General features: G+C 67.1%; 48 protein-coding genes and 2 pseudogenes (1 of these 50 only partly in view). 43 read left to right on the plus strand and 7 right to left on the minus strand.

Annotated features, from left to right (window positions below):
• The 9 genes and pseudogenes from LL962_RS10585 to LL962_RS10625 all read left to right on the plus strand — a co-directional run.
• On the plus strand, window positions 1-525 hold the final stretch of the coding sequence (locus LL962_RS10585; protein ID WP_228316865.1) for a DcaP family trimeric outer membrane transporter. 867 nt of this gene lie to the left of the window's left edge; 525 of the gene's 1,392 nt are visible here — the last part of the coding sequence; its start codon lies beyond the left edge, outside the window; the stop codon is at window positions 523-525.
• Between the two features lie 72 nt (window positions 526-597).
• Window positions 598-915, plus strand: coding sequence for a DUF485 domain-containing protein (locus LL962_RS10590; RefSeq protein WP_228316866.1), 318 nt, complete (start codon window positions 598-600; stop codon window positions 913-915).
• Window positions 912-2,636, plus strand: coding sequence for a cation acetate symporter (locus LL962_RS10595; RefSeq protein ID WP_104588371.1), 1,725 nt, complete (start codon window positions 912-914; stop codon window positions 2,634-2,636). The genes LL962_RS10590 and LL962_RS10595 overlap by 4 nt, the downstream gene beginning before the upstream one ends.
• Before the next feature lie 372 nt (window positions 2,637-3,008).
• A pseudogene (locus tag LL962_RS10600) lies at window positions 3,009-3,859 on the plus strand (ankyrin repeat domain-containing protein).
• Window positions 3,860-4,035: 176 nt separating this feature from the next.
• Complete coding sequence (locus LL962_RS10605; protein WP_228316867.1) at window positions 4,036-4,893, plus strand: ankyrin repeat domain-containing protein; 858 nt, start codon at window positions 4,036-4,038, stop codon at window positions 4,891-4,893.
• A gap of 238 nt (window positions 4,894-5,131) precedes the next feature.
• Window positions 5,132-7,231, plus strand: a complete 2,100-nt coding sequence (locus tag LL962_RS10610; RefSeq protein ID WP_228316868.1) for a phospholipase — start codon at window positions 5,132-5,134, stop codon at window positions 7,229-7,231.
• Window positions 7,232-7,268: 37 nt separating this feature from the next.
• A complete protein-coding gene (locus LL962_RS10615; protein ID WP_228316869.1) occupies window positions 7,269-7,829 on the plus strand; it encodes a hypothetical protein in 561 nt (186 codons plus the stop codon).
• 78 nt (window positions 7,830-7,907) lie between these two features.
• Window positions 7,908-8,687, plus strand: a complete 780-nt coding sequence (xth, locus tag LL962_RS10620; protein ID WP_104588367.1) for an exodeoxyribonuclease III — start codon at window positions 7,908-7,910, stop codon at window positions 8,685-8,687.
• A complete protein-coding gene (locus tag LL962_RS10625; RefSeq protein ID WP_104588366.1) occupies window positions 8,684-9,121 on the plus strand; it encodes a GFA family protein in 438 nt (145 codons plus the stop codon). The genes xth and LL962_RS10625 overlap by 4 nt, the downstream gene beginning before the upstream one ends.
• Before the next feature lie 69 nt (window positions 9,122-9,190).
• Here LL962_RS10625 and LL962_RS10630 read toward each other — a convergent pair whose 3' ends face one another.
• Window positions 9,191-9,442 (minus strand): GlsB/YeaQ/YmgE family stress response membrane protein, encoded by a 252-nt coding sequence (locus LL962_RS10630; RefSeq protein WP_104542436.1) that lies wholly within the window; start codon window positions 9,440-9,442, stop codon window positions 9,191-9,193.
• Between the two features lie 126 nt (window positions 9,443-9,568).
• Between LL962_RS10630 and LL962_RS10635 the strand changes: the two genes are divergently transcribed.
• The 6 genes from LL962_RS10635 to LL962_RS10660 all read left to right on the plus strand — a co-directional run bounded on the left by LL962_RS10635 (window position 9,569) and on the right by LL962_RS10660 (window position 16,864).
• Window positions 9,569-10,165 (plus strand): 4'-phosphopantetheinyl transferase family protein, encoded by a 597-nt coding sequence (locus LL962_RS10635; protein WP_228316870.1) that lies wholly within the window; start codon window positions 9,569-9,571, stop codon window positions 10,163-10,165.
• A 102-nt stretch (window positions 10,166-10,267) separates the two neighbouring features.
• Window positions 10,268-10,906, plus strand: coding sequence for a 16S rRNA (guanine(527)-N(7))-methyltransferase RsmG (gene rsmG / locus LL962_RS10640; RefSeq protein ID WP_228316871.1), 639 nt, complete (start codon window positions 10,268-10,270; stop codon window positions 10,904-10,906).
• Window positions 10,907-11,543: 637 nt separating this feature from the next.
• Window positions 11,544-13,358 (plus strand): DUF885 domain-containing protein, encoded by a 1,815-nt coding sequence (locus LL962_RS10645; RefSeq protein WP_228316872.1) that lies wholly within the window; start codon window positions 11,544-11,546, stop codon window positions 13,356-13,358.
• Window positions 13,359-13,683: 325 nt separating this feature from the next.
• Entirely contained in the window at window positions 13,684-14,067 is a 384-nt protein-coding gene (locus tag LL962_RS10650) for a hypothetical protein (protein ID WP_167395360.1), read from the plus strand.
• A gap of 56 nt (window positions 14,068-14,123) precedes the next feature.
• On the plus strand, window positions 14,124-15,389 hold the full coding sequence (locus LL962_RS10655; RefSeq protein ID WP_228316873.1) for a TolC family protein: 1,266 nt from the start codon (window positions 14,124-14,126) through the stop codon (window positions 15,387-15,389).
• A gap of 203 nt (window positions 15,390-15,592) precedes the next feature.
• Complete coding sequence (locus tag LL962_RS10660) at window positions 15,593-16,864, plus strand: efflux RND transporter periplasmic adaptor subunit (protein WP_228316905.1); 1,272 nt, start codon at window positions 15,593-15,595, stop codon at window positions 16,862-16,864.
• Window positions 16,865-17,123: 259 nt separating this feature from the next.
• Here the strand turns inward: LL962_RS10660 and LL962_RS10665 are convergent, their stop codons facing one another.
• Window positions 17,124-17,324 carry a hypothetical protein gene (locus LL962_RS10665; RefSeq protein WP_228316908.1) on the minus strand — a complete coding sequence of 67 codons (201 nt, stop codon included), beginning with the start codon at window positions 17,322-17,324 and terminating at the stop codon, window positions 17,124-17,126.
• Between the two features lie 161 nt (window positions 17,325-17,485).
• On the opposite strand from LL962_RS10665, the gene LL962_RS10670 reads away from it, so the two are divergent.
• The 3 genes from LL962_RS10670 (at window position 17,486) to rpmG (ending at window position 21,461) form a co-directional block, all read left to right on the plus strand.
• A complete protein-coding gene (locus LL962_RS10670) occupies window positions 17,486-20,698 on the plus strand; it encodes an efflux RND transporter permease subunit (protein ID WP_228316874.1) in 3,213 nt (1,070 codons plus the stop codon).
• A gap of 345 nt (window positions 20,699-21,043) precedes the next feature.
• A complete protein-coding gene (rpmB, locus tag LL962_RS10675; RefSeq protein ID WP_002809459.1) occupies window positions 21,044-21,280 on the plus strand; it encodes a 50S ribosomal protein L28 in 237 nt (78 codons plus the stop codon).
• A 13-nt stretch (window positions 21,281-21,293) separates the two neighbouring features.
• A complete protein-coding gene (rpmG, locus tag LL962_RS10680) occupies window positions 21,294-21,461 on the plus strand; it encodes a 50S ribosomal protein L33 (RefSeq protein WP_002809462.1) in 168 nt (55 codons plus the stop codon).
• Window positions 21,462-21,798: 337 nt separating this feature from the next.
• On the opposite strand, the gene LL962_RS10685 is transcribed toward rpmG, so the two are convergent.
• The 3 genes from LL962_RS10685 to LL962_RS10695 all read right to left on the minus strand — a co-directional run bounded on the left by LL962_RS10685 (window position 21,799) and on the right by LL962_RS10695 (window position 25,039).
• The gene (locus LL962_RS10685; RefSeq protein ID WP_228316875.1) at window positions 21,799-22,821 is read right to left on the minus strand and encodes an amidohydrolase family protein; all 1,023 of its coding nucleotides are present in this window, start codon (window positions 22,819-22,821) and stop codon (window positions 21,799-21,801) included.
• 498 nt (window positions 22,822-23,319) lie between these two features.
• Window positions 23,320-24,375, minus strand: coding sequence for a 4-oxalomesaconate tautomerase (locus LL962_RS10690; protein WP_228316876.1), 1,056 nt, complete (start codon window positions 24,373-24,375; stop codon window positions 23,320-23,322).
• The gene (locus LL962_RS10695; RefSeq protein WP_228316877.1) at window positions 24,368-25,039 is read right to left on the minus strand and encodes a 4-carboxy-4-hydroxy-2-oxoadipate aldolase/oxaloacetate decarboxylase; all 672 of its coding nucleotides are present in this window, start codon (window positions 25,037-25,039) and stop codon (window positions 24,368-24,370) included. The genes LL962_RS10690 and LL962_RS10695 overlap by 8 nt, the downstream gene beginning before the upstream one ends.
• Window positions 25,040-25,140: 101 nt before the next feature.
• Here LL962_RS10695 and LL962_RS10700 point away from each other — a divergent pair, with 101 nt between their 5' ends.
• The 4 genes from LL962_RS10700 to uvrD all read left to right on the plus strand — a co-directional run bounded on the left by LL962_RS10700 (window position 25,141) and on the right by uvrD (window position 32,046).
• A complete protein-coding gene (locus tag LL962_RS10700; RefSeq protein WP_228316878.1) occupies window positions 25,141-26,451 on the plus strand; it encodes a LysR substrate-binding domain-containing protein in 1,311 nt (436 codons plus the stop codon).
• Window positions 26,452-26,464: 13 nt separating this feature from the next.
• On the plus strand, window positions 26,465-27,883 hold the full coding sequence (gene cls, locus LL962_RS10705) for a cardiolipin synthase (RefSeq protein ID WP_104587806.1): 1,419 nt from the start codon (window positions 26,465-26,467) through the stop codon (window positions 27,881-27,883).
• 211 nt (window positions 27,884-28,094) lie between these two features.
• Window positions 28,095-29,531, plus strand: coding sequence for an FAD/NAD(P)-binding protein (locus LL962_RS10710; protein ID WP_228316879.1), 1,437 nt, complete (start codon window positions 28,095-28,097; stop codon window positions 29,529-29,531).
• Between the two features lie 328 nt (window positions 29,532-29,859).
• Window positions 29,860-32,046 carry a DNA helicase II gene (gene uvrD / locus LL962_RS10715; RefSeq protein WP_228316880.1) on the plus strand — a complete coding sequence of 729 codons (2,187 nt, stop codon included), beginning with the start codon at window positions 29,860-29,862 and terminating at the stop codon, window positions 32,044-32,046.
• Window positions 32,047-32,473: 427 nt separating this feature from the next.
• Here the strand turns inward: uvrD and LL962_RS10720 are convergent, their stop codons facing one another.
• Window positions 32,474-32,779 carry a hypothetical protein gene (locus LL962_RS10720; protein WP_146092381.1) on the minus strand — a complete coding sequence of 102 codons (306 nt, stop codon included), beginning with the start codon at window positions 32,777-32,779 and terminating at the stop codon, window positions 32,474-32,476.
• Between LL962_RS10720 and LL962_RS10725 the strand changes: the two genes are divergently transcribed.
• Window positions 32,772-33,218, plus strand: coding sequence for a universal stress protein (locus LL962_RS10725; protein ID WP_104587802.1), 447 nt, complete (start codon window positions 32,772-32,774; stop codon window positions 33,216-33,218). The genes LL962_RS10720 and LL962_RS10725 overlap by 8 nt on opposite strands.
• Before the next feature lie 138 nt (window positions 33,219-33,356).
• Here the strand turns inward: LL962_RS10725 and tagK are convergent.
• Window positions 33,357-34,015: pseudogene (gene tagK, locus LL962_RS10730) on the minus strand (transcriptional regulator TagK).
• 292 nt (window positions 34,016-34,307) lie between these two features.
• Between tagK and tssB the strand changes: the two are divergent.
• The 20 genes from tssB to tagH all read left to right on the plus strand — a co-directional run bounded on the left by tssB (window position 34,308) and on the right by tagH (window position 57,366).
• Window positions 34,308-34,817, plus strand: a complete 510-nt coding sequence (gene tssB, locus LL962_RS10735) for a type VI secretion system contractile sheath small subunit (protein WP_008572540.1) — start codon at window positions 34,308-34,310, stop codon at window positions 34,815-34,817.
• 4 nt (window positions 34,818-34,821) lie between these two features.
• The gene (gene tssC, locus LL962_RS10740) at window positions 34,822-36,315 is read left to right on the plus strand and encodes a type VI secretion system contractile sheath large subunit (RefSeq protein ID WP_228316881.1); all 1,494 of its coding nucleotides are present in this window, start codon (window positions 34,822-34,824) and stop codon (window positions 36,313-36,315) included.
• Between the two features lie 83 nt (window positions 36,316-36,398).
• A complete protein-coding gene (locus LL962_RS10745; protein ID WP_104587800.1) occupies window positions 36,399-36,902 on the plus strand; it encodes an Hcp family type VI secretion system effector in 504 nt (167 codons plus the stop codon).
• 208 nt (window positions 36,903-37,110) lie between these two features.
• Window positions 37,111-37,905: a type VI secretion system accessory protein TagJ gene (locus LL962_RS10750; protein ID WP_228316882.1), complete on the plus strand. Its 795-nt coding sequence runs from the start codon at window positions 37,111-37,113 to the stop codon at window positions 37,903-37,905.
• A gap of 6 nt (window positions 37,906-37,911) precedes the next feature.
• A complete protein-coding gene (gene tssE, locus LL962_RS10755; protein ID WP_104587798.1) occupies window positions 37,912-38,415 on the plus strand; it encodes a type VI secretion system baseplate subunit TssE in 504 nt (167 codons plus the stop codon).
• A gap of 1 nt (window position 38,416) precedes the next feature.
• A complete protein-coding gene (tssF, locus tag LL962_RS10760) occupies window positions 38,417-40,300 on the plus strand; it encodes a type VI secretion system baseplate subunit TssF (protein ID WP_228316906.1) in 1,884 nt (627 codons plus the stop codon).
• Window positions 40,264-41,298, plus strand: coding sequence for a type VI secretion system baseplate subunit TssG (tssG, locus tag LL962_RS10765; RefSeq protein WP_228316883.1), 1,035 nt, complete (start codon window positions 40,264-40,266; stop codon window positions 41,296-41,298). Before tssF ends, tssG begins: the two co-directional genes overlap by 37 nt.
• Before the next feature lie 56 nt (window positions 41,299-41,354).
• Window positions 41,355-44,096, plus strand: a complete 2,742-nt coding sequence (gene tssH / locus LL962_RS10770) for a type VI secretion system ATPase TssH (protein WP_228316884.1) — start codon at window positions 41,355-41,357, stop codon at window positions 44,094-44,096.
• A 90-nt stretch (window positions 44,097-44,186) separates the two neighbouring features.
• The gene (locus LL962_RS10775; protein WP_228316885.1) at window positions 44,187-44,402 is read left to right on the plus strand and encodes a hypothetical protein; all 216 of its coding nucleotides are present in this window, start codon (window positions 44,187-44,189) and stop codon (window positions 44,400-44,402) included.
• A 33-nt stretch (window positions 44,403-44,435) separates the two neighbouring features.
• Window positions 44,436-45,239: a hypothetical protein gene (locus LL962_RS10780; RefSeq protein WP_228316886.1), complete on the plus strand. Its 804-nt coding sequence runs from the start codon at window positions 44,436-44,438 to the stop codon at window positions 45,237-45,239.
• Window positions 45,240-45,449: 210 nt separating this feature from the next.
• A complete protein-coding gene (locus tag LL962_RS10785) occupies window positions 45,450-45,938 on the plus strand; it encodes a hypothetical protein (protein WP_228316887.1) in 489 nt (162 codons plus the stop codon).
• Between the two features lie 302 nt (window positions 45,939-46,240).
• Window positions 46,241-47,077 carry a hypothetical protein gene (locus LL962_RS10790; protein ID WP_228316888.1) on the plus strand — a complete coding sequence of 279 codons (837 nt, stop codon included), beginning with the start codon at window positions 46,241-46,243 and terminating at the stop codon, window positions 47,075-47,077.
• 150 nt (window positions 47,078-47,227) lie between these two features.
• The gene (locus LL962_RS10795) at window positions 47,228-47,950 is read left to right on the plus strand and encodes a ThuA domain-containing protein (protein WP_228316889.1); all 723 of its coding nucleotides are present in this window, start codon (window positions 47,228-47,230) and stop codon (window positions 47,948-47,950) included.
• Between the two features lie 201 nt (window positions 47,951-48,151).
• Complete coding sequence (ecfK, locus tag LL962_RS10800; protein WP_104587790.1) at window positions 48,152-48,691, plus strand: ECF-type sigma factor EcfK; 540 nt, start codon at window positions 48,152-48,154, stop codon at window positions 48,689-48,691.
• Window positions 48,670-51,198 carry a serine/threonine-protein kinase gene (locus LL962_RS10805; protein WP_228316907.1) on the plus strand — a complete coding sequence of 843 codons (2,529 nt, stop codon included), beginning with the start codon at window positions 48,670-48,672 and terminating at the stop codon, window positions 51,196-51,198. Before ecfK ends, LL962_RS10805 begins: the two co-directional genes overlap by 22 nt.
• Before the next feature lie 69 nt (window positions 51,199-51,267).
• Window positions 51,268-51,555, plus strand: coding sequence for a PAAR domain-containing protein (locus tag LL962_RS10810; RefSeq protein ID WP_029218002.1), 288 nt, complete (start codon window positions 51,268-51,270; stop codon window positions 51,553-51,555).
• A gap of 208 nt (window positions 51,556-51,763) precedes the next feature.
• Window positions 51,764-53,095: a tetratricopeptide repeat protein gene (locus LL962_RS10815; RefSeq protein WP_228316890.1), complete on the plus strand. Its 1,332-nt coding sequence runs from the start codon at window positions 51,764-51,766 to the stop codon at window positions 53,093-53,095.
• Between the two features lie 149 nt (window positions 53,096-53,244).
• Entirely contained in the window at window positions 53,245-55,209 is a 1,965-nt protein-coding gene (locus LL962_RS10820; RefSeq protein WP_228316891.1) for a type VI secretion system Vgr family protein, read from the plus strand.
• On the plus strand, window positions 55,206-55,754 hold the full coding sequence (locus tag LL962_RS10825) for a DUF6931 family protein (RefSeq protein ID WP_228316892.1): 549 nt from the start codon (window positions 55,206-55,208) through the stop codon (window positions 55,752-55,754). The genes LL962_RS10820 and LL962_RS10825 overlap by 4 nt, the downstream gene beginning before the upstream one ends.
• A 271-nt stretch (window positions 55,755-56,025) precedes the next feature.
• Window positions 56,026-57,366, plus strand: a complete 1,341-nt coding sequence (tagH, locus tag LL962_RS10830) for a type VI secretion system-associated FHA domain protein TagH (protein WP_228316893.1) — start codon at window positions 56,026-56,028, stop codon at window positions 57,364-57,366.
• Window positions 57,367-57,671: the final 305 nt, after the last annotated feature.

Raw genomic sequence — 57,671 nt, forward strand, 5'->3', positions numbered from 1 at the left:
GCGCGCTACAACTGGAAGGGCACCTGGGGCACCTTCGGCCTGTCGGCGATCGCACGGCAATACCGCACCCGCAGCGCGCTGAGCAACGACACCGCGTTCGGCGGCGCCATTGCCGGTGGTGGGCGCTGGATCATCAATTCCAGCAACGACCTGCGCTACCAGCTGGCCTACGGCGAAGGCCTGGGCCGCTACCTCGGCCTGGGCAACGGCTCGGACGTGGAGCTGGACGTGGACGGCAACATCCACGCCGTCGGAACCTGGGCCGGCTGGCTGGCCTGGCGCCACGACTACAGCCCCAAGCTGCGCAGCACCATCATGTATTCGCGCGTGGACTACGACCACAGCCTGGCCAACACCGGCGGGCTTGCGAGCAAGTCGCAGCAGAGCGTGCGTGCCAACGTGTTCTATTCGCCGCTGCCCAAGGTGGACGTGGGCGCGGAGCTGATGTTCGGCCGTCGCGACGCCGAGAACGGCGATAGCGGCGACATCTCGCGCCTGCAGTTCACCACCAAGTACAGCTTCTGAGTTTCACCCATCGGGTGCCCCTGCCACTGCGGTGGTGGGGGCGGTACCGCCCTTGCAGCACTGGAGACCGACATGACCGTCTCGAATGACGCCTTGATCGCCAAGATCGATGCCAATCCGAAGTACCACGCACTCAAGCGCCAGCGCAACACGCTGGGCTGGACCCTCACCGTGCTGATGTTGCTGGCCTATTACGGCTACATCGGGTTGATCGCCTTCGACAAGGCCTTCCTGGCCAAGCCGATCGGCGATGGCGTGACCACGATCGGCATTCCGATCGCGATCGGGGTGATGGTGTTCACCATCGCCATCACTGCCGTCTACGTGCGCCGCGCCAACAACACCTACGACCAGCTGACCGCGCAGATCCTGGAGGACGCCCGCAAATGAGCAAATACTCGCGTCTTCTGCTGATCCTGGCCGGCCTGCTGCCGGCAGGCATGGCGCTGGCGGCCGGCGATATCGGCCAGGCCGACAAGCAGCCCACCAACTGGGTGGCGATCGCCATGTTCGGTTTCTTCGTGCTGGGCACCCTGTGGATCACCAAGTGGGCGGCCAAGAAGACCCGCTCGGCGTCGGACTTCTACACTGCCGGCGGCGGCATCACCGGGTTCCAGAACGGCCTGGCCATTGCCGGTGACTACATGTCGGCGGCCTCGTTCCTGGGCATCACCGCAGCGGTGATGGCCAACGGCTACGACGGCCTGATCTATGCGATCGGCTTTCTGGTCGGCTGGCCCATCCTGACCTTCCTGATGGCCGAGCGGCTGCGCAACCTGGGCAAGTACACCTTTGCCGACGTGGCCGGCTACCGCTTCGCGCCGACCGCCATCCGCAGCTTCGCCGCTTCCGGCACGCTGGTGGTGGTGCTGTTCTACCTGATCGCGCAGATGGTCGGCGCCGGTGCGCTGATCAAGCTGCTGTTCGGTCTGGACTACTGGGTGGCGGTGACCCTGGTCGGCATCCTGATGATGGTCTATGTGCTGTTCGGCGGCATGACCGCCACCACCTGGGTGCAGATCATCAAGGCGGTGTTGCTGCTGACCGGCGTGACCTTCATGGCCGTGGCCATCATGTGGCATTTCAACTTCAGCTTCGAGGCGCTGTTCGCCGAGGGCGTGCGGGTGAAGACCGCGGTGGCGGCCAACGGCGGCGCTTCGCCGGAGGACGCGGCCAAGGCCGGCCTGTCGATCATGGGGCCGGGCGGTTTCGTCAAGGACCCGATCTCGGCGATCTCCTTCGGCATGGCGCTGATGTTCGGTACTGCCGGCCTGCCGCACATCCTGATGCGCTTCTTCACCGTTCCCGATGCCAAGCAGGCGCGCAAGTCGGTGCTGTGGGCCACCACCTGGATCGGTTACTTCTACATCCTGATCTTCATCATCGGCTTCGGTGCGATCGCGCTGGTGCTGACCAACCCGCAGTTCGCCGATGTCGCCACCGGCACCATCCACGGCGGCAAGGGTGCGGCCAACATGGCGGCGGTGCTGGTCGGCAATGCGGTGGGCGGCAACGTGTTCATGGGCTTCATCTCGGCGGTGGCCTTCGCCACCATCCTGGCGGTGGTCGCGGGCCTGACCCTGTCCGGTGCCTCGGCGGTGTCGCACGACCTGTACGCCACCGTGATCAAGAAAGGCAACCCGGCGCCGGGCTCGGAGCTGAGGGTGTCGCGCATCACCACCTTGATCCTGGGTGCGGTCGCCGTGCTGCTCGGCATCGTGTTCGAGAAGCAGAACGTGGCCTTCATGGTGTCGCTGGCGTTCGCCATCGCGGCCTCGGCCAACTTCCCGGTGCTGATCCTGTCGTTGCTGTGGAAGGACTGCACCACCCGCGGCGCGGTGATCGGCGGCTTCCTGGGCCTGATCTCCTCGCTGGTGCTCACGGTGCTGTCGCCGTCGGTCTGGGTGGACACACTGGGCAATGCGGCCGGTTCGGCGCCGTTCCCGTACACCTCGCCGGCGCTGTTCTCGGTGACGATCGGTTTTGTCGGCATCTGGCTGTTCTCGATCCTGGATCGCAGCCCGCAGGCGGCCAACGAACGCATCGCATTCAAGGCCCAGCAGATCCGCGCCGAAACCGGCCTGGGCGCCAGCGGCGCATCCGGTCACTGAGCCAACGCGCTCATCACGTACGCAAAGCGCCGGCCCTGTGCCGGCGTTTTGCGTTGTGGCGGGCTGCGCACCCATCGGGCGACCGTCGGTGATGTCCATGGGTTGCGGCAAGTGCAACTCGAACCTTGCATCGCCCGGCGGCCTGGTCAGCCCCCTGGTGCGGAGGCCGGCGCCGGACAGGGGCCGCCGCCTTGCCCACGCGGGCAGAGCTGCGCTGTCTTTCTTGCGGGTGGGGCCTGCGCTATGCTGGTCATGTCAGTATCGCTTGCATCGCGCAGGCGCCGCCTGGCACCAACGGCCGCACGCCCGTGCCGCACGGGGTTCGGCTTGCAGTGTCCACCTCCTGGATTACGGCGCAACGGAGCGCGCTCGATGCCATCACGTCTTGCCCTGTGGATCTGCTGCCTGTGGCTGCGGCGATCGCCGGCTGCTCGCCGGCAGCGCAATCGCGCTATGCGCTGGAGCGCCACTTCACCGACCCCAAGGCGCAGGCACTGGCACTGGCGGCCGAGCAGGGCGATGCGGACACGATCCGCCGCCTGATGAAGGACGAGGGCGTGAATCCGGATCGCATCTTCTCCAAGGAAGGCCACCCGCTGCTGTTCTGGCCGATCTTCACCCATAACCCGGCCGGCCTGAAGGCGATGCTGGAGAATGGGGCAGATCCGAATGCGGCCCAACCCTATCCTCCTGAATCTGGAAGAAGCCAGACCAACGTCAGCAACGCGATGGTCTGGGCAGCCGAGTAGGACGATCAGATCTATCTCAAGCTGCTTCTGGATCACGGTGGCGATCCGAATACACGCAACGCCAACAACGAGAGCCTGCTATTCCATGCACTGATCAAACAGAACAAGTGGCACAACATTCAGCTGCTGGTCGAGCGCGGCGCCAATGTCAACGCATTAGCAGGAATGGGGGGGACGCTGCTCGAAAACTATGCTGGTACAGGGGGCTTTGAGCCAATCTTCTGGTTGCTGGAACACGGCGCCGATCCACGAGTTGAATATGATGGACAAGTGGATACGCATAAGTTGGATTCACGAACGATTACATCAATATACTGGCATCCAGGTAATCCCAGTGATCCGCAATGGCAACGCCGATGCCAACAGTGGTTGCTTGCGCATGGATACGAGCGCCCCCCGATGCCGGATCACTACAGGCGCATGCGCAAGGCTTTCGGCTTTCCGTCGGAAGAGCAAGACATCCCGCTGCTTTGACGCCTCACGCAAGAACAGGAGTCTTCCAGTGAATGCACATCCACGTAGTTCGACGGGCATGTTTCGTTGTCGGCGATCTGCGTACTGCATCTCAGGTATGCACTGCACCGCACTCGAGCCTGCACAGCTGGCTTACCATCCCTCACACGTATAGCGAACGCAACGGAGCGCGCTCGATGCCATCACGTCTTGCCCTGTGGATCTGCTGCCTGTGGCTGCTGGCGATCGCCGGCTGCTCGCCGGCAGCGCAATCGCGCTATGCGCTGGAGCGCCACTTCACCGACCCCAGGGCGCAGGCACTGGCGCTGGCGGCCGAGCAGGGCGATGCGGACACGATCCGCCGCCTGATGAAGGACGAGGGCGTGAATCCGGACCGCATCTTCTCCAAGGAAGGCCACCCGTTGCTGTTCTGGCCGATCTTCACCCATAACCCGGCCGGCCTGAAGGCGATGCTGGAGAACGGGGCAGATCCGAATGCAGGGCAGCTGCATCCCGCGCAGCACACTACGCGCTTCAAAGGACGATACAACGATCGGGCGATGGTCTGGGCAGCCGCGCAGGACGATCCAATCTATCTCAAACTGCTGCTGGAGCATGGTGGCGATCCGAACACCTACAACTCCAACGGCGAAACCTTGTTGTTTCACGCGCTGATCAAACAGAACAAGTGGCGCAACATTCAGTTGTTGGTCGAGCGCGGTGCTGACGTCAATGCGTTGGCAGGAATGGGTGGGACTCTCTTGGAGAACTATGCGGGGACAGGTGGGTTCGAGCCCATTTTCTGGCTGCTCGAACACGGCGCCGATCCGCGAGTTGAATATGACGGACAAGTGGCCGCTCACAAGCTAGACTCACGCACAATAACCTCAATTTATTGGCACCCTGGTAATCCCAGCGATCCACAATGGCAACGTCGATGCCAGCAGTGGTTACTTGCGCATGGATACGAGCGTCCTCCGATGCCGGATCACTACAGGCGCATGCGCAAGGCGTTTGGTTTTCCGTCGGAAGAAAGAGAGATCCCGCTGCTTTGATTCTCGGTGCGCAAGGACAAATCGCATGCAAATGCCCGATCAGCACAAACAACGCGAGCAACTGTTGCGCGATATGCGTGCAAGTGGTGCCGCTGAAGCAGCATTGCAAGCAGCAGAGCTGCAGCGTCTCTACCATGCACACGAGATGGCCTCTTTGGCTGATGACGTTTACGACTCCGCAAAAGGAAGTGGACGTGCGCCAGTTGGTTGGATGCGTGGAAGTGAGGATCTCGATCTGTTGCAAAGCCGCGTGCCGGAGCTACGTGCATTGGGCAGGGATCGGCTGGAAGATTATCTGAAGCCCAACAACTCCAGCTTCCGCGCCGAAATCTACCTCCCAGACCCCGCAGTCCTCGGCCCCGGCTACAAACCCACCGTGGTCTACAAGGGATCTGCCGGTGAGGTGGTCACGGCAAATGGCTTACGTGACACCACGTCCGAAGACTTCCTGGCCAACAACTTCCCGCAATCCGTGGGTATGCAGACCGACTATTACGACCGCGCCATGCGCCTGGCATCCCAGCTCAAGCTACAGAACGTCGATTTCGAACTGGCCGGGCATTCCCTCGGTGGCGGCATGGCGTCCGCCGCCTCGGCGGTGAGCGGCGCGCCGGCGACCACCTTCAACGCCGCCGGTCTGCATCCGGCGACTGCACCGCGCTTTGCCAGCTCCACGCCCGGTGTGCAGCTCTACGACACCCACCACACCGTCGTCGCCTACCAGGTGCAGGGGGAGATGCTCAACGACGGTGTCCAGAACAACCTGCATACCCTGGATGCGGCGCGGCGGCGGCAGCTGGCGGCGGTGATGGGCGATACCGCGACCCTGCTGCGCACCTTGCCCGAGGGGCAGGCCCTGCTGGACCGGGCATTGACCCAGGACATGCCGGCCAATGCGCAGCCGGCGGTGCACGCCTTCGTGGACCGGCTGGCGCAGGGCGACACCGCCCGCCTGCTGCGCGAGCTGCCGCTGGCGGCCGGGCGCGTGGAGCCGGTGCTGGCGGCCAAGATGCCGGGTGCGGACGGGGCGCCGGTGGATCGCGCGCAGGCCCTGTCGCTGCAGGAAAGCCTGCAGCTGGCCGGCCCGGCGCTGAGCGTGCTGCGCGCCGGTGCGGCTGGCGCGCGACTGGGGCATGGCGCCGGCGAGTACGGCGCAGCGGTCGGGCGGGCCGGCGATGCGGTGCTGGACGCGGCGGGCGAGGGAGCGGCGCGCAGCCTGCGCCTGGGTGGCGCCACCGTTGCCGGTAGCGGTGCAGTCGCTGGTGCGGCGCTGGAAACCTCGGGGGGCGCGCTGGGCCGCGCGCTGGCCGGTGGCCGCGCGGTGGCCGGCGAAGTGGATGCCAGCGCGCAGCGCCTGGCATTGCAGACGCGGGCGCAGGCGCAGCAGGCCGGCGCCGATGCGCTGCGTACGGCGGCCGACTGGATGCCCGACAGCCTGCAGGCAGCCTTGCTCGATCGGGCCCGGGTGCTGGAACGGCAGGCCGAAACCGACCGCCAGCAGGCCCAGGCCCAGGCCGATCGGGTCCGCGAGCAGAGCGCGCAGCAGGCCGACGACCTGCTGCAGGCGAGCGCCGGCGCTGCCACCGCGGCCGCGCATCGGCTGCAGGCCGCCACCGCCTTGCCGCAGCAGGCACTGGATGGCGTGGCCCGGCGCCTGCACGCCACCCTGGACGCCAGCGGCGATGCGCTGGCCGGTTTCACCGCGCATGCGCCCAGCGCGGGCGCGCTGCAAGGGGCGGCGGTGTTCGCGGGCGCTGCCGCACAGATCCGCTTCACGCCCAGCAACCCGCTCAACCTGGCCAATGTCGGCCAGACGGGCATGTTGTCGTTGTATGGGCAGCGGTCCCTGCACGAGGCGTTCGAACGCCATCTGATGACCGAGACGGTGGTGCCCAGCCTGCAGGCGCGCATCGACGCGCAGGAGCAGCAGGCGCGCCAGGCGCTCGGCCAGGACCGCGTGCCGTCACACCAGTCCTCGCAGGAGCCTTCCGCGCTGCGGACCGGCGATCCGGATATCGACGCGATGCTGCAGGCGCTGCGCAACCACGACGAGGCCGCCGTGTTCAAGGCTGCCGGGAAGATCCGTCATTCGCCGGAAGGGCAGGCGCTGCTGCAGGAAGGCCAGCTCCTGCTGCAGCAGCGCGAGCAGGAAGCGATGACCAGCCAGTTGGCCTGGACGCCGACCGACATGCAGCCGGCCGATCTGGAGATGGCGCACGGCCCGGTGCGGGTGATGAGCCTGATGCACCGCGGGCCGATGATGGCGGCCGCCGACGGCGGCGATGGCGGCGGGGGCGACGGTGGTGGTGGAGGCGGCGGTGGAGGAGGTGGCGGATGAACCCACAGGCATGCCAGACCGGAAGCAGGAGAGGGCGATGGACAAGGACGCGCTGAAGGAACTGGCCAGGGCGCTGGCGCTGATGGCCACCACGCTGGAGACGCGCGATCAGCGCCAGCAGGCCGCCATTGAGCGGCAGATGGCCGAGCTGCGCGGCATCGCCATGCGCAACGGCGAGCAGATCGAGCGCCTGGTCGGTGGCGCGGTACCCCGGCTGCAGCAGGCCTGGCAACAGGCGCTCGACAGCAGCCTGGCGCCTGCCTCGCGGCGCCTGGAGGCGACCGTCTCGCGGTCGGGCGCGGCGCTGGATGCGCTGGAAGTGGCGCACCAGGCGCTGCGCCAGCAGTGGTTGAGGCGCGCCTGGATCGCCAGCGCCGGCCTGATCGTTGCCGCGTTGCTGGCCTGCGCATGCACTGCCTACCTGCTCGGCCAGGCGCGCCAGGAGCTGGCCCGCTACCGGGTCGAGGCGCGGGTGCTGCGCGCGGTGGCCCAGAGCGATGTGGTGCTGTGTGGCGACCAGCTGTGCGCCAACGTGGACCTGCGCGGCGCGCGCAGCGGCGATCGCAAGCAGTATCGGGCGGTAAGGCCGCGGCCCTGAGCCACCCCTGCCGGACGCGTCCCCGGACCGATCGACGCAGCCACGGTACCATTGGTGGTTTGCGTTACGGCCCGCGCCATGAAAATCGCCTCCTGGAACGTCAACTCGCTCAACGTGCGCCTGCCGCACCTGCAACAGTGGCTCACCGACTTTTCGCCCGACGTGGTGGGGATCCAGGAAACCAAGCTGGAAGACCACAAGTTTCCGGATGCGGCGCTGGCCGCGCTCGGCTATCGCAGCGTGTTCTGCGGGCAGAAGACCTACAACGGCGTGGCGATCCTGTCGCGCTCGCCGGCGCTGGACGTGCAGATGGGCATCCCCGGCTTCGAGGACGCCCAGCAGCGCGTCATCGCCGCCACCGTCGACGGGGTGCGTATCGTCAATCTGTACGTGGTCAACGGCCAGGATGTGGACACCGAGAAGTACGCCTACAAGCTGCGCTGGCTGGAGGCGGTGCATGCCTGGCTGGAACAGGAACTGCGCGCGCATCCGCAACTGGTGGTGCTGGGCGACTTCAACATCGCGCCCGATGCGCGCGACGTGCATGCGCCGGAGATCTGGAACGACAACCATATCCTGACCTCCACCGCCGAGCGCGCCGCCCTGGGCAAGCTGCTGGCGCTGGGCTTGCACGATGCCTTCCGCCTGCACGAGCAGGGAGATGGCCACTTCAGCTGGTGGGATTACCGCCAGGCCGGATTCCGGCGCAACCTGGGGCTACGGATCGATCTGACCCTGGTCTCGGACGCGCTGCGCGCACGCGCGGTCGAAGCGGGCATCGACCGCGTGCCGCGGACCTGGGAGCGCCCCAGCGATCACGCACCGGCCTGGGTGCGACTGGCGGAGGCCGGCGCATGAGCGAACGGCATCTGCGCCGCAGCACCCACAAGATCGGCGAGATCACGCTGGGGCCGGTGCATCGGTTGAGTTGCCACTGCGGTGCGGTGCAGATCGATCTGGAGTTGCCGCACGGCCTGCTCGATCCGCGCCGCTGCGACTGTTCGCTGTGCCGCCGGCGCGGCGCGGTGGTCGCCTCGGTCACCCTCGATGGCCTGCATGTACGGCAAGGCGAGGACGTGCTGCGTCTGTATCGGTTCAACACGCAGACCGCAGCGCACTACTTCTGTGGCGTGTGCGGCATCTATACCCACCACCGGCGCCGCTCCGATCCCAACGAATATGGCTACAACGTCGGCTGCCTGGAGGGCGTCAACCCGTATGCGCTGAGCATCGCCGTACCGGTGGAAGACGGCGTCAACCACCCGGCAGATCGCGCAGCGGTGCATGATTGAACGGCAGGGTGGAAACGGCAACGCCCGGGCAGGCCGGGCGTTGCGTTGGTCCTACGCGTCGGTGCCGGCTCAGCGCACGCGGCCGCGGGTGAACAGGTTGACGATGGCGAGCAGGATCACCGCACCCACCAGCGACCACACGAAGGTCCACAGCGTGATGGCCTGGTTGATGCCACCGCCGAACAGCCAGCCGGCAATCATCGCGCCGACGATGCCGACGACCACGTTGAGAATGATGCCCTGCTGCGCATCGCGCCGCATGATGAGGCTGGCCAGCCAACCCACGATGCCGCCGACGATCAACCAGATGATGATGCCCATGCTGCCGCTCTCCTCGTTCGTTCGCACCGGAAGCGATGCGTGGGCGTCATTGGACGTAGCCACCCGTGAAGCAGCTGTCGAGTGCGCTGGACGCAATAGCCGTGCAGTCGGTTTGGTGTGCGCCGCGTGACGGCGCAGGCGCAGTGGCAGCTGGGTCCGGTGCAGTTGTGGCTGCGGTCGCACCGGCATGGCGAGCGCGGTGAGCCGCAGGCGCGGCAATTGCTGGGCCAGGCGCTGGCGCTGGAACCGGCGCAGGTGCCGTTGCTGCGCGATGCGCGCGGCCGCCCGACCCTGCAGCCGGCCCTTCCTGGCTGGGACACCGGCTGGAGCCATAGTGGCGACCATCTGCTGGTGGGCCTGGGCCAGGGCGTGCGGCTGGGCGTGGACCTGGAACGCATCCGCCCGCGCCCGCGCCTGCTGGAGATCGCGCAGCGGTTCTTCCACGCCGATGAACTTGCCCTGCTGGGCAGGCAAGCGCCCGATGCGCAGCAGGCGCTGTTCTTCCGCCTGTGGTGCGCCAAGGAAGCCTTGCTCAAGGCGCACGGGCATGGCGTGTCGTTCGGCTTGCATCGGCTGGCGTATGCGCTGGCGCCCGATGGCGCCCTGCGCCTGCACTGGTGCGACCCCGCACTCGGCGAGGCGGCGCGTTGGCAACTGCACGAATGGCAGGCCGCGCCGGACTGCCGCGCGGCACTGGCGTTCTACCCGCACGCTACCGCGTGAGGCATCGCGCCGTACGGCAGGAGCGGCTGACGGAACTGCGCAACGCTGCCCGGGGTGGCCGTCCCGGCTCCCTGCCTTCGTGTCACCTGCGATAATCGCGCCATGAACGATGCCGCACTCGCCCCCGATGTTTCCGCCGCGCTCGAGCGCGGCCTGCAGGCCCAATCCCTGGATGCGGCCTTCGCTGCGCCGTTGCTGCGCTATCTCGCGCTGCTGGTGCGTTGGAACAAGACCTACAACCTCACCGCCGTGCGCGATCCGCGCGAGATGGTCACCCGTCACCTGCTCGATTCGCTGGCCATGCAGCCGTACATCGCCAGCGGCACCCTGGCCGACCTGGGAACAGGCCCGGGCCTGCCCGGCATCCCGCTGGCCATCACCCGCCCACAGCTGCAGGTGACGCTGGTGGAAAGCAACGGCAAGAAGGCGCGCTTCATGCGCGAGGCCCTGCGTCATCTGGAACTGCGCAACGCCCGCGTGGCCGAGTCGCGCGCCGAGGCGTTGGACGAGCCAGCCGCCTACGACCATCTCACCGCGCGCGCGCTGGATACCCTGGACGGCATCATCGCCGTCGGCGGCCACCTGCTGCGTCCGGGTGGCAGCCTGCTGGCGATGAAGGGCGTGTACCCGCACGAGGAAATCGCCGCACTGCCCGCCGGATGGACGCTGGGCGACGTGCATCCGCTGCAGGTACCCGGCTTGGACGGCGAGCGGCACCTGGTAGTGGTGCGCAAGGCCTGAGCCCCGATCACGCCGCTGGGCTGCCGCCGCCCCTCACCCCAACCCTCTCCCGCATGCGGGAGAGGGGGCAAACACTGCTTCCGACAAGCCCACCACCTCCTTCCCCCGCTGGCGGGGGAAGGTGCCCGCAGGGCGGATGGGGGCAGCGCGCCCGACGATCTCTGAAGCGGGTCGAAACTGCCAAAGCCCCCTCATCCGGCGCTGCGCGCCACCTTCTCCCGCAGGCGGGAGAAGGAATGGGTGGGTGGGAGTAGATGCGAGAGCGGGAAAAGGGGGATGGGGCTCTCCCGCAGGCGGAGAGAGGCAAGCATTGCTCCCGAGCGTTCCCGACAAGCCCACCGACGCCTTCCCCCGCTGGCGGGGGAAGGAATGGGTGGGTGGGAGTAGATGCGAGAGCGGGAGAAGGGGGATGGGGGCTCTCCCGCAGGCGGAGAGAGGCAAGCATTGCTCCCGAGTGTTCCCGACAAGCCCACCGACTCCTTCCCCCGCTGGCGGGGGAAGGTGCCCGCAGGGCGGATGGGGGCAGCGCCGACACTCGCCATACCCGTGCGCCAGCCCGCGCTGGGACTTCCGGCCCATGGCAGCTCACGCTTGGGCTGCCATGATCGGACGTTCGCTCCAGATCAGGCTCCCGCACGTGAATTCTCCGCTCGCCACCGCCCTCGCGCTTGCCCTGCTGGGCACTTCGTTCGCCGCCAGCATCCAGGCTGCCACGCCGCAGGTTTCGGCCACGCCGAGCGCCGAAGCGTCTGCCGACGCGCGCTTCCGCGCGATCTACGAGAAAGAGTGGACATGGCGGCAGGCCGAGACCGACCAGGCCGATGAAGACACCGACACCACCGGTAACAACACCCATCTGCCCGATGTCGGCCCGGCCGCGCAGCAGGCGCGTCTGGCGGTCTGGGACGGCGTGCTCAAGCAGCTCGACGGCATCGACTCTAAGCAGCTCTCGCCGGCCAACCAGATCAACTTCGCCATCTACCGCCCGCAGGTAGAGAACCTGGCCGCCGAAGTGCGCCTGCGCGCCTACGAGATGCCGTTCAATTCCGATAGTTCGTTCTGGTCCAACCTGGGCTTCATGGCGCAGCGGCAGATGAAGAGCGCGGCCGAGTACCGCGCCTATATCGCGCGTCTGAACGATGTGCCGCGTTACTTCGACCAGCAGATCGCCAACATGCGCAGCGGTCTGGCGCGCGGTTTCAGCGTGCCGAGCGCGGTGCTCGATGGGCGCGATGTCTCCATCGCCACCGTGGCCGAGGTCAAGGATCCCGCCGAGTCGACGTTCTATGCACCGTTCAAGCAATTGCCGGCGCAGATCCCCGCCGCCGAGCAAGCGCAACTGCGCGAACAAGCCAAGGCCGCGTTGCGCACCGCCGTGCTTCCGGCCTACGGCAAGCTGCTGAGCTTCTTCCGCAACGACTACATGCCCAAGGCACGCACCACCCTGGCGGCCGAAGCACTGCCCGATGGCACGGCGTTCTATCGCCAACAGATCCGCGAATACACCACGCTGGAACTGACGCCGGAACAGATCCACCAGATCGGCCTGGACGAAGTGGCGCGGATCCAGACGCAGATGAACGCCATCATCCAGCAGGTGGGTTTCAAGGGCACGTTTGCGCAGTTCCTGACCTTCCTGCGCACCGATCCGCAGTTCTATGCCAAGACCCCGCAAGAGTTGCTCGATCGCGCCGCGTGGATTTCCAAGCGCGTGGACGGGCAAGTGGGCAGGTTCATCGGCACGCTGCCGCGCGGGCGCTTCACCATCAAGCCGGTGCCCGACGACATCGCCCCGTTCTGGACCGCTGGCCGCGGTGGCGCCACCACCTACTGGGTCAACACCTACGACCTGCCCTCGCGGCCGCTGTACAACCTGCCGGCGCTGACCTTGCACGAGTCCTCGCCCGGGCATTCGCTGCAGGGATCGCTGGCGCTGGAGCAGGGCGAGCAACCGGCCTTCCGGCGCGAGAACTACATCTCCGCCTACGGCGAAGGCTGGGCGCTGTATACCGAAAAGCTCGGTCAGGAGATGGGCATCTATGAAACACCGTACGAAGAATTCGGCCGGCTCACCTACGAGATGTGGCGCGCCTGCCGGTTGGTGATCGACACCGGCGTGCATCACGACGGCTGGAGCCGCGAACAGGCGCTGGCCTATCTGCGCGACCGCACCGCGCTCAGCGAGCACGAAGTCACTACCGAAGTGGACCGCTACATCTCCTGGCCCGGCCAGGCGCTGAGCTACAAGCTGGGTGAGATCAGCATCGTCAGGCTGCGCGCCGAGGCCGAGCAGGCATTGGGCGACCGTTTCGACATCAAGGCCTTCCACGACGTGGTGCTGCGCCAGGGCTCGGTGACGCTGCCGGTGCTGGAGCAGCAGGTGCGCGCCTTCATCGCCGAAAGCAAGGCGCGCCCGGCAGACACCAAGCCGGCCCGTCGTGCCGCGCCATGATGCAGGCTTGATGCCCGCTGGGCCGACCCGCCTGGCGGCTGCGCAGTCGTTTTGTTAGCCGCTCTTAGGGTTGTGGCGCGGCGCCCTTTGCTCTCAACACACTACCAGTCAACTGCCTGGTGCGGTGTCCTCGCCGCTTGCGGGACCGTTGGCGGCATGGATGCCGCCATCGAGCCCCCATGGAGGGGTTCACGGCGTGTCCCGCGAGCGGCGAGGGCACCGCGCACTCGGTCACCAGGCATCTGACCTGAGCGACCGACGACACCAAGCAATACAACGCTCCCGTGCAATTGCGTAACCACCCCGGCCTCTATACGCTGCGCCCATGCTGCTCCGCCGCGCCCGTCGATTGCATCCCCTGCTGCGCCTGATGGCGCTGGCGGTATTGGTGTTGGGCGTGCTGGTCGCGCCGGTGGCCTGCGCGCTGGGCGATGTGCATGCGCTGGCGCACGACCAGGCGCATCTGGACGACACCGCGCCGCATGGCCATGACGGCGCCGATGAAGGCGATGCCGGTGACCGCGATGGTGCCGGCCTGTTGCATGCGCTCATGCACAGCGGGTATTGCCATGGGCATAGCCCGGCGATGCTGCCCGCGCTGGTCTGGGGGCAGCTGCCGCTGCGCGCGCAGGTGCAACCGGCCGCGCTGATCAGCGACTACCGATCGCATCTGATCGACACCTTGTTGCGTCCCCCGATCGCGGCCTGATGCCTTGCCGGCGGCTGCCGGCCTGACCATCGATCCCGATTCGCGGAGACTTCCACATGTGGTTGCGACTGGCGGCTGTTGCCGCCTTCGCGGTCGTGCCGTGCGCCATGGCGCAACACGCACCGCCCCAAACCGTGCTGACCCTGGACGACGCCATTGCGCGCGTCGCCGCAACGCACCCCGATCTGCGCCTGGCCGACGGCCAGCAGGCCGTACTCGCCGCCGAGGCGCAGCGCGATGCCCTGCGTCCACCGTTGCGGGTGGGTGCGGAGATCGAAAACGTGTTCGGCAGCGGACCGACCCGCGCGCTGGATCAGGCCGAGCTCACCGTCACCCTGGCCAGCGTGCTGGAACGCGGCGGCAAGCTCGATGCGCGCAGCACCCTGGCGCAGGCGCGCATCGATGCGCTGGCACCGCAACGCGCGCTCGCTCGATTGGACGTACTGGCCGACGTGGCGCGGCGCTACCTGGCCATCACCGCCGCGCGCCAGCGCCATGCCATCGCGCTGGAAACCCTGGCGCAGCGCCAGCGTACGGTTGCCGCTGCACGTCAGCGGCTGCAGGCCGGTGCCTCGCCGGAATCGGTGCTGCTCACCGCACAGGCGTTGCAGGGCCGGGCGGAACTGGAGCGCGACCGCGCGCAACTGGAGGTCGCCGCGGCGCGCCGGCAACTGGCGGTGCTGTGGGGCGCACGCAGCCTGGACGCCGGCGACACCAGCGGCGATGCCCTGCAGTTGCCGGACATCCCGGAGTTCGAGGTGCTGGCGCAATTGCTCGACAGCACGCCGGAACTGGTGCGCCTGACCAGCGAACAGCGCCTGCGCGAGGCGCGGCTGCAGCTGGCCCGCAGCCAGGCCACGCCGGACCTGGACTGGCAACTGGGCGTCCGCCGGCTGCAGGGCAGCGATGCAACCGCACTGCTCGGCAGCGTGTCGCTGGCGTTGGGTAGCGCGGCACGCGCGCAGCCGGAGATCGGCGCTGCGCAGGCCGAACTGTCGCTGCTGGACATCGAACGCCAGGCGCAGGCGCTGCAGCTGTACGCCACGCTGGCCGATGCGCATGGACGCTACCGCGCCGGCCAGCTCGAAGTGGCGCGCATGCGCGATGAGGTGTTGCCGGCGTTGGCGCGTGCCGATCTGGCAGCCGAACGTGCCTACCGCGCCGGTGCCACCAGCTATCTGGACTGGGCGCAGGTGCAGGCACAGCGCAGCGATGCACGCCAGCAGCAACTGGCCGCCGCAGTGGAGGCGCAGACCGCCTTGATCGAGATCCAGCGGCTCACCGGCCAACCGTTCGTCGCCACTGCGCAGGCAAGGCCATGAGCGCGCGCACCGTGATACCCGCAGGTCTGCATGCGCGGGGCGACTGCCTGCCACCCATCTGGGCGGTGCTCAAGCACGCGCCGACCGCGTTGCGCACGCCTGCGCATCGCCATTGGCACATGGCCGACAACGCGCGCCGTTCGTCGCTTCCCTTCGCTGCACTGGTCGGCGCACTGCGCCGGCCTTCCAGAGGATTTCCATCGATGACGCACTCCATTCTTGCGCCACTGCTGCTGGCGCTGCTGCTCGGCGGTTGCGGCCGCACCGAAGAAGACGGCCATGCCCATGCGGGCGGCGAGGCAGGACACAGCGAAGAGGGCGGCAGCGATCATGCCGACGAGGCGGCCAAAGGCGCGCACGGCGGCCGGCTGCTCAGCCAGGATGGTGACAGCGTGGAGCTTGCGATCGCCGAAGACGGCCGCCCGCCGACGTTCCAGGCCTGGCTGTATCGCGATGGCAAACCCTTGCCGGCCAGCGCCGGCAGCGTGGAGATCAAGACCACGCGGCTGGGCGGTAAGGTCGACATCTATCCATTGCGCGCGCATACCGACGGCAGCCTGCTGGCCACCAGTGAGGTGGGTGAGCCGCATTCGTTCGATGTCGAAGTGCGCGCCACCGTGCAGGGCAAGACGCATCGATGGAGCTATCCCAGCTACGAGGGGCGCACCACCATCGCATCGACGATCGCGCAGGAGGCGGGCATTCGGGTAGCGACAGTCGGTGCCGGCAGTATCGCCGATCAGCACGAAGTGCAGGGCCTGCTCACGCCGGCCGAAGGCGCGCAGGCGCAGGCCACCGCGCGTTTCCCAGGCCCGGTGCGCAGCCTGCGCGTCAATGTCGGCGATCAGGTCCGTGCCGGGCAGGTGCTGGCCACGGTGGAAAGCAACCTGAGCCTGACCACGTACACGATCACCGCGCCGATCGGCGGCACCGTGCTGGCACGCACTATCAGCCTGGGCAGCACTGCCAGCGAAGGCCAGGCGCTGTTCGAAATCGCCGACCTGTCCACCTTGTGGGTGGATCTGCACATCTTCGGCGCCGACGCCGGGCACATCACCGCCGGCGCACCGGTGACGGTCACGCGCATCAGCGATGGTGTGGTGGCGCAGACCACGTTGGAGCGCGTATTGCCGGGCACTGCGACAGCGAGCCAGAGCACCGTGGCGCGCGCGGTGCTGCGCAATAGCGATGGGTTGTGGCGGCCTGGCTCTGCGGTGAAGGCGCGGGTGACGGTGGCGCAGCAGCCGGCAGCGATGGTGGTGCCGGTGGGGGCGTTGCAGCGCTTTGGCGACTGGGACGTGGTGTTCGTGCGGGTGGGCGATGTGTACGAGGCGCGGCCGGTGAGGCTGGGTGCGCGCGATGCGCAGCAGGTGGAAGTGGTGTCGGGGGTGTCGCCGGGCGAGACGGTGGTGGTGGAGCAGAGTTATCTGGTGAAGGCCGACATCGAAAAGTCGGGGGCGTCGCATGATCATTGAGCACGTTGGTTTGGGTGGCATTGCGTTGTCGAGTAAGGGCGTTTGTTGGGTGCAGGGGGATGCGCCACGTCCAAGGCTTTCGCGCCCTGTCGGGCTAGAGCAAAGGCTTTCGCGCCCTGTCGGGCACGAGTTACTTTTCTTTGCTTGTGCAAAGAAAAGTAACCAAAAGAAAGCACACCCCGTCCTCGCGCCCTCCGCGCCTGCGGCGCTCCGGGTTCGCAAGTCCAGCAGAAATTTTTGTAAGGGACATCCATGTCCCCTACAAAAACGGCGCGCATCCCTGCGCGCCGCCCTGCGGGTCGTATCTGCCGGCCTTGCCGCTGCGGTATGGGGGCCCGAAAGCAAACAGCAACAGCAACAACAACAACAACAACAACAACAACAACAGCAACAACAACAGCAACAACAGCAACAACAACAGCAACAACAACAGCAACAACAACAGCAACGGCAACGGCACTGGCACTGGTGCTGGTGCTGGCACTGGTGCTGGTGGGTTGGCGGAGGTTGGTTTGGGGTGTTGCGCCGCGCCGCGGTTGGGAGGCGGTGCTATGGGTCGTTGGCACGGCGGGGCGCGCGCGCTGCGCAGTGTGATGTCAGGTTCGCAGGGAGGGGCCTGTCATGCTGACCCACGTCATTCGCTTTGCGATCGCACAGCGCTGGTTGATGCTGGCGTTGACAGGGGTCTTGATTGCGATCGGGACATGGAGCTTTACACGCCTGCCGATCGATGCCACGCCCGATATCACCAACGTGCAGGTGCAGGTCAATACCGCGGCGCCGGGCTATTCGCCGCTGGAATCCGAACAGCGGGTGACCTTTCCGTTGGAGACGGTGCTGGCGGGCTTGCCCGGTCTGGAGTCCACGCGCTCGCTGTCGCGCTACGGGTTGTCGCAGGTGACCGCCGTGTTTGCCGATGGAACCGATCTGTACTTCGCGCGGCAGCAGGTGGCCGAGCGTCTGCAGCAGGTCAAGTCGCAATTGCCGGCCGGGCTGGAGCCGCAGCTGGGGCCGATCGCCACCGGCCTGGGCGAGATCTTCATGTACACCGTGGAGGCCAAGCCCAATGCGCGCAAACCCGATGGAACGGCGTGGACGGCGACCGATCTGCGCACCCTGCAGGATTGGGTGGTGCGGCCGCAGCTACGCACTGTGCCTGGCGTGACCGAGGTCAACACCATCGGCGGCTACGCGCGGCAACTCCATATCACCCCGGATCCGGCACGCCTGGTCGCACTGGGTTTCACGCTGGACGATGTGGCGCGGGCGGTGGAGGCGAACAACCGCAACGTCGGTGCCGGCTATATCGAACGCAACGGCCAGCAGTTCCTGGTGCGGGTGCCGGGGCAGGTCGACGACATCGCGCAGATCGGGGCGATCGTGCTGGACCGGCGGCAAGGCGTGCCGATCCGCGTGCGCGATGTGGCGCAGGTGGGCGAGGGCCGTGAATTGCGCACTGGTGCGGCCACGCAGGACGGTACCGAGGTGGTGCTCGGCACGGTGTTCATGCTGGTCGGCGCCAACAGCCGCACCGTGTCGCAGGCCGCTGCCGAGCGCTTGAAGGTCGCCAACGCCAGCCTGCCGGCCGGCGTGCAGGCGGTGCCGGTCTACGATCGCACCGCACTGGTGGACCGCACCATCGTCACCGTCGCCAAGAACCTGATCGAAGGCGCGTTGCTGGTGATCGTGGTGCTGTTCCTGCTGCTGGGCAATGTACGCGCGGCCCTGATCACCGCCGCCGTGATTCCGCTGGCGATGTTGTTCACCCTTACCGGCATGGTGCGCGGTGGCGTGTCGGGCAACCTGATGAGCCTGGGCGCGCTGGATTTCGGCCTGATCGTCGATGGCGCGGTCATCATCGTGGAAAACTGCCTGCGCCGGTTCGGGCAGGCGCAGGCGCGGTTGGGGCGCGTGCTGCAGCGTGAGGAGCGCTTCGAACTTACCGCCGAGGCCACCGCCGAGGTGATCCGCCCCAGCCTGTTCGGGCTGGGCATCATCACCGCAGTGTATCTGCCGGTATTCGCGTTGACCGGCATCGAAGGCAAGATGTTCCACCCGATGGCGATCACCGTGGTGCTGGCACTGACCGGCGCGATGCTGCTGTCGCTGACCTTCGTGCCGGCCGCCATTGCGTTGCTGCTCGGCGGCAAGGTGGCCGAGCACGACAACCGCGCGATGCGCGGGGCACGCAGGGTGTACGCGCGCCTGCTCGATCGCACGCTGCGCCACGGACGCTGGGTCGGCATGGCGGCGCTGGCAACGGTGGTGGCGTGCGCGCTACTGGCCACGCGGCTGGGCAGCGAATTCATTCCGAACCTGGACGAAGGCGATGTGGCGCTGCATGCCTTGCGCATTCCCGGCACCAGCCTGGAACAGGCCATCACCATGCAATCCACGCTGGAGAAACGCATCAAGCAGTTCCCGGAAGTGGCGCATGTGTTCGGCAAGCTGGGCACTGCCGAGGTGGCCACCGACCCGATGCCGCCGTCGGTGGCCGACACGTTCCTGATCATGCATCCGCGCGCGCAATGGCCGGACCCTCGCAAGCCCAAGGCGCAGTTGCTGGCCGAGATCGAGGCGGCAGTGAAGCAGTTACCGGGCAACAACTACGAGTTCACCCAGCCGATCCAGATGCGCATGAACGAGCTGATCTCCGGCGTGCGTGCGGATGTGGCGATCAAGGTCTACGGCGACGATCTGGACACGCTGCTCGCGCTGGGCCAGCGCGTGCAGGCGATCGCCCGCACGGTGCCGGGCGCAGCCGATGTCGGCCTGGAACAAGCCAGCGGCCTGCCGATGCTGGCGGTGGTGCCGGATCGCGTCGCCCTGGCCGGCTATGGGCTCAATCCTGGCGTGGTGCAGGACACCGTGGCTGCGGCAGTGGGCGGGCAGCAGGCCGGGCAACTGTTCGAGGGCGACCGCCGCTTCGATATCGTGGTGCGCCTGCCCGAAGACCTTCGGCAGGATCCGGCCGCCCTGGCCGACCTGCCGATCCCGCTGCGCGGCGATGGCGAGCGCACCGATGCCGACGAATCCAGTCGCGCGGCCGGCTGGCGCAGTGGCGAACCGACCGCCGTGCCACTGCGCGAGGTGGCCAGGATCCAGACCGTGCTGGGTCCCAACCAGATCAATCGCGAAGACGGCAAGCGCCGCATCGTGATCACCGCCAACGTGCGCGAGCGCGATCTGGGCAGCTTCGTGGCCGAGCTGCGCCAGCGCGTGCAGGCCGAGGTCGCGCTGCCTACCGGTTACTGGGTCGGCTACGGCGGTACCTTCGAGCAGTTGATCTCCGCCGGGCAGCGCCTGGCCTGGGTCGTGCCGGGCACCTTGCTGCTGATCTTCGCCCTGCTGTACTGGTCGTTCGGATCGCTGCGCGATGCGGTGGTGGTGTTCAGCGGCGTGCCGCTGGCGCTGACCGGCGGCGTGGTGGCGCTGGCGATACGCGGGCTGCCGCTGTCGGTGTCGGCCGGTGTCGGCTTCATCGCCCTGTCGGGCGTGGCGGTGCTCAATGGCCTGGTGATGATCGCCTTCGTGCGCAGCCTGCGCGCCGAGGGCCTGCCGTTGGAGCAGGCGCTGCGCGAGGGTGCGCTGGCCCGCCTGCGGCCGGTGCTGATGACCGCGCTGGTCGCGGCGCTGGGTTTCGTGCCGATGGCGTTCAATGTCGGCGCCGGCGCCGAGGTGCAGCGCCCGCTGGCCACGGTGGTGATCGGCGGCATCGTCTCCTCCACCCTGCTCACCTTGCTGGTGTTGCCGGTGCTGTATCGATGGTTGCATCGGCAGCGGGCCGGACGCCGGGCTGAACCGGTCGAGGGCGCGTACCGCAGGCAGGGCTGAGCGCGGCTGGCAGGATGGCTGCGCGGCTGCCGGACGAGCGCAGCCGGTGCCAGGGATCGGCATCTCTGCCCCGTGCTGCGGCTTGCGCGCGCCGCCCCGCTGCTCCTGTCGACTGCTCGCCCGGTTTCGGTCAATCGCTCCAAGTGCTTGCGGCACAAGGGATTGCCGTGCATAATACGCGGCTCGCTGTGCCCGGATCGCTCCGGATGGCGGCACCCAACGCGATGGGGTGCCGGCCTGTTCCAGCGGTAAGTGATTGATTCCCAACGTTGCGTGGCAGCCTGGCGCTGTCGGGGCCGCCGTTTTCCTGGCTAAGGAAGACACCAAACTTCATCGAGGTGCGCAATGTCCCGCGTATGCCAAGTGTCCGGCAAGCGTGTGCAGACGGGTAACAACGTCTCCCACGCCAACAACAGAACCCGTCGTCGCTTCCTGCCCAACCTGCACGAGCGCCGCTTCTGGGTCGCCAGCGAGAACCGCTGGGTCAAGCTCCGTGTTTCCGCGCATGCACTGCGCACCATCGACAAGAACGGCATCGATGCCGTTCTGAAAGAGCTGCGCGCGCGCGGCGAAAAGGTCTGAGGAGTAAACAGTCATGGCAAAAGGCAAGCGTGACAAGATCCGTATGATTTCCTCGGCCGCTACCGGCCACTTCTACACCACGGACAAGAACAAGAAGAACACTCCGGGGAAGATGGAAATGATGAAGTACGACCCGGTCGTGCGTAAGCACGTGATGTACAAGGAAGGCAAGATCAAGTAATCCATCGATTACCGATCTGCATCCGGGCAAACACCCGCCGCAAGGCGGGTGTTTGCGTTTGTATCGAGCTCCTCTCCCACCCGGGAGAGGAGTTATCGGTCGACCACGCCGCCTCTCGACGCCTAATCTGGCAGATCGCCAAGAGATAAGGGGTTGGGGTGAGGGTACGGGGCGGGCAGTGAAGCAGTCGGTGATTCAGGTCTGATGGCGCGTGGCGACGCGTTTGTCATGACAGGTGATGGTAGATCTCCGAGGCGCACCCTCATCCGCCCTACGGGCACCTTCTCCCAGTGGGAGAAGGGAGCAATCACAGGAAGCGCGCCGTGCAACGCCGCCGTCAAAGCCCGCGCGCGCGCAACTGCGCGTCCAGCCGCGGGTACACGCGCCGCGCGTTGCCTTCGAACACCTTGCGTTTGTCGGTATCGGATATCGCCAAGGCATCGATGTAGCGCTTGGTGTCGTCGAAGTAATGCCCGGTCTGCGGGTCGATGCCACGCACCGCGCCCACCATTTCCGAGCCGAACAGGATGTTGTCGATGTCGATCACCTCGAACAGCAGGTCGATGCCGGGCTGGTGATACACGCAGGTATCGAAGAACACGTTGCGCATGACGTGGGTGGCCAACGGCGGTTTGCCCAGCATGTCGGCCAGGCCGCGGAAGCGGCCCCAGTGATACGGCACCGCGCCGCCGCCGTGCGGGATGATGAAGCGCAGGTCGGGGAAATCGCTGAACAGATCGCCTTCGAGGAACTGCATGAAGGCGGTGGTGTCGGCATTGAGGTAATGCGCGCCGGTGGCATGAAAATTTGAGTTGCAGCTGCCCGACACATGCACCATCGCCGGCACGTCCAGTTCCACCATCTTCTCGAAGAACGGATACCAGGCGCGATCGGTCAGCGGCACGCCGGTCCAGTGGCCGCCGGACGGGTCCGGGTTGAGATTGCAGCCCACGAAGCCGAGTTCGCCGACACAGCGTTCCAGCTCGGCGATGGACTGGGCGATCGACACGCCCGGCGACTGCGGCAGCTGGCAGACGCCGATGAAGGTCTGCGGGTAGAGCTGCACCACGCGCGCGATGAGGTCGTTGCAGTGGCGCGTCCACACCTGGCTCACCGCCTCGTCGCCGATGTGATGGGCCATGGTGCTGGCGCGTGGGGAGAAAATCGTCATGTCGGCGCCGCGTTCGCGCAACAGGCGCAGTTGGTGCTGCTCGACGCTCTCGCGCAGCTGGTCGTCCGAAATGTGCGGATACACCGGCGCCGGCAGCGCGGCATCGCGGTAATGCGCGATCTGCGCCTTGCGAAACGCGTCGTGCGCAGCGGGCGCGGTGGTGTAGTGACCGTGGCAGTCGATGATCATGGCGCTACTCGTGCAGTGATGGAGAAGACGCGGATGCGCCGCAGCACGCAGGCGTGCGATGGGCAGGGGCCGACGCGCCTGCCATATGGCCACCAGGCGCGCGGTCGATGCGCGGCACCGGCGGGGATCGCCCCATCGGCAGGTGCGGCCTGATGGCCGCCAGACGCGCGCCATGGCGTGTCTGCCGTGCCTGCGCCTGCGCCTGCGCATCGCAGGCTGCGGTCATTGCACCGGCCTTCGGGCGCACCAGCGGAGCTGCCCTAGCCATCCAGTGGATCCGCAGATGGGTCCTGGCGGCCATCGCGGTAACGCCCGGCTGCGCTGGAAGGCGCCGCCCCGACATCTGCTCTGCGGGGCGGCAGGCGCGTCATCTTGCAGGGGAATGGAGACAACGCAGGGCAGCGCATCGAGGATCGGGGCCGCAGACGGCGCGTGCCGCATCCTGTTGCCGCAGGCCGGGCGGGCATTCTGGCTGCACCTGCGCGCTGGTCAGCGCGGTCATCCAAACAGCTCACCATCGAACAGTTTGCGCGCAGTCCTGACCACCGCTGCGCGTACCACCGCGCCCGACGCATCGCATTCGATGATGCAGCCGCTCGCACCGCTGGGATGCTCCACCTCCAGCTGTTGCGTACTGCCACCGGGGAGCTGCGCCAGCGCATGCGCGGGCGAATCGGGCAACAGGCAGGCGGTGGCGACGCTGACCGCGCCCAGTACGCCGATGGAGGCGTGGCAACGATGCGGAATGAACGAGCGCACGCTGATCGCGCCGCTGTTGCGCGGTGCGGCCACCAGCATCATCTTCGGGACCGTGGCCGTGTCGACATTGCCCAGCCGCATCAACGGGCCCGCCTGCAGGCGAATGGATTCCAGCCGCGCCTTGAGCGGCTCATCGGCATCCAGCGTGGCGCGGTCCTCGTAGCCGCTGATTCCCATGTCGCTGGCGCGCAGCACCACGCAGGGCATGCCGTTGTCGATGAGGGTGAGCGGCACGCCGTCGAGCACATCCACCGCGCGCCCGGTGGGCAGCAGCGCGCCGCAGGAGGAGCCGGCGATATCGGCGAATGCCAGTGCGACGGGCGCGGCGGTGCCGGGCACTCCGTCGATGCGGGTGTCGCCGTCGTAGCGCACCCGGCCCCCGGGCGTCTGCACGCTCGCGGTGGCCAGGGTACCGGTGTTGCGCATGAAGATGCGCACCTCGGTGCTGCCATCGCGCGCCGGCAGCAGGCCGCGTTCCAGCGCGAAGGGGCCGACGCCGGCCAGCAGGTTGCCGCAATTCTGTGCGTCGCTGACCTGTGCCTTGTCCACCGCCACCTGCAGGAACAGATAGTCCACGTCGGCATCGGCGCGCGCCGAGCGCGACACCACCGCCACCTTGGAGGTCAACGGATCGCCGCCGCCCATGCCATCGATCTGGCGTAGATCCGGAGAGCCGTAGGCGCGCAGCAGGAAGGCGTCGCGGGCGCTCGCCTCGCCGGGCAGATCCTCGGCCAGGAAGAAGCCGCCCTTGGAGGTGCCGCCACGCATCCACATCGCGCGGACGCGCTCAGACATAGCGCAGGCCCTTGGCTGCCAGCCGTTCGCGCATGGCGTAGATGTCCAGGCCCAGTTCGCCGCGCGCCAGCCGCTCGCGCTTGAGCGCCTCGCGCGCTTCGCGCGCCCGCGCTTCGGCCAGCACGTCTTCGGCGCTGGCGCGCGGCACCACGCATACGCCGTCGTCGTCGGCCACCACCACATCGCCGGGCTGGACCAGCTGTCCGGCGCACACCAGCGGTACGTTGACCGAACCCAGCGTCTCCTTGATGGTGCCCTGCGCGCAGATGGCGCGGCTCCAGGCGGGGAACTGCATCGCGGTGAGATCGCGTACGTCGCGGACGCCGGCATCGATGATCAGCCCGCGGCAGCCGCGCGCCTGCGCCGAGGTCGCCAGCAGGTCGCCGAAATAGCCATCGCAGCAATCGCTGGTGGGCGCCACCACCAGCACGTCGCCGGGCTGCAGCTGTTCGATGGCCACATGCATCATCCAGTTATCGCCTGGCGGCACCGAGACGGTGATCGCCGTGCCCGCCACCCGGCAGCCGGCATAGATCGGGCGCAAACGGTGGTGCAGCAGCCCGCTGCGACCCTGTACCTCATGCACCGTGGCCACGCCGGCCTGTGCCAGGCCGTCGACGATGGCGACAGGCGTGCGCTGGACCTGGGTGACGACCTCGCTCATCCATCCATCCTCGTTAGCGTTGTGGCGAGTCTGTGCGCGCATCGCTAGACAGCTCAAGCTACATTTGAGGTATGCACATTGATTTTGCTTATAGTTAGAGCATGCCTCCACATGCCGGCCCGAATCTTCGTCATCTGTATGCCCTGGTCGTGGTGCATCGGCTGGGCAGCATCAGTGCGGCTGCGCCGCAGGTGAACCTGTCGCAGCCGGCCCTGACCCAGGCGGTGGCGCGGCTGGAGCAGCAGCTGGGGGTGCGCCTGTTCGAGAGACAGCCGGGCGGCATGCAGGCCACCGAGGCGGCCTTGCTGGTGGTGCCGCGTATCGAGCGCGCGCTGGCGCACCTGGGCCGGGGCATCGCGGTGGCCCGGCGTGCGCTGCGGTTGCCGGCCCACCCGGGGCTGGAACGACGGGTGTCGTTGGGGCAGTTACAGGCGCTGGTGGCAGTGGAGACTGCCGGCAGCTACTCGCTGGCGGCGGCGCGTGCCGGCGTGTCGCAACCGGCGATCTACCGCGCCGTGCAATCGCTGGCCGACGTGATCGGGGTGGCGCTGACGGTACGCCGTGGCAAGGCGGTACAACCCACACCGGTCGCCGAACGGCTGTTGCGGCAGGTGCGCCTGGCCTTGGCCGAAGTGCGCGCCGCGCTCGACGAGGTGGCCGCGCTGCGATCGCAGCACGCAGGCCGGATCGTTCTGGGGGTGATGCCGCTGGCGCGGGCGATCCTGCTGCCGCAGGTACTGGCACGGTTCGCGCGGGCACATCCGGACGCCAGCATCGGCGTGGTGGAGGGGCCGTATGAAGCCTTGCTGGGGCATCTGCGCGAGGGCGGGCTGGATCTGCTGATCGGCGCGTTGCGCGAGCGCCTGCCGGTCGGCGATGTCGTGCAGGAGCCGCTGTTCGACGACGAGCCGGTGATCGTGGCACGTAGCGGGCATCCGCTGGCGGCGCGACCCTACACATTCGCGCATTTGCTGGAGTATCCATGGGTGATCGCTGCCGCCGGCACACCGGTGCGCGAACGCTGGGAGCGCATGTTCCGCGACCACCAGCTGACGCCGCCGCCGCTGCGCATGGAATGCGGGGCCGAGCTCACCGTGCGCGGGCTGTTGCTGGACGGCGACTGGCTGACCCTGATGTCGCGCGATCAGTTCCTGTTCGAGCGCCGCGCCGGACTGCTGTGCGAGATCGGCCGTGCCGGGCCGCAGCTGCGCCGCCAGATCGGCATGACCACCCGCAGCGACTGGCATCCCACGCGTGCGCAGACGGTGTTCGTGCAGATGTTGCGGCAGGTCTGCGCCGAGCGCGTGCAGCCGGCCGACGCACATGCAGGACCCTTCCGCCATTGCGCCATGCCGGCGGCCGAGCCGCCCTTGCGTTCACGCCCGGCCGGGTCAGAATCGGCTTCCTCATGAGATTGGAGTGCCGATGCTGCCCGACTGGGTGAGCGGAACCTGGCTGCTGGCGCTGGACTGGACGATCCGCCTGGCGGCCCTGTTCTGGATTCCTGCGCGCACCACGCCGGGAGCGGCACGCAGCTGGCTGCTGTTGATCGGATTCGTGCCGGTGGTCGGCCTGCCGCTGTATCTGCTGTTCGGCCATCCGTGGTTGTCGCGTTTGCGCGTGGAGCGGCAGGCCACCGCCTCCCAGGTGATCCGCGAGCAACAGCTGCCGCTGCATGCGCTGCGCTGGACACCGCCGGCGGGCACCAGCAGCGCCGAGGTGGTGCCGCTGGTCGAGCGGCAGGGCGATTTCATGCCGACCCTGGGCAATGCGGTGGAACTGCTCGACGACTATGCGCAGTCGTTGCAGGCCCTGATCGCGGCGATCGATGCGGCCGACAAGCGGGTGCACCTGCTGTACTACCTGATGTTCGACGACGCGGTGGGCGAGGCGGTGGCTGCGGCGCTGGAACGCGCACAGGCCCGCGGCGTGCGTTGCCGCGTGTTGCTCGATGCGGTGGGCGCCAAGCGCGGTCTGCGGCGGTATCGCAAACGCCTGCGGGCCGGTGGCATCGAGGTGCTGGAGGTATTGCCCGGTGGCCTGCGCTGGCGTCGCAGCGGGCGCATGGATCTGCGCAACCACCGCAAGATCGCGGTGATCGACAACCAGGTGGGGTTCGTCGGTTCGCAGAATCTGGCCGAGGCCGGCTTCATCGACGGGGTGCCCAATCGCGAGCTGGTGGCACGCGTGCGCGGGCCGGTGGTCAATCATCTGGAAGCGGTGTTCGCCAGCGACTGGTTCACCGAAACCGGGCAGCGCCTGGACGTGTGGCCGGACGCGCCGGTCTGCCAGGCCAATATCGCAACCCAGTTGCTGCCCAGCGGGCCGGCCTATCCGTTCGAGAACGCACGCGATGCGATCAATGCGGTGATCCATCTGGCACGGCGCAGGGTGGTGCTGGTCACGCCGTACTTCGTGCCGGATGAGGCCCTGCTCAGCGCGCTGCGTATCGCGGCGGTGTCCGGCGTGGAGGTGCAGCTGATCCTGTCCGAGCGCAACAACCAGTGGCTGGCCGCCTGGGCCCAGGACGCCTACTTCGACGAGCTGCTGCGCTGCGGAGTGAAGATCGCGCTGTACCGCCCGCATTTCCTGCATGCCAAGCACCTGAGCGTGGACGAGGACATGGCGCTGGTCGGATCGATCAACCTGGACATCCGCTCGTTCGCGCTCAATGCCGAGATCGGCCTGCTCTGCTACGACCGGGGTGTGGTGCAGCGGTTGCGCCAGATCGAGCAGGACTATCTGGACAACGCACGCCAGCTGGATCTGCAACAGTGGCGCCGCCGCCCTGCCTGGCGCCGCAGCCGCGAAGGCATTGCGCGGCTGGCCGATGCGTTGATGTGAGCTGGCGCGGGCACTGCGGGCTGATGGGTCGATTGGCGGCGGCTCCTGGTCTTCCTGCAGTGCTGGCAGCCACGGCGCCTGCCAGGCCCGGAGCGTGGCCGCGCTTGCGCCGGCGGATGCGTCCGGCAGCAGGCGTGACGGCTGCTGCCAGGCGTATGTCCGGTCGCGCAGCGGTCATCGGCGCGACGCAGGCATCGCCTACACTTGCGGTATGAGTGAACTGCACAATTCCGGCGACGCGGTGATCGCCATCGTCGGCGGTGGCGCATCCGGTGTGCTGGTGGCAGTGCAGCTGTTGCAGCAGGCGACCACACCGGTGCAGATCGTGTTGATCGAACCGCATGCGGTGCTGGGCGAGGGCGTGGCGTATTCCACCACGCGCCCCGAGCACCTGTTGAACGTACCGGCCGGCCGCATGAGTGCGCTGGTGGATGTGCCGCAGGATTTCGTCGACTACCTGCGCATGCAGGGATGTTGCGCGGAGCTGGACGATGCACAGCTGCCGCTGCAGTTCGTCGGGCGCAGGCATTACGCAGCGTATCTGCGCGATCGCCTGCAGGCCGCACGTGGTGCCAGCCCGGCCACCCTGCGTGTGCACACCGCACGCGTGCAGACCCTGCAACCCAGCGCCACCGGTGCGTTGTTGCAGCTGGACGATGGACACACGGTGCTGGCTGCCGCGGTGGTGTTGGCGGTGGGCAACGCGCTGCGGCCGCTGCCGGTGCGCGGCGCCACAGGCTTGTCGGGCACCCAGCGGGTGGAAGCCTGGGACACCGGGGCGGTGGCGGCGTTACCGCCGGAGGCCGCAGTCTGCATCGTCGGCTCCGGCCTGAGCATGGCCGACACCGTGGTGACGCTGGCTGCGCAGGCGCACCGCGGCGCGGTGCATGTGGTCTCGCGGCACGGCCTGCTGCCATTGCCGCATGCGCATGGCGCGCTGGCCGACTTCGACCCGCAACCGCTGCTGGGCTTGCCGCTACGCGCACGCCTGCGCCGCCTGCGCCAGCAGGCGCGTGAGGCAGGGGCGCAAGGGGTGCCGTGGCAAAGCGTGATGGAGCGGATCCGTCCGTTGAGTCAGGCGCTGTGGCAGACGCTGTCGCTGGACGATCAGCGCCGTTTCCTGCGGCATGTGGTGCGCTACTGGGATGTGCACCGCCACCGCATCGCCGCGCCGGTGTATGCGCAACTGCAGGCGATGCAGGCGCGTGGACAACTGCAGCTGCACCGCGCGCGGCTGGACGTGGCCTTCGAAGTGGGCGCCTGCGTCCGCGTGAGTGCCGGTGCCGCCAGCGCCGGGCATGCCTTGCAGCTGGATGTGCAGACGCTGGTCAACGCCACCGGCGTGGAAATGCGCGTGCAGGCGATGCGCAATCCATTGTTGCAGCAGCTGCTGGGGCAGGGGATCGCGGTGGCCGGCCCGCATGGCATCGGCATGGACACCGCTGCCGACGGCAGCCTGATCGATGCCGAAGGGCGGGCCGATGCGCGGCTGCGCGTGATCGGCAGCCTGCGCATCGGCTCGCTGTGGGAGAGCCTGGCGGTGCCGGAATTGCGCGAGCAGGCAGCGGCGATTGCGCGGGATGTGTTGGTAATGCCGGGCGTTGTTCCCTTCTCCGCTCGGGAGAAGGTGCCCCGAAGAGGCGGATGAGGGGCGCCGCAGAGAGTCGCCAGTCTCTGCACTGATAAACGCGTCGCCACGCGCCTGCAGAGGTGACGCGACCACTGCTTCGCCCCGGACCCTCACCCCAACCCCTCTCCCGGCGGGAGAGGGGCTCTGCCACGGCGAGCATCCGCCTGCGCTCTTGCAGGCGGTAAAACAATCAGCGCCCCGCCTTCTCTGGCAGGCGGCAGAGCAACCACTATCCTGCCTTCACCCGCCTGCGGGGGAAGGTGCCCGAAGGGCGGATGGGGCAGCAATCCCAACCCCTTCATCGCAATCTCAGCCGCAGCGACGTCACAACCGGTAAAATGCGCCGGTGGATGTCTCTCATTTGCTCGATCATCTGAACCCCGCCCAGCGCGAGGCCGTTTCCGCGCCGCCGGGGCATTACCTGGTGCTGGCCGGCGCCGGCTCCGGCAAGACGCGCGTGCTGATCCATCGCATCGCCTGGCTCAACGAAGTCCAGGGCGTGCCTCCGCACGGCATCTTCGCGGTGACCTTCACCAACAAGGCCGCCGGCGAAATGCGCCACCGCACCGACCTGCAGCTGCGCAACGGCAGCCGCGGGATGTGGATCGGCACCTTCCATGGACTGGCGCACCGGCTGCTGCGTCTGCACTGGCAGGATGCGCGGCTGCCGGAAGGCTTCCAGGTGATGGACAGCGACGATCAGCTGCGGCTGGTCAAGCGCGTGGTGCAGGCGCTGGAGCTGGACGAAGGCAAGTATCCGCCCAAGCAGATGAGCTGGTGGATCAACGAGCAGAAGGACGAAGGCCGCCGTCCGCAACACATCCAGCCCGAGCCCAACGACGACTGGACCGAGGTGCGCCGGCAGGTGTACGCCGCCTACCAGGAACGCTGCGACCGCTCCGGCCTGCTGGATTTCGCCGAGCTGCTGCTGCGGGCGCACGAGTTGCTGCGCGATACCCCGGCGCTGCTGGCGCATTACCGCGCGCGCTTTCGCGAAATCCTGGTGGACGAGTTCCAGGACACCAACGCCATCCAGTACGCCTTCGTGCGCGTATTGGCCGGTGAATCGGGCAATGTGTTCGTGGTGGGCGACGACGACCAGGCCATCTATGGCTGGCGCGGCGCCAAGGTCGAGAACGTCCAGAAGTTCCTGAAGGACTTCCCCGGCGCGCAGACCGTGCGGCTGGAGCAGAACTATCGTTCCAGCGCCAATATCCTGGGCGCGGCCAATGCGGTGATCGCGCACAACCCCGACCGGATCGGCAAGCAGCTGTGGACCGATTCGGGCGACGGCGATCCGATCGATCTGTATGCGGCCTACAACGAAGTGGACGAAGCGCGTTACGTGGTCGAGCGCGCGCGCCAATGGGTGCGCGATGGCGGCAGCTATGGCGAAGTGGCGGTGCTGTACCGTAGTAACGCGCAGTCGCGCGCGCTGGAAGAGGCGCTGATCTCCGAGCAGCTGCCGTACCGCGTGTATGGCGGCATGCGCTTCTTCGAGCGCGCCGAAATCAAGGACGCACTGGCCTACCTGCGCCTGCTCACCAACCGCAGCGACGACGCCGCGTTCGAACGCGCAGTCAACACGCCCACGCGCGGCATCGGCGACCGTACGCTGGACGAAGTACGCCGGCTGGCGCGCGCCAATGCGCTGTCGTTGTGGGAAGCGGCGATGCTGGCCACGCAGGAGAACAGCCTGGCCGCGCGCGCGCGCAACGCCCTGGCCGGCTTCCTGAGCCTGGTCGGCCAGCTGCATGCCGAGACCGGGCAGATGGACCTGGCCGAACGCATCGACCACGTGCTGGTGCGCTCGGGCCTGCGCGAGCACTGGGCCAAGGAAAGTCGCGGTGGGCTGGATTCGGAATCGCGTACCGAGAACCTGGACGAACTGGTCTCGGTGGCCTCGCGCTTCACCCGGCCGGACGACGAAGACAGCCAGGGCATGACCGAACTGGTCGCGTTCCTGGCCTACGCCTCGCTGGAGGCCGGTGAAGGCCAGGCGCAGGCCGGCGAGGACGGCGTGCAGTTGATGACGCTGCATTCGGCCAAGGGCCTGGAGTTTCCGATCGTGTTCCTGGTCGGTCTGGAAGACGGCCTGTTCCCGAGTGCACGCTCGCTGGAGGAAAGCGGCCGGCTGGAAGAGGAGCGCCGCCTGGCCTATGTGGGCATTACCCGCGCGCGGCAGAAGCTGGTGCTGTGCTACGCCGAATCGCGGCGCATCCACGGCCAGGACAACTACAACGTGCCCTCGCGCTTCCTGCGCGAGATTCCGCGTGAGCTGCTCAACGAAGTCCGCCCGAAGGTACAGGTCTCGCGCACCGCATCGCTGGGTGCGGCACGCGGCGGCCCGGTGCATGGCATCGTGGAGACGGCACCGATCAAGCTCGGCGCCAATGTCGAGCATCCCAAGTTCGGCGGCGGCGTGGTCGTTGATTACGAAGGCGCCGGCGCGCATGCCCGGGTGCAGGTGCAGTTCGACGACGTCGGTGCCAAGTGGCTGGTGATGGCCTACGCGAACCTGACGGTGGTGTAGCCGGGTTTGCTTCCGGCGGTGCCGTGCCGTCTCGAAAGATGGACGTTGCTTGCGCTGGAACAAGCTTTCACCGTCCCTGCATTGGGAACAGGTAGCGCCTGGGATGACACTGCCAGCCGGCCGTTGAAATCTCCCCGCCGCAGTCGTGCCCTCACCCCCCTCTTCCGCGGGCGGGAGTGGGGCAAACTCGCGTGTTCGTGTGATTTCCCGCGCGTGTAAGACATGCACCTCGCCGTACACCCGTATGGCCTCCTTCCTCCGCTTGCGGGGGAAGGTGCCCGAAGGGCGGATGGGGTGGAGGCCTTCGTTCGCATCGGTACCCGGGTCGCCGCGCCGGTCTGACCTGTTGGCACGGCTAGCGGGTGCGCCGGCGTGCACCCTGCACGGCCGCGTCAGCATCCGGCGGCAATCCCGGGCAGATGTGCGGTCATGGCGGCATGGCATCGCGCCATGGATCGTCCGCGTCGCATGCGCCCCGCAGCCCATTGGTGCATCGCTCGATGCATTGCCCATTGCACCCATGACACCCTGCTGTCGACGTTGTCGCCAACGCAGTCAACGGATACAGCCACAGCGCCACGAACCAAGCAGCAGCGAGCACATCTGCGCCACGCCAGCGCATGCCGCCGCGATCGCCGCACTGATCCGCATCAAGGTCGCGCACACCCGCATATGCCACCGTGTACTCACCCATCGGCAGCAATGCCGCCTTGCAGGAGGTCATCATGTACAAACGCATTCTCATCGCCATCGATGCATCCGAGCTTTCGCATCGGGGGCTGTTCCAGGGCCTGGAACTGGCCAAGGCCACCGGGGCCAGCGTGGATATCGTGACCGTGTCCGAGCCATGGGCAATGGGCATGTACGACGCGATGGGCTGGAGCGTGGGATACGAGGCGAGCCCGGAATACCGCAAGGAGCGCGAGGCGGCCGCCGAGAAGATCCTGCGCCCGGCGCTGGAGCTGGCGGCCGCCGCCAACCTCAAGGCCAACGCGCGCCACGTGCTGGACCGCTTCGCGGCCGAAGGCATCGTGCAGACCGCCGAGGAGTGCAAGAGCGATCTGATCATCATGACCTCGCATGGCCGCCGCGGCATGCGGCGCATGCTGCTGGGCAGCCAGACGGTGGAGGTGCTGACCCACAGCACGATCCCGGTGCTGGTGATCCGCTGACGCAGCGACCCTGCGGTGCCAACAGGAGCGTCGCACCGTGGTTGCCTGCAGATCCAGCGTAGAGGGGCGACGGGGCGCTGCCGACCCGCTCCATTGCGCATGCAGGCGCGCTCCAACGCAGCGCGCCCCAACCAGCGCTCAGGCGTCCATCGATTCCACTCGGGCCGCCGTGTTCTGCGCCGGCCGTGCCAGCCGGCGCAGCGCCTCGGCGTGCACCAGCGGCGCGCCGTGGCTGGCTGACACACCGTTACGCGGTATGGCAGCCGTCGGGGCCGGTGCGTCCTGGCTCAGCTCGCGCATGAAACGCCACATCGGCATGTAGTGGCCGCGGCGCGGCGCCGGTGCGTGCGGCCTGGCGCGGCACTGGCGTCGCCACTGCATCGGCGGCATGCCGAAGCGCTGCTGGAAGGCCCGCTGGAACTGCCGCTCCGAGGCGAACCCCATCTCATACAACAGCCAGGTCAGGCTGCAGTCCGGATAGGCCTGCAGATAGCGATGCGCAGTGCACAGCCGCTGCTCGCGGATATAGCTGGCCACCCCGCCGCGCGACTGGAATAGCCGATACAACGAGGCGCGCGAGAGCGCGAATGCCTGCTGCAGCGAATCGGTGCCGAGTTCGGCTTCGCCGATATGCTGTTCGATGTATGCCAGCAGATCGATCATCAACGGCGTCTGCGCGTCCATGGTCGCGCACGCCTGCGGAACGATGGCGCTGTAGTAACCCATGCTCATGTGGTGCTGCCTCCGGCCCACTCCCCGGGGCCTGTCCCTGGATCAACCGAAAAAAGCGGCGGCAACCCATCACGCGCCTTTCACGAACCCGGTGGGGCATCACGCATCGATGCGATTGAGACGATTTGTCGGGTGAGCGTTGCGGGCCGTTCCTAGACTCGCCGCAGCGCTGAGAAAGCGTCATCGCACGGCCTGCCGCTTCGGTCCGCGTGGTGCGCGGCAGTTGCGGGATGGCCCGCAGCACCGGCGTCGCACGCAGGCCGCAGGCCATTCGCCGGGCCGGCGACATCCAAGCCACACGGCAGCGCCCGTGCCCGACACGGTGGCGCAACGGGCAAGCTCAATCGGAGATCAGGCATGGCCAGCAGTCAGAAGTTCATCGCCCGCAACAGGGCACCACGGGTGCAGATCGAATACGACGTGGAGGTCTACGGCGCGCAGAAGAAGGTGCAGATTCCGTTCGTGATGGGCGTGATGTCGGACCTGTCCGGCGCCAATGCCGGCGAGCTGCCGTCGCTGGACGAGCGCAAGGCGCTGGAGATCGATGTCGACAACTTCGACAGCCGCCTGCAGTCGATGCGCCCGCGTGCGCAATTCAAGGTGCCCAACACGCTGACCGGCGAAGGCGAACTGGCGGTGGACATCACCTTCGAGAGCATGGACGACTTCTCGCCGGCAGCGATCGCCCGCAAGGTCGCGCCGCTGGCCAAGTTGCTGGAAGCGCGCACCCAGCTGGCCAACCTGGATACCTACATGGATGGCAAGGCCGGTGCCGAGCAGCTGATCGCCAACGCCATCCGCGACCCGGCGCTGCTGCAGTCGCTGGTGTCGGCGGCCAAGCCCGCTTCCGAGCCGGAAGGAGCCTGACGCCATGTCCGCCACCGAAGCCGCACTGGCGACCAGCACGACCGAAACCAGCGAGCAAGGCGATTTCGCCGCGCTGCTCAACCGCGAGTTCCGCCCCAAGAGCGAACGCGCCAAGGAAGAAGTGGAATCGGCGGTCCGCACGCTGGCCGAGCAGGTGCTCGCGCGCAGCGATGTGGTCGGCGAGGACGTGTCGCAGACCATCAAGGCCTATATCGCCGAGATCGACCGCACGCTCACCGAACAGCTCAACCAGATCCTGCACCACCCGGATCTGCAGCAGCTGGAAGGCGCCTGGCGCGGCCTGCACTATCTGGTCAACAACACCGAAACCGACCAGCAGCTCAAGATCCGCGTGCTGAACATCAGCAAGAAGGAACTGGGCAAGGTACTCAAGCGCTACAAGGGCACCGCCTGGGATCAGAGCCCGATCTTCAAGAAGGTCTACGAGCAGGAATACGGCCAGCTCGGCGGCGAGCCGTATGGCTGCCTGGTCGGCGATTACTACTTCGACCAGAGCCCGCCGGACGTGGAATTGCTCAACGGCATCGCGCAGGTGGCCGCAGCCGCGCACGCGCCGTTCATCGCCGCCGCCGCGCCGAAACTGATGGGCATGGACAGCTGGAACGAGCTGTCCAACCCGCGCGATCTGGCCAAGATCTTCTCCACACCCGATTACGCCGCGTGGCGCTCGCTGCGCGAATCGGAAGACTCCAAGTACATCGGCCTGGCGATGCCGCGCACGCTCTCGCGGCTGCCCTACGGCGCGGCCACCAGCCCGGTGGACGAGTTCGATTTCGAGGAAGACACCGCCGGTGCCGATTCGGGCAAATACACCTGGCAGAACGCTGCGTATGCGATGGCGGTGAACATCAACCGCTCGTTCAAGCAATACGGCTGGTGCTCGCGCATTCGTGGTATCGAGTCCGGCGGCGCGGTGGAGGGGCTGCCCACGCACACCTTCCCCACCGACGACGGTGGTGTGGACATGAAGTGCCCCACCGAAGTGGCGATCACCGACCGTCGTTCGGCCGAGCTGGACAAGATGGGCCTGATGCCGCTGGTGCACCGCAAGAACTCGGACATGGCGGCCTTCATCAGCGCGCAATCGTTGAACAAGCCAGACGAGTACGACGACCCGGATGCCACCGCCAATGCGGCACTGGGCGCACGTCTTCCCTACATGTTCGCCTGCTGCCGGTTCGCGCATTACCTCAAGTGCATCGTGCGCGACAAGATCGGCTCGTTCTCCGATCGCGAGCAGATGCAGAGCTGGCTGACGCGTTGGGTGACCCAGTACATCGATGGCGATCCGTCCAACTCCAGCGAGGAAACCAAGGCGCGCAAGCCCTTGGCCGCGGCCGAAGTGGTGGTGGAGGAAGTGGAAGGCGCGCCGGGCTATTACAGCTCCAAGTTCTTCCTCAAGCCGCATTACCAGCTCGAAGGCCTGACCGTGTCGCTGCGCCTGGTCTCGCGCCTGCCCTCGGCCGCCAAGGCCTGATCCGACGCATCCGCGTCATGGGCGCAATGCCACCGCGCGTTGCGCCACCCCTGTGTTGTCACTTTCATTGAAGGAGCAGTTCCATGGCGTTCGACATGCACATCAAGTTCGGCAGCGGCAAGGTCAAGATCGAAGGCGCGTCCAACCACAAGAAGCACAAGGGCGAGATTCCGATCCTGGCGTGGTCGTGGGGCGCGAGCAATTCCGGCGACCTGCACACCGGTGGCGGTTCGGCCAGCGGCGGCAAGGCGCACGTGCAGGACATCTCCATCACCAAGTACGTGGACGGCTGCTCCAACGCGCTGCTGGATGCAGTGTGCACCGGCGCGCGGGTAGAGAACGCCTGGCTGTACGTCACCAACGCCACCGGCGAGCAGAGCGACTTTCTCACCCTGGAACTGAGCGAAGGCGTGCTGATCACCTCGCTGTCCACCGGCGGTTCCGGCGGCGAAGACCGTCTGACCGAGAATGTGACCCTGCACTTCGGCAAGTTCAAGTACGGCTTCCAGCCGCAGGACGACAAGGGCGCGGCGCAGGGCGGCGCGAAGGAATTCACCTACGACATCCAGGGTGTCGCCAAGGCGTAGGGCCAGGCGCATTAAGACCGCACGAGCGCAGGGTGCGCGGCCCAGGTCCTAGGTCAGCATGTACCACACGACATGCTGGCGACGCGGCCGCGCTTGCGCCGTTCCGGCAACGCCGCGCGGCAGTGCGCTGGCTGCCCTGATCTCTGCCAGGTATTGACCGGCGGTGCCGCGATCGGCGCCGCCCCCTTTTTCGACGAGGACATGCGCGATGGATGCCACCGCACAGACCTTGCTTGCCCGTGGCGAGCCGGCGCAGGCGTTGCAGCAGCTGGTGCAGCAGGTACGCCGGCAGCCGGCCGATGCCGCGCAGCGCGTGTTCCTGTTTCAGCTGCTGGCCGTGCTGGGCCAATGGTCGCGTGCGGCCGACCAGCTGCGCGCCTGCGGTGAGCTGGATGGCACCATGCAGCCGTTGGTGCAGACGTATCTCACCGTGTTGCAGGGCGAGCAGACACGCGCGCAGGTGTTTGCCGGCACCCAGTTGCCGCATGTGATCGGCGAGCCCGCCGAGTGGCTGGCGTTGCATCTGCAGGCCTTGCGTCTGTCTGCGCAGGGGCATGGCGAGCAGGCGAGCGCCTTGCGTGCGCAGGCCTTCGAACTGGCGCCGGCAAGCGCAGGCGCGCTCGATGGCGAACGCTTCGAATGGCTGTCCGACGCCGATACGCGCTTCGGTCCGTGCATCGAACTCATGCTCGACAGCGGCTATGCCTGGGCGCCGCTGCAGCAGATCCATCAGCTGCGCTTCGAACCGCCGGTGGATCTGCGCGATACCGTGTGGGCGCCGGTGAGCGTGCTGTGGCGCAATGGCGGGCAGGCGCTGGCCTACATGCCGGTGCGCTATCCCGGCAGCGAACATCTGGATGCGGGCGAGCTGCAGCTGGCGCGCCGCACGGAGTGGACGCAGGGCGCGCAGGGCGAGATCGGCCTGGGTCAGCGCATGTGGAGCACCGACGCGCGCGAGGTGGCACTGCTGGACGTGCGCCATCTGCAGTTCGATCTGGGCTGACAGCACATGGCCGAACTCACCACCACCGAACGCCTGCAGCCCTCGCTGCTGGACCGGCTCACCGATGCCGCGCCCAGCCAATGCGAGGAGAGCCGCGAGCAGCGGGTGATCTCGGCCACACGCCTGCGCGAGTGCGTGATCCGCGATCTGTCGTGGTTGTTGAATGCGGTCAATCTGGATACCAGCCATCCATTGGGCGCGTATCCGCAGGTGCAGCGTTCGGTGCTCAATTTCGGCATTCCGGATCTGGCCGGCGTGGCGGTCACCGGCATCGATGCGGCGGCGCTGCAGCAGCGTCTCCGCGAGGCGATCCTGGCCTTCGAGCCACGCCTGATCCCCGACACGTTACGGGTCAGCGTGCATGCCGATACCACGCGCATGGACCGGCGCTCGCTGCTGTTCACCATCGAATCGGAGATGTGGGCGCAGCCGCTGCCGCTGAATCTCTACCTGAAGACCGCGCTGGACCTGGAAACCGGCCGGCTCGATGTCGTCGAAGGGCATGGCTGACATGGACCCGCGCCTGCTCCCGTACTACAGCCGCGAATTGCAGCATGTGCGCGACATGGGCGCCGAGTTCGCACGCGAGTACCCCAAGATCGCCGGCCGGCTCGGGCTGGACGCTTTCGAATGTGCCGACCCGTACGTGGAGCGCCTGCTCGAAGGCTTCGCGTTCCTGGCCGCGCGCGTGCAGCTCAAGCTGGATGCGCAGTATCCGGTGTTCACCCAGCACCTGCTGGAAATGGTCTATCCGCACTACCTGGCGCCGCTGCCATCGATGGCGGTGGTGCAGTTGCAGCCGGACCTCAAGGACAGCGGCCTGGCGGCCGGGGTGACGGTGCCGCGCCACAGCGCGCTGCGCAGCCTGATCGGCGCAGGCGAGCGCACCGCCTGCGAGTTCCGCACCGCGCACGCGGTGACGCTGTGGCCGCTGCAGGTGGCCGAAGCCAAGTATCTGGACTCGCCGGCCGCGCTGGCGGCCGCCGGCATCGGCTTGCCGGCAGGGCGCACGGTGCGTGCGGGTATCCGCCTGCGGCTGGAGCTGGTGGGTGGCGCACAGGTGCAGGCACTGGCGCTCGATCGCCTGCCGATCTTCCTCGCCGGTGCCGATGGCCTGCCCAAGCGGCTGTACGAACAACTGCACGGCGACACCAGCGCGGTGGTGGTGCGTGGCAGCGACGCCGGCGGTGGCAGCGTGGAAACCATGCTGGCTGCGCACAGCTTGCAGATGCGCGGTTTCGACGACGCCGATGCATTGATTCCTTACGATGGCCGCTCGTTCAGCGGTTATCGGTTGCTGCAGGAATACTTCGCCTGCCCGGAGCGCTTTCAGTTCGCCGAGTTCGCCGGATTGCGCCCTGCGCTGCGCCGCCTGCACGGCAGCAGCGTCGAGCTGGTCGTGCTGCTGGAGCGCAGCGTGCCCAGCCTGGCGGCGGCGCTGAGTGCCGAACACATCAAACTGTTCTGCACGCCGGCGATCAACCTGTTCCCGCGCCGTGCCGATCGCATCCACCTGCAGCCTGGCGCGCATGAGTACCACGTGCTGGCCGACCGCACCCGGCCGATGGATTTCGAGATCCATCACCTGGGCGAGGTGGAAGGCTTCGGCGACCGTCAGGAGCCGGAGCAGCGCTACACGCCGTTCTATGGCGGCGACGCATGCAGCTGGCACGCGCGGCATGGCGCGTTCTACACCGTGCGCCGCGAGCCGCGGGTGTTGTCGGCGCGGCAACGGCGCGACGGCGCGCGCTCCAGTTACGTGGGCAGCGAGGTGTTCGTCAGCCTGGTCGATGCCAATGACCAGGCGCAGGCCAGCAGCCTGCGCCAGCTGGGCCTGCAGCTGTGGTGCAGCAACCGCGACCTGCCGCTGCACATGCCGGTGGGCAAGGGCGCGACCGACTTCACCATGGACAGCGGCGTGCCGGTGCACAGCGTGCGCTGTGTGGCCGGGCCGACCAAGCCGCGCCCCGCACTCTCCGACGGGCAGACCGCCTGGCGCTTGCTCAGCCAGTTGCAGCTCAATTACCTGTCGTTGTTCGAAGACGGGCCCAATGGCGTGGCCGCGCTGCGCGAAATCCTCACCCTGTACTGCGATCCGTTCGATGCCGCCGCGCAACGCCAGATCGAAGGCATCAAACAGGTGAGCGGCACACCGATCGTGCGGCGCATTCCGGTGCCCGGCCCGATCACCTTCGGCCGCGGACTGGAGATCACCCTCACCTGCGAGGATGCTGCGTTCGAAGGCACCGGCGCCTTCCTGCTGGCCGCGGTGCTGCGGCACTTCTTTGCGCGCTATGTCTCGGTGAATTCCTTCACCGAAACCGTGCTGCGCACCACCGAGCGCAACGAGGTGGCCCGATGGCCAGCCCAGCCCGGCACGCGCCCGCGCCTGTGAGCGCGGCGGCTGCGGCGCTGGCACAGGCGCTGCAGACCCGCCCACAGGATTTCAGCCCGTTCGCGGCCTTGCGCGCGCTCGAGCGCTGCCATCCGCAGCATCCGCGCCTGGGCGAATCCGCCCGTGTGGCGGACGACATGGTGCGCCTGCGCCACACGCCGTCGCTGGCGTTCGCTCCACATGCACTGGACCGGTACACGCCGGCGCGGGAAGACCGGCCGGCCGCCTTGCACAGCCTGTTTCTTGGTCTGTTCGGCCCGAATGCCCCGTTGCCGTTGCACCTGACCGAATACGCCATCGAGCGTGCACAGCAAGCCAAGGACGGCACCTTCGCTGCGTTTGCCGATGTGTTTCATCACCGCATGCTCAGCCTGTTCTATCGCGCCTGGGCACAGGCGCAGCCTGCCGTGCAGGCCGAACGCCCGGCAACCGACCAGTTCCGCGCGTGGCTGGATGCCTTGGTGGGCATTGCCAGCCCGCACCTGCGCGAGCGCGATGCACTGCCCGACGATGCGCGCCGGTACCACGCCGGACGTCTGGGCGCGGTCACCCGCACGCCGGAAGGCTTGCGTGCCCTGCTGCAGCAATTGTTCGAGTGGCCGGTGCAGGTGCAGGAATTCATTGCCGAATGGATGCGGCTGCCGGCCGACGCGCAGCTGCGGTTGGGCCAGGGCCCACGCACTGCGCAGTTGGGTGTGGATAGCGTGGTCGGCGCACAGGTGCGCGGCGCGCAGCAGCGCGTGCGCATCCGTCTGGGGCCATTGCCACGCATCGTGTTCCAGCGTTTCCTGCCCGGTGGCCAAGCGCTGCGCCAGCTCACCGCTGCAGTGCGCGCCTATCTGGGCGACGAATTCGGCTGGGAACTGCAGTTGCTGCTCAAGGCCGACGAGGTGCCCACCCCGCAGCTGGCACGCAACAGCCGGCTGGGCCTGGACAGCTGGCTCGGCCGCCGTGCCTGGAGCATCGCCGACGACGTGTTGCTACGCCCCTCTGGCTGACCCGCACGGCTCTCACTTTCGCTCATACGCAACGTACCGACTTCGAAGGACGCATCATGGCCGAGATCTCCCGCAATGCCCTGTTCGGCAAGCTCAACCCGCTGGCGTATCGCGGCATCGAAAGCGCCACCGTGTTCTGCAAGCTGCGCGGCAACCCGTACGTGGAGTTGGTGCACTGGCTGCATCAGTTGCTGCAGCTGCAGGATTCGGACCTGTACCGCATCGTCAAGCACTTCCAGCTCAGCCCGTCCGCGCTGGCGCGCGATGTCACCGCCGCGTTGGACGGCCTGCCGCGCGGCTCCACCGCCGTGACCGATTTGTCGGCCAATGTCGAAGAAGCGGTGGAGCGCGGGTGGGTGTATGCCTCACTGAGTTTTGGTGAAGCGCAGGTGCGCACCGGCTATCTGGTGGTCGGCATTCTGAGCGTGCGCGGCTTGCGCAATGCGTTGCTGGCGATCTCCAGGGAGTTCGACAAGCTCAAGCCTGCGGCGCTGAGCGAGCATTTCGCGCAGATCGTGGCCGGATCGCCGGAAGAGGGCCTGCTGCCCAGCGATGGATTTTCGCTTGGTCAGACCGCTGCACCGGGCGAGGCGAGCGGTGCCATCGCACCGGCGGCGATGGGCAAGCAGGAAGCGCTGAAGAAATTCACCACCGACCTCACCGCACAGGCGCGCGAGGGCAAGCTGGATCCGATCATCGGCCGCGACGACGAGATCCGCCAGGTGGTCGACATCCTGATGCGCCGCCGGCAGAACAACCCGATCCTGGTCGGCGAAGCCGGTGTCGGCAAGACCGCGGTGGTGGAAGGCTTCGCGCAACGCATCGCACGCGGCGATGTGCCGCCGGCATTGAAGGACGTGCAACTGCGCGTGCTGGATGTGGGCCTGCTGCAGGCCGGCGCCAGCATGAAGGGCGAGTTCGAACAGCGCCTGCGCGCGGTCATCGACGACGTGCAGGCCAGCCCCAAACCGATCATCCTGTTCGTGGACGAAACCCACACCCTGGTCGGCGCCGGCGGCGCGGCCGGCACCGGCGATGCGGCGAATCTGCTCAAGCCGGCGCTGGCGCGCGGCACGCTGCGCACGGTGGGCGCCACCACCTTTGCCGAGTACAAGAAGTACATCGAAAAAGACCCCGCACTGACGCGGCGCTTCCAGGCCGTGCAGGTGGACGAGCCGGACGAGGCCAAGGCCGTGCGCATGATGCGCGGCGTCGCCTCGATGATGGAGCAGCACCACCGCGTGCAGATCCTGGACGAGGCGCTGGAAGCGGCGGTCAAGCTCAGTCACCGCTACATCCCCGCCCGCCAGTTGCCGGACAAGTCGGTGAGCCTGCTCGACACCGCTTGCGCACGCGTGGCGGTGAGCCTGCATGCCACGCCGGCCGAAGTGGATGATAGCCGCCGCCGCATCGAAGTGCTGGACACCGAGCACGCCATCATCGCGCGCGAGCGTGCCATCGGTATCGTGGTCGACGAGCGCGCTACTGCATGTGCCGGCCTGCTGGCCAGCGAGCACAGCCGGCTGCAGGAGCTGGAACAACGCTGGGCGGCCGAGAAGACCTTGGTCGACGAGCTGCTGTCGCTGCGTGCGCAACTGCGTGGCGGCCACGCGCCAGTCGAAGGCACTGGCAGTGCGTTGGAAGCGGAGGCGGCTGCCGAGCAGGTCGCCTCCGGCGACACCGCGGTACTCGAAGCGCCTGCCCACGTGGACCGCGACACGCTGCTGGCACGCCTGCAACTGGTGCAGGCCGAACTGGCCGCGTTGCAGGGCGAATCGCCGTTGATCCTGCCCACGGTCGACTACCAGGCGGTGGCCGCCGTGGTGGCCGACTGGACCGGCATCCCGGTCGGGCGCATGGCGCGCAACGAGATCGACACCGTGCTGCGCCTGCCCGAACTGCTGGCCAAGCGCGTCATCGGCCAGGACCACGCCATGGAGATGATCGCCAGGCGCATCCAGACCAGCCGCGCCGGCCTGGACAACCCAGACAAACCGATCGGCGTGTTCCTGCTCGCCGGCACCTCCGGCGTGGGCAAGACCGAAACCGCGCTCGCCCTGGCAGAAACCCTGTACGGCGGCGAACAGAACCTGATCACCATCAACATGAGCGAGTACCAGGAAGCGCACACCGTCTCCTCGCTCAAGGGCGCACCGCCGGGCTATGTCGGTTACGGCGAAGGCGGCGTGCTGACCGAAGCGGTGCGCCGCAAACCGTACTCGGTGGTGCTGCTGGACGAGGTGGAAAAAGCCCACCCCGACGTACACGAACTGTTCTTCCAGGTCTTCGACAAGGGCTGGATGGAAGACGGCGAAGGCCGCCGCATCGACTTCCGCAACACCTTGATCATCCTCACCAGCAACGCCGGCACCGACCTCATCGCCAGCCTGTGCAAGGACCCGGAACTGATGCCGGATCCCGAAGGCATGGCCAAGGCGATCCGCGAGCCCTTGTTGAAGGTGTTTCCGCCGGCGCTGCTCGGGCGTTTGGTGGCGATTCCGTATTACCCGCTGAGCAATGACATGCTCGGCCAGATCGTGCGGCTGCAGTTGAACCGGATCAAGCGACGGATCGAGGAGCGCTACAGGATTCCGTTCGAGTACGACGACTCGGTGGTGGAGCTGGTGGTGAGTCGGTGTACCGAAAGCGAATCGGGCGGGCGGATGATCGATGCGATTTTGACGAATTCGATGTTGCCGGAGATTTCGCGTGAATTCTTAGACCGGTTGATTGAGGGCGAGCCGATCAAGAGAGCAAGGGTCGACGCTACCGATAAGGACTTCCGCTATGTGTTCTGACTGGCTTGAAGCGTATTGCACGTGGGCGGCCCTTGGAAGCTGGTGCTCCCGTTATGCCACTGACGATGCACTCGGCCAGGAGAGTATGTGATGCAGCTTATCGAGGGCCAGGCCGGCGCATTTCACGCGTATGGCGAAGATATTATCTATCCGTTGATCAACAGCTGCATGACCATGACCGTCGTCTACAGCGATCCGGCATATGTCGTCAGCGGACATTCTCCAAGGCTGGTGCTCGGGATGGCGAGCATGGCGCGACTCACCGTCGCCCAGACAGCAGACATACTCAGGCTCAGATTCAGTTGATTCCCTCTTACGCGCACTCCAATAGGTCCTGACATGCCAGCGGTGAATGAAGCTGAGATCAAGAGCGCTTATGATGACTTGATCGAATATAGCTACAACAAGCTTAGCGGTGCGGAAAGAAACGAGGGTATTGCTCTTTGCGAGGATCTAAAAACGTATTGCCTGGAGGGTAGGTGGGCTGGACTTGCACTCGACTACCGCCGGGCGTGGCTGGGTGAGATCATTCGGCGCGTGCAGGGACTGATTTTCAACAAAGACGCAATCGTTGCAGGAACAACGTCACGCAAGGTGTTGGTTGAGAGGCTGAGCGGGGATGCAGGATGCCGTCCGCTCAAGATAAGCACAATAGGCTTCAGCCAGTACACCGTTAATCGGCACTTCCAAAGCCATTACGTTGGCCAGCCGGAGTGGGTTGCCAATAAGGAAATAAAGGATGTTGCCAAGGTGTTGCGTGGCGAGCCAAAGAAAAGTACCGATCTGAGGATTCGTCTGCATTTGCATGCAGGAACGTGGGTTGCCTTGAATAATCGAGGATTCGCACTGCATTGTCTGGCCAATGTCGTTCCCCGGCGCCTCGCTTTTGATCCAGATCTGTCGAGCGACGAAACCTCGCGTATGACAAAGTCATTTGCAGACTCAGGGTTGAGGTTGACAATGTCCATTCCGGAGAGTCGGCGATCCAAGGACCAGTGGAGCAAGACGATTCCGACCCTAATCACAGGAATTCCCGAGACCAGAAACAGCGTCGAGATTTTGTACACGATCAGGGCCATCGGTATGGCGGTCGGCTCAGCAGCGGATGTTGGAAACGAAATTGTCTACAACACCGGGCCATAGTCGGAGTAAAGGTGTCAGGTTATTTTCCAAATCGACCTGGCCCGTTTCCGCTCCGCTTCCGCCGTCTCCGTAGCGATGTCATCTCCAAATTTGCCAGCTGAGCGAAGCGTCGCTGTGCGATACATGCGCTTCGGTAGCCTACCGACAGCCACGAGCGGGCAGTCATGGAAAGGCGCGCAGACACGGATATCGAGAAGGGATGCAGAAGCGATGGATCGCCATCAACAGAGGAGTGATGAAATGCCAGTTTTGATCAAGGTTCCCTACGATATAAACAGCGCCAATGGTGTGGTCCAGGCGTGCCTGCGGAAGAAGCGCGAAGTCGTCCAGTCCAGGGACAATGGCGGTATCACCGGTATCGGTGCGGGCTCATGTTGTTCCTTCGTGGCGTACATAACGCACGGAGGAGAAGTCGACAACGTCTTTGGAAATAGCCGCATTCGCATCCCGTTCAAGGTCAACGGGGTCGATGTCGCAAATGCCTGCGCCCACGGCGAACTGACCGCCTTATGGAACGCAATTGCCGACGAACCCTCTATTCCCACAATTCTGGCGATGTACATCGAGATGTCGCCTTGTACTAAATGTCAGAGCGCGCTGGACAACCTCTTGCAACCTGGTCAGGAAATCTATTACTCCTTCGATCACCCGGGGGAGGTGGGAGCCTGGCAAACCGCAGCCAAGCATCTTTGCGCATGACGCCGGAATCAGGGGCGTAACGCGCATTGGGAATGTGTTGAGATCAATGACAAACGTGGGCCAGTCGACACACCGGGCATATGGCCTATCCCGTCGATGGCGCGTCTGATTGATCGCCCCGGCGTCGTCGTTGGTTCCACTGTGGGGCATGTGATCTTGGCGGCGCAGCGCTGCAACGCGGCGCGTTCAGTAGATATCGATGAGTCGAACCGGAGAGCATTGTCATGGCGTCTTGCGAAGAATGCGGTCAGCAGCTGTACGGAAGTGCGCACGACCATATGCCCACCTGTAGTCGCCGCAGGATGCTGCTCAAGCGTCAGGGTAACGGATTATCTCGAGGGAGCGACAACGTTTCCAATGACGGTGTCGTCAAGCGGCAGAGATCGGCGCGGATTCAGCAGCGTGCGCAGTCCGAGATGGGGGCGCTGCTGAATTCCGCATATGGACATGACAGGCCAACGCTGATCGTTGGAGACGTCACGCCGTCGCTCTATCGACCCTTGACCCAAGGGAATGATGGAAGGTATTACACGTCGACACAGGCGCGTCGGGAGATCGAGAGAACCATCGATAGCACGGCGAGAACCTACGCCAGTGAAGATGAGCTGCCTGCACTGGCGCAGCAGATGCTGCAGCGCTCCAGGAGTACCGGCAGATCGATGCTGCATTTCAGTAGTCGAACTGCGAATACCGGCTACCGCACGGGACAGGACGTGACCTACACCGAGGTCACCGGTGCCGATCACTCCGGTACGAGGACAGCAAACGACACGCCGCGGCCAAGAAGTCCTCCGCCGATGTCCACCGGCGAGGAGCTGCCAGTTCCAAACCTGCGCTACGAGCAAACTCATCAGTCGGCTTATAGTTTTACCGGTTTGCCCGGTAGCACGGTGCATGCGCCGACGCAGGCCAATCAGGCGGCCGATACCAATCTGGAGCGATTCGTGGGTCGCTCGCCGGGAGGATTCATCGTGCGTGAGGACACTTATGAGCGGTCATCGCTATCGGCCTTTCGCCCTACCGGTGGCGGACGCTACGAAGGCCGCAGCGTAAGTTACATGCGGCGCCTGTCTGTACCGGATGACACAAGCGTGCCGCACACGGATGGTTCGGGGTCAAAGGACCAGTCGAAAAAATGAGCGGCTTACCGAGATCTTGCCCGCATGTTCACTGATGGCTTGCCGGGTATCGGTATCGTATATCGAAGGTGCGATCGAACATCGGTGGCAGCCGCAGGTACTTGTCGCCACGGTCGTGTGTCCAGAGCAGGATTGCGCAACAATGCCCGCATGCACAGACTTCTGCTCACCCTGATCTGCATGCTCGCCTCATTCGCCTCCACGGCCGCGTCCGCTCCGGAGCGGATGTTGATCTTCAGCAAGACCGCCGGGTTCCGGCATGAGTCGATTCCGACGGCTGTGGCGACATTGCGCCAGCTGGCGGCTGAGGAGGGCATGGCGGCCGACCATAGCGAGGACGCGGAGGTCTTCACTGCCGACAACCTGGCGCGCTATCGCGTAGTGGCGTTCGCCAGCACCACCGGGGAGATTCTGGCGCCGGCGCAGCAGCAGGCGTTCGAAGGATTCGTTCGTCGGGGTGGTGGCTTTCTGGGCGTGCATTCGGCCGCCGATACCGGCTACCAGTGGCCGTGGTACGGGCAGTTGGTCGGGGCCTGGTTCAAGGGGCATCCGCCGGGGCTGCAGTCCACCCGTGTGCAGCCTGAGCGAGAGGGGCAGGCGGTCGGCAAGAGCTGGCCGATCACCGACGAGATCTACAACTATCGGCACAATCCGCGCGGGCAGGTGCAGGTGATCGCCACGGTGGACGAGCGGCTGTATGCCGGCGGCACGATGGGCGCCGACCATCCCATCGCCTGGTGTCATGCCTTCGACGGTGGCCGTGCCTGGTACACCGGGCTGGGCCACGATGCGGCGGTGTATGCGAATGCAGAGTTTTTGGCCCAGCTGCGGCAGGGCCTGCGCTATGCGGCCGGGCGTGAGCCTGGCTGCTAGGCGCGTCGGCCGGATGGATCGGGTGCGTCGATCAAGCGTGCGAAGATGGCCGGCAACGCTCCGACCATCACGGTCTAGGTCGCTGCAAACGCCGCCGCTTGTCTGTCGCCGAGTCCCAGCCAGCTAAACCATTACGTCTCGCCTGTTCCGCCTGCTCGCCAATGCGGGATACTGCGCGCTCACGCAGGCGAGATGAGGCCAATGGCGGAGCTGCCGATCACCGAGTTGTTGCAGGCCTGGCAGCGCGACGAGCCAGGGGCGGGCGACGCACTGGCGCGCCAGGTCTACGAGGTGCTGCGTGCCACCGCACTGCGCGAGCTGCGCCGCGACGGGCGCACCGGCCTGCAGGCGACCGAGCTGGTGCATGAAGCCTGGATGCGACTGGAACAAGGCCAGCAGGCATTTCGTTCGCGCACGCACTTCTATGCTGTGGCCGCTTTGCAGATGCGGCACCTGCTGGTGGATCTGGCGCGTCAGCAGGCCAGCGCCAAGCGGCTGGGGCAGGCGGTGACGCTGACCATCAGCCTGTCCGATGGCGCGGCGCGGCCGGAGGCGTTGATGCTGGTGGCCGATGCCTTCGACAAGCTGGCACAGGTGGACGAACGCAAGGCCCGTGCGTTCGCGTTGACCGAGCTGGTGGGTTTCAGCGTGGCCGAGGCGGCCGCGCAACTGGATGTCTCGGTGCCCACGCTGGAACGCGACCTGCGCTTTGCACGGGTCTGGCTGGCGGCGCAGCTGTGAGTACGGCTGCGACCACCTGGCAGCGGCTGGAGGCCTTGTTCCATCAGGCGTGTCTGTTGCCGCCGGAACAACGCGATGCCTTTGCGTGGGAGCAGGCCGGCGAAGACGCGGCGTTACGCGCACAGTTGCTGGCGATGCTGGCGGTGGAATCGCAGGCCACCTTGCGCGTGCGGGGGCCGCTGAAGCAGGCCGTGGCCACCTTGCATGCTCCGCTGCCGGAGCTGCCGGCGGGGACACGCTTCGGCGCGTGGGCGATCGACCGCCTGCTCGGTGCCGGCGGCATGGGCCAGGTGTACCTGGGCCACCGCGCCGACGGTGCCTACGAGCGCGAGGTGGCGATCAAGCTGGTGGCCGCCGACGCGCTGGACGCGCAGGGCCGGGCCTTGTTCGAATTCGAATGCCGGCTGCTGGCGCAGATGGTGCACCCGGCCATCGCGCAGATCCACGACGTGGGCACCGATGCACAGGGCCGGCCGTACCTGGTGATGGAGTATCTGCGCGGGGAGCCCATCACCTGGTGGTGCGACGAACACCGGCTGTCGTTGCATGCGCGCGTGCTGCTGATGTTGCGGGTGAGCGAGGCGGTGCAGCATGCGCATCAGAAGGGTGTGATCCATCGCGACCTCAAACCCAGCAATGTGCTGGTCAGCGACATCGACGGACGGCCGATGCCCGGGGTGATCGACTTCGGCATCGCCATCGATGCGGCCAACCCGGGCCTGACCTCGGCGCATGGCCGTGGCACGCCCGGCTACATGAGCCCGGAACAGGCGCGTGGGGCGCAGGACGTGGACGCACGCAGCGATATCTATGCGCTGGGTGCGATGTTCTACGAACTGAGTTGCGGGCTGGCGCCGGTGGCCGGCAGCGACGGCCTGCCGCAACCGCCATCGCAACGGGTGGCGACGGTGCCGGCGGATGCACGCGCACGCATCTGTGCGGCACGCGCCACCACCCATGCGCGGCTGCAGCAGCAGCTGCGCGACGGCCTGGATGCGATCGTGCTGCGCGCCCTGGCCCCCCAGCCGGGCGCACGCTACGCGTCGGTGTCCGCGCTGCTGGACGATCTGCACCGCTGGCTCGATGGTTACCCGCCGCGTGCCCTGCAGGCCGGCCGCTGGCTGCGGTTGCGCAAGTTCGTCCAGCGTCACCGCAGCGGCGTGCTCGCGGGAGGGTTGGCGGCGGTCGCCTCGGTCGCCGGCCTGGGCGCCACGCTGTGGTCGCTGCAGCAGGCCGCGCGCGATGCGCAACGCGCACGCGTCACCGGCGAATTCATGACCTCGGTGCTCTCCAGCGTGGACCCGGGCGTGGCGCAGGATCTGGACAAGACCCTGATGCTGCGGGTGCTGGAGCAGGCCTCGCAGCGTGCGGCACGCGAGCTGGCCGGCCAGCCCGACGCGCGCACCGATGTCGAGCTGACCCTGGGCCGTACCCTGATTGCGCTGGCCAAGTATCCGCAGGCGGTGGAGCATCTGCGCACCGCGCAGCGCCTGGCGCAGGACAGCGCGGGTGCGGGCAGTCTGACCGCGTTGCAAGCCACCTCCATGCTGGGCCAGGCGCTACGCGGTGCAGGCAAGCGCGAGCAGGCCGTGCAGGTGCTGCGGCAAGGCATTGCGCAGGCGCAGCGTGGCGATGCGCAGCAGCAGACCATGGCCAACGACATGCGCGGGTGGCTGGCCTGGACCCTGCGCGATCAGGGCCGGATTGCCGAGGCCATGACCGAAAGCCGGCATGCCTACGTGGCGGCGCTGGCCAACCCCGCCACGCGCGCGGGGCAGCGGATCAACGCGGGCAATGTCTATGCCGGCATGCTGGCCGAGGTGGGGCAACTGGCGCAGGCGATCACGCTGCAGCGCGCCCTGCTGCGCGATCGCATCGCCCTGGACGGGGCCGAGCATCCGCTGGTGCTGTCGATGCGCAACAGCCTGTCGGTGTATCTGCTGATGCAGCGCGACTTCGCCGGTGCGGAGGCCGAACTGACGCCACTGCTGCAGATCAGCCGCAAGCTCTATGGCGATAACGCCGTCGACACCGTGATGGTGGAAGGCAACCTAGCCGGCGCGTTGCGGCAGCAGGGCAAGGTGGCCGAAGCCGGCCCGCATTACCGGGCGGCACTGGAACGGGCGCGCACGGTGTTCGGAGAGCAGGCGCCCGAGACGATCGCCTCGCGCAGCAACCACGCCTTCTGGTTGCTGGATGCCGGGCAGGCAGCGCAATCGCTGGCCGAACAGCGTGCCGCGCTGGCCGCGTCGCTGCAGGTGCTGGGGCGTGCGCACCCGCAGACCGCCGAGATCCTGCGCGGCATGTCCGAGGCCGAGCGCACCTTGGGCCAGACAGCCGACGCACGCGTGCATGCGCAGCAGGCGGTGCAGATCCTCACCGGCATCTTCGGCAACGCCGAGGAACCCTTGCGCGCTGCACGGCATACCCTGGCGCAGGTACAACCGGCAACGCCGGCGCCCGCCGACGCCGACGCAGCGAGCACCTCGGTGGTGGCGCAGCGCTGAGACGAATTGTCGGGTGAGCGCGGAACAGGCGGGCCACAGTAGCCGCCACCATTGCATCGAAGCGTTGCCATGCAACCCGCCGCACGCCTGACCGACCTGCACGTCTGCCCGATGGTGACCGGGGTGGTGCCGCACGTGGGTGGTCCCATCCTCGGCCCCGGTGCGCCTACGGTACTGATCGGTGGCTTGCCGGCCGCACGCATCGGCGATGCGGCGGTGTGTGTCGGCCCGCCGGACAGCATCGTGGCCGGCGCCCCGACGGTGCTGATCGCCGGCCAGCCGGCCGCCCGCCTGGGCGACAGCACCGCACATGGCGGGGTGATCACCCTGGGCTGCTTCACCGTATTGATCGGTTGAGTGCCGCCGCCCAACGCAGGACGGTTGCTGCGCGTTCGCGGCGTGCGTGCAGGTCATCGCCATGGCCGCGATGCCGCGAACGCACTGCGCCTGCGACAGGCACAACGCTGGCGCGCGGCATGCACTGGCCGGTCACAACGCACATCGTCGAACACGCACCCGCACTGCAGTCGCTCCGTCGTCATCCTGTCGCCCTTGGAGAGCCCCGATGCAAACCGCCACCCGCCTGCCGCCGGATACCTTGCAACATGCCATCGAGGCACACCGCAGCGGCCAGTTCGAACGCGCGGCGCAGTTGTACCGGCAGGTCCTGGATGCAGAGCCGACGCATGTGGCTGCACAGCATTTCCATGGCGTGCTGCTGCACCAGCGCGGGCAGAGCGCTGCGGCGGTGGCCTCGATCACCCAGGCGCTGGCACTGGATCCCGCGCAGCCGGACGCCTGCAACAACCTGGGCAATATCCACCGCGAATGCGGCCGCCTGGGCGAAGCCGAACAGTGCTATCGCCGCGCACTGGCGCTGGCACCGGCGCATGCCGATGCGCTGGCCAACCTGGCCGCGGTGCTGGAAGCGCAGCGCCGCGCGGAAGAAGCCTTCGTGACCTATGCGGCGCTGCTGCACACCTATCCGGACTCGGCGCAGGCGCATTATCTGTTGGGCTTGTTCCTGCGCAACAACGCGCAGGGCGCCGAGCATCTGCAGCAGTCGATGGAGTGCCTGCAGCAGGCCTGCACCCTGGCGCCGGAGCATCTGCCGGCGCGCGAGGCACTGGGCACCGGGCTCTATCTGCTTGGCGAGCATGTGCAGGCGCAGGCGGTGTACCGCGCGTGGCTGGCGCGCGACCCGGGCAATGCGGTGGCCGCGCATATGCTCGCGGCCTGCGGGGGCGCCGCAGCGCCGCCGCGTGCCGGCGACACCTATGTGCGCGAGCTGTTCGATGGCTTTGCCGACAGCTTCGACGAACAGCTGCTGCACAACCTGGAGTACCGCGCACCGCAGCGTCTGACCGAGGCGCTGGCCGCCTGCCTGCCCGCCCCAATCGCTGCACTGACCGTCCTCGATGCCGGCTGCGGTACCGGGCTGTGCGCGCCACTGCTACGGCCGTACGCGCGGTGGCTGGTAGGTGTGGATCTGTCGCCCGGCATGGTGGCCAAGGCGCGTCAACGCGGCGGCTACGATGCGTTGGAGGTCGCCGAACTCACCGCCTACCTACAGGGCACGCCTGCACACTGGGATGTGGTGGCCTCGGCAGACACGCTGGTCTACTTCGGTGCGCTGCACACCGTGCTGGCCGCGGCGGCCGCTGCATTGCGACCGGGTGGCGTGCTCGGCTTCACCGTGGAGGCGCTGGACGCAGACAGCGACAGGGTCGCGCTCGATGCCAGCGGACGCTACCAGCACAGCCATGCACATGTGCTGGCCGCGCTGCACGGTGCCGGCCTGCAACCGGTGGAGATCGCGCTGGATGTGCTGCGTAGCGAGCGTGGCCAGCCGGTGCACGGCTGGGTCGTGACCGCGCGCAGGCCTGCGCAGCGCTGAGACGAAATGTCGGCTTTGCCTGCGGCCCGCATGTGAGCATGGCCCGGCAGTGAGGGGTGGTGACTGGCGCGCAGCGGTTCGCGCAGGCCGGCGATCCAGCGCTGCGAACCGGCGCACTCCGCGTTGCCTACCCACCTGTGGATGCTTCGATGCCGCGCACCATCACGCTGCACTCCGACCTTGGCGACCGCCTGTGGCTGCACCGCATGCAGGCGCACGAGGGCTTGGGGCAGTTGTTCGACTACCGCATCGACGCCCTCTGCACGGATGCCCAGCCTGACCTGGGCGCGCTGCTCGGCACACCAATGGCCGTCCAGCTGGCCGACGCGGCGGGCGAGCAGCGCTGGTACCACGGCATCGTGGCCACCTGCGCCCAGGCCGGGATCACCGTTGTCGATGCGATCTCCTACACCGCGCTGGACCTGCACCTGGTGCCACGGCCCTGGTTGCTCACCCAGCGCCGCGACTGCCGCATCTACCAGGATCTGAGCGTGCCGGAGATCGTCACCAGCGTCCTGGCCGAGATCGGCTACAGCGATGTGCAGCAGCAACTCAGCACGCAGTATCCCAAGCGCAGCTACTGCGTGCAGTACCGCGAGGACGACTTCAGCTTCCTCAGCCGGTTGCTGGAGCAGGAAGGCATCTATTACTACTTCACCCACAGCCGCAGCGCGCACACCATGGTGTTGTGCGATGCGCTGGGCGCGCACGCGCAGCGCAATGGCGTGGACAGCCTGCCGTACGTGCCACCGGAGCTGGAGAACCGGCGCATCCTGCGCTCGGTGGTGAGTCAGTGGCGTGCCGCGCGCGCACTGCACTCCACCCGGCATGCGGTCACCGACTACGATCCGCAGCAGCCGCGCGTCTCGCTGGCGGCCGAGTGCGACGCCAGCGGCGCCGGCCTGCATCCGGTGGATGGCCTGGCGGTGTTCGATTACCCCGGCTCGCATGCGTTGCAGGCAGACGGCAGCCGCTACGCACAGGTGCGTACCGAGGCGCATAACGTGCAGCGCGCCAGCCACCAAGCCACTACCAATGCCTGCGGGCTGATGGTCGGCGCCTTGTTCACCCTGCACGGCCATCCGCGCAGCGCGCTCAATCAGGAGTACCTGGTGCTGTCGGCGCAGACCACGCTGGCAGCGCCGGAGCACGGCAACGAACCGCCGTTCTCCAGCAGCGTGCAGGTGATGGAAAGCCGGTTGCCGTTTCGCAGCCTGGCGCGCACGCCCACGCCCAGCATCGCCGGCCTGCAGACCGCAGTGGTCAGCGGCGATACCGACGAAGACATCGTGGTGGATGCGCATGGCCGCGTACAGGTCACCTTCCACTGGGCCGGCGCCGCACGCACGCATGGCGCACCGTCGTGCTGGGTGCGCGTGGCCTCGATGTGGGCAGGCAAGGGCTGGGGTGCGATGAGCCTGCCGCGGGTGGGCCAGGAAGTGGTGGTGAGCTTTCTGGACGGCGACCCGGACCGCCCGCTGATCGTGGGCAGCGTCTACAACGCCGATCACGCGCTGCCGTTCGCGCTACCGGACAACAAGACCCAGAGCGGCGTGCGCAGTCGCAGCCTGCTGGGCGGTGCGGCAGACTTCAACGAGCTGCGCTTCGACGACAAGGCCGGCGCCGAAGAGATCTACCTGCGCGCGCAACGCGACCTGCGCGAAGCGGTGCAACACGACCACACCGCCAGCGTGGACAACGACCAGGTACTCACGGTCAAGCACGACCGCAATGCGCGCATCGACAACAACGACAGCGTGGATGTCGGCAAGAAGCTGCTGCTGCAGGCTGGAGAGGAGATCGAGCTGGTGACCGGCAGTGCGCGGCTGGTGATGAAGCAGAACGGCGACATCGTGCTCAGCGGGGTCAAGATCCTGATCGATGCAAGCTCCGAGGCCAAGACCACCTCCACCGCCATCAAGCTGATCGCCAACGCACAGCTGCAGGCCAAATCGCCTGCCACCGAAGTGGCCGGCGACGGCACGCTGAAGTTGTCCTCGGGCGGCATGCTCAGCGCCGAAGCCGGCGCCTCGGCCACGCTCAAGGGCCCGCTGGTCAGCATCAAGGCCGATGCCCTGGTGCAGGTCGGTGGCGGCCTGATCATGATCGGATGAGTGCGCCCACGCTCTCGCTGGCGCAGGCGTGTGCGGACATGCAGGTGTCCGAGCCGGCGCGCGCGCAGCTGGCAGCGCCCATCGCGCCGCAGGCGGCGGTGCGCGCCCTGCTGGCGCACGGTCACGACGAGGACGCGATCAAGCTGCTCGCGCGCCTGCTGCCCAAGCGCTACGCAGTGGCCTGGCTGTGTCAGTGCGTGCGCGGCGAAGCGCTGGACGAGGAAGATCGCGCCGGTGCCGCACTGGCGGAGAAGTGGGTGCGCGAGCCCAGCGAAGCGCACCGCCGCGCGGCGCAGGCGTTTGCACACGCGGGCGGCTATGTCTCCCTGGGCGCCTGGCTGGCGGCAGCGGTGGCCTGGTCCGGCGGCAGCCTGGCGCCGCCGCAGCAGGCAACGGCAGTGCCACCGGCCGAGCATCTGACCGCGCGTGCGGTGGCGGCGGCCATCACCCTGCTCGCTGCGCGCCAGCCCGCCGCACTGGCCACGCGCCGCAGCGGATATGCCACACATGCGCTGGAACTGCTGGCCAACGTGCAGACGCCATGAGCGCGCTGCGGCACATCTTCCTGCGTCGCAGCGTGATCGGCTTGCGGTGCGCGCGGGGGCGGTGCGACGCAGCGATGGGGTGCGCAGGCGTCCGGCTTGCCGCGCGAGGCGCCTGCGCCGCACGTGTCAGCGGTGCCGCAGGCGCTCACGCGCAGTGGTCGTCTGGCCTGGCGGCGCTGCGGGTGGCACCCGTTCGTTACCGCCGACGCATGCGCGTCGGTTGCAAGGCGTCTTTCGATGGCGCCGTACCCTATCTGCAGGAGCCCGTGTCGTGTCCAGTTCGCAGTTGATCCTCACCGTCAGCGGTGCGCAGGCCGCGCAGTTCGGCGCCGGCGCGCAGAAGCGTTTTTCAGGCAGTGGCGGCAGCATCGGCCGCTCCGACGAGAGCGACTGGGTGCTGGCAGCGCCAGGCGTGTCGCGCACGCATGCGGTGGTGCGTTTCCTCAACGGCATGTATTTCATCGAGGACCGCAGCACCAACGGTATGTCGCTCAACGGCGCGGCCCTGACCCGCGCAGACCCGTGCGCGCTGAGCGATGGCGACCGCCTGCAGCTGGACAGTTTCGAGATCCAGGTGCAGGTGCAGGCACCGGCACCGGCAGCCGCGCCCGAGGTGCCGCCGGCAGCGAACCCGCTGCTGGATGCGATGGACGACCGCACCCAGGTCGCGCCGCCGCCATCGCCAGTGCGCGCGGCAATCGCCGACAGCCCGTTCGACCTGCTGGACTTCGCTGCACCAGCGGCCGCGCATGGGGCCATCGACGATCCGCTGGAGGGTCTGCTTGCGGGCCGCACGCCGCGCGAACTGGATCCCTTGCGCCTGCTCGACCCCGTGCCCGCTCCCGCGCCCAGCGTGGCGCCAGGCGCCTGGAATCACAGCAGCGCCAGTCATGATCACTTCCGTCCGCCGGCCAGCGGCGATGTGCGCGCCACGCTGCCGGAAAATTGGGACATGACTCTGGGCGATTTCGCACCGGTCGCGCCCACGCCATCGCACGCAGCGCAGGCCGCTTCCGCGCCGGCGTTCGCGGCGCAGCCAACGCCCGGCAACGCCGCCGCACCGACGCTGCAACTGCCACCCGAGCTGGAGCGCATCTTCGCCATCGTGGTGGACGGGGTGATGGACGTGCTGCGCGCACGCGCGGAGATCAAGAACACCTTCCGCCTGCCGGTCACGGTGATCCAGCGCTCGGAGAACAATCCGCTCAAGTTCGCCGCCACCGCGGAAGACGCGCTGCAGAAGCTGCTGGCCCCGCCCAGCCCTGCGTTTCTGTCCGGCGTACCGGCCTTCGAAGACGCCTTCGACGATATCCGCTGCCATCAGATGGCCATGCTGGCCGGCATGCGTGCGGCCTTCGACGCCATGCTGTTCCACTTCAGCCCGGACCGGCTGGAACAGGAGGCCGACGCCGGCGGCAAGCGCCTGAGCTTCGGTAGCAAGGGGCGCTACTGGGAGCGCTATCGCGACAAGTTCGAACAGCTGCGCGGCGACCCGGACGAGTGCTTCCGGCGCCTGTTCGGCGACGAATTCGCCCGCGCCTACGAGGCGCAGCTGGCACGCCTGAAGTCGGCACGGCGCCAGCCTGCGGCGCGCGGATCGCAGGGGGGGTGAGGGTCGCGCGGACGCGATCGACACAATGGCGGTTCGATGGCATCGCGATCGGGCTGCCTGCCGACCCGAATCGAGGAAGCATGCGAGTTGCGCTGCTATGCCTGCACAAGCGATGAGTGGCAAGGCAGAGCACTGCTCGATGTCAGCTGGGCATCGTTGCATGCCACATGGGCGGAGCTGGTACTGACAAGACAGTGCTGCCGGACATGCCTCGGCGGCTGTGGTTGGAGCTGTCCCTGCGCCCTCGCCGGATACGTATGCGCAACACCGATGACTGCCTGGTCCCGAGTAGCCGAGCCAGGCCA

The sequence above is a fragment of the Xanthomonas sp. NCPPB 1067 genome, assembly GCF_020783795.1.
Classification (GTDB): domain Bacteria; phylum Pseudomonadota; class Gammaproteobacteria; order Xanthomonadales; family Xanthomonadaceae; genus Xanthomonas; species Xanthomonas melonis.

Bases quoted from the DNA above. Each gene is read 5' to 3' on its own strand.
- LL962_RS10700 (WP_228316878.1), top strand. From the start codon at position 25,141: ATGCCTCCACATGCCGGCCCGAATCTTCGTCATCTGTATGCCCTGGTC.
- LL962_RS10595 (WP_104588371.1), top strand. From the start codon at position 912: ATGAGCAAATACTCGCGTCTTCTGCTGATCCTGGCCGGCCTGCTGCCG.
- LL962_RS10695 (WP_228316877.1), bottom strand. From the start codon at position 25,039: ATGAGCGAGGTCGTCACCCAGGTCCAGCGCACGCCTGTCGCCATCGTC.
- tssF (WP_228316906.1), top strand. From the start codon at position 38,417: ATGGACCCGCGCCTGCTCCCGTACTACAGCCGCGAATTGCAGCATGTG.
- LL962_RS10745 (WP_104587800.1), top strand. From the start codon at position 36,399: ATGGCGTTCGACATGCACATCAAGTTCGGCAGCGGCAAGGTCAAGATC.
- ecfK (WP_104587790.1), top strand. From the start codon at position 48,152: ATGGCGGAGCTGCCGATCACCGAGTTGTTGCAGGCCTGGCAGCGCGAC.
- LL962_RS10590 (WP_228316866.1), top strand. From the start codon at position 598: ATGACCGTCTCGAATGACGCCTTGATCGCCAAGATCGATGCCAATCCG.
- LL962_RS10775 (WP_228316885.1), top strand. From the start codon at position 44,187: ATGCAGCTTATCGAGGGCCAGGCCGGCGCATTTCACGCGTATGGCGAA.
- LL962_RS10650 (WP_167395360.1), top strand. From the start codon at position 13,684: ATGCTGCTCCGCCGCGCCCGTCGATTGCATCCCCTGCTGCGCCTGATG.
- tssC (WP_228316881.1), top strand. From the start codon at position 34,822: ATGTCCGCCACCGAAGCCGCACTGGCGACCAGCACGACCGAAACCAGC.
- LL962_RS10750 (WP_228316882.1), top strand. From the start codon at position 37,111: ATGGATGCCACCGCACAGACCTTGCTTGCCCGTGGCGAGCCGGCGCAG.
- tssB (WP_008572540.1), top strand. From the start codon at position 34,308: ATGGCCAGCAGTCAGAAGTTCATCGCCCGCAACAGGGCACCACGGGTG.
- LL962_RS10780 (WP_228316886.1), top strand. From the start codon at position 44,436: ATGCCAGCGGTGAATGAAGCTGAGATCAAGAGCGCTTATGATGACTTG.
- LL962_RS10820 (WP_228316891.1), top strand. From the start codon at position 53,245: ATGCCGCGCACCATCACGCTGCACTCCGACCTTGGCGACCGCCTGTGG.
- LL962_RS10825 (WP_228316892.1), top strand. From the start codon at position 55,206: ATGAGTGCGCCCACGCTCTCGCTGGCGCAGGCGTGTGCGGACATGCAG.
- LL962_RS10685 (WP_228316875.1), bottom strand. From the start codon at position 22,821: ATGATCATCGACTGCCACGGTCACTACACCACCGCGCCCGCTGCGCAC.
- LL962_RS10630 (WP_104542436.1), bottom strand. From the start codon at position 9,442: ATGGGCATCATCATCTGGTTGATCGTCGGCGGCATCGTGGGTTGGCTG.
- LL962_RS10655 (WP_228316873.1), top strand. From the start codon at position 14,124: ATGTGGTTGCGACTGGCGGCTGTTGCCGCCTTCGCGGTCGTGCCGTGC.
- tssG (WP_228316883.1), top strand. From the start codon at position 40,264: ATGGCCAGCCCAGCCCGGCACGCGCCCGCGCCTGTGAGCGCGGCGGCT.
- cls (WP_104587806.1), top strand. From the start codon at position 26,465: ATGCTGCCCGACTGGGTGAGCGGAACCTGGCTGCTGGCGCTGGACTGG.
- xth (WP_104588367.1), top strand. From the start codon at position 7,908: ATGAAAATCGCCTCCTGGAACGTCAACTCGCTCAACGTGCGCCTGCCG.
- rpmG (WP_002809462.1), top strand. From the start codon at position 21,294: ATGGCAAAAGGCAAGCGTGACAAGATCCGTATGATTTCCTCGGCCGCT.
- LL962_RS10690 (WP_228316876.1), bottom strand. From the start codon at position 24,375: ATGTCTGAGCGCGTCCGCGCGATGTGGATGCGTGGCGGCACCTCCAAG.
- LL962_RS10725 (WP_104587802.1), top strand. From the start codon at position 32,772: ATGTACAAACGCATTCTCATCGCCATCGATGCATCCGAGCTTTCGCAT.
- LL962_RS10625 (WP_104588366.1), top strand. From the start codon at position 8,684: ATGAGCGAACGGCATCTGCGCCGCAGCACCCACAAGATCGGCGAGATC.
- LL962_RS10795 (WP_228316889.1), top strand. From the start codon at position 47,228: ATGCACAGACTTCTGCTCACCCTGATCTGCATGCTCGCCTCATTCGCC.
- LL962_RS10660 (WP_228316905.1), top strand. From the start codon at position 15,593: ATGACGCACTCCATTCTTGCGCCACTGCTGCTGGCGCTGCTGCTCGGC.
- LL962_RS10785 (WP_228316887.1), top strand. From the start codon at position 45,450: ATGGATCGCCATCAACAGAGGAGTGATGAAATGCCAGTTTTGATCAAG.
- LL962_RS10790 (WP_228316888.1), top strand. From the start codon at position 46,241: ATGCTGCTCAAGCGTCAGGGTAACGGATTATCTCGAGGGAGCGACAAC.
- tssH (WP_228316884.1), top strand. From the start codon at position 41,355: ATGGCCGAGATCTCCCGCAATGCCCTGTTCGGCAAGCTCAACCCGCTG.
- rpmB (WP_002809459.1), top strand. From the start codon at position 21,044: ATGTCCCGCGTATGCCAAGTGTCCGGCAAGCGTGTGCAGACGGGTAAC.
- LL962_RS10605 (WP_228316867.1), top strand. From the start codon at position 4,036: ATGCCATCACGTCTTGCCCTGTGGATCTGCTGCCTGTGGCTGCTGGCG.
- LL962_RS10815 (WP_228316890.1), top strand. From the start codon at position 51,764: ATGCAAACCGCCACCCGCCTGCCGCCGGATACCTTGCAACATGCCATC.
- tssE (WP_104587798.1), top strand. From the start codon at position 37,912: ATGGCCGAACTCACCACCACCGAACGCCTGCAGCCCTCGCTGCTGGAC.
- rsmG (WP_228316871.1), top strand. From the start codon at position 10,268: ATGAACGATGCCGCACTCGCCCCCGATGTTTCCGCCGCGCTCGAGCGC.
- LL962_RS10810 (WP_029218002.1), top strand. From the start codon at position 51,268: ATGCAACCCGCCGCACGCCTGACCGACCTGCACGTCTGCCCGATGGTG.
- LL962_RS10670 (WP_228316874.1), top strand. From the start codon at position 17,486: ATGCTGACCCACGTCATTCGCTTTGCGATCGCACAGCGCTGGTTGATG.
- LL962_RS10710 (WP_228316879.1), top strand. From the start codon at position 28,095: ATGAGTGAACTGCACAATTCCGGCGACGCGGTGATCGCCATCGTCGGC.
- LL962_RS10615 (WP_228316869.1), top strand. From the start codon at position 7,269: ATGGACAAGGACGCGCTGAAGGAACTGGCCAGGGCGCTGGCGCTGATG.